At 70.2% G+C, this 55,646-nt stretch carries 55 protein-coding genes (2 of these 55 cut by a window edge); 30 read left to right on the top strand and 25 right to left on the bottom strand.

Translation table 11 applies throughout. From position 1 onward, the window contains the following. Both hrpA and RAC69_RS10785 read left to right on the top strand, forming a co-directional pair. Window positions 1-3,078, top strand: the 3' portion of a protein-coding gene (hrpA, locus tag RAC69_RS10780) for an ATP-dependent RNA helicase HrpA (RefSeq protein ID WP_375086805.1). The gene continues 858 nt to the left of window position 1, outside the view; only the last 3,078 of its 3,936 coding nucleotides appear in the window; the start codon falls outside the window, past its left edge; its stop codon occupies window positions 3,076-3,078. A gap of 59 nt (window positions 3,079-3,137) precedes the next feature. Then, entirely contained in the window at window positions 3,138-4,082 is a 945-nt protein-coding gene (locus RAC69_RS10785) for a zinc-binding alcohol dehydrogenase family protein (RefSeq protein WP_375086806.1), read from the top strand. Here RAC69_RS10785 and RAC69_RS10790 read toward each other — a convergent pair. The 8 genes from RAC69_RS10790 to RAC69_RS10825 form a co-directional block, all read right to left on the bottom strand. Continuing rightward, window positions 4,079-4,723, bottom strand: a complete 645-nt coding sequence (locus RAC69_RS10790) for an alkylhydroperoxidase domain protein (protein ID WP_375086807.1) — start codon at window positions 4,721-4,723, stop codon at window positions 4,079-4,081. The genes RAC69_RS10785 and RAC69_RS10790 overlap by 4 nt on opposite strands. Then, window positions 4,720-5,313, bottom strand: a complete 594-nt coding sequence (locus RAC69_RS10795; protein ID WP_375086808.1) for a CMD domain protein — start codon at window positions 5,311-5,313, stop codon at window positions 4,720-4,722. The genes RAC69_RS10790 and RAC69_RS10795 overlap by 4 nt, the downstream gene beginning before the upstream one ends. Continuing rightward, window positions 5,310-6,353, bottom strand: a complete 1,044-nt coding sequence (locus tag RAC69_RS10800) for a putative FMN-dependent luciferase-like monooxygenase (protein WP_375086809.1) — start codon at window positions 6,351-6,353, stop codon at window positions 5,310-5,312. The genes RAC69_RS10795 and RAC69_RS10800 overlap by 4 nt, the downstream gene beginning before the upstream one ends. After that, window positions 6,350-8,014: a dipeptide ABC transporter ATP-binding protein gene (locus tag RAC69_RS10805; RefSeq protein WP_375086810.1), complete on the bottom strand. Its 1,665-nt coding sequence runs from the start codon at window positions 8,012-8,014 to the stop codon at window positions 6,350-6,352. The genes RAC69_RS10800 and RAC69_RS10805 overlap by 4 nt, the downstream gene beginning before the upstream one ends. After that, complete coding sequence (locus RAC69_RS10810; protein WP_375086811.1) at window positions 8,011-8,901, bottom strand: ABC transporter permease; 891 nt, start codon at window positions 8,899-8,901, stop codon at window positions 8,011-8,013. Before RAC69_RS10810 ends, RAC69_RS10805 begins: the two co-directional genes overlap by 4 nt. Beyond that, the gene (locus tag RAC69_RS10815; protein WP_375086812.1) at window positions 8,898-9,845 is read right to left on the bottom strand and encodes an ABC transporter permease; all 948 of its coding nucleotides are present in this window, start codon (window positions 9,843-9,845) and stop codon (window positions 8,898-8,900) included. The genes RAC69_RS10810 and RAC69_RS10815 overlap by 4 nt, the downstream gene beginning before the upstream one ends. 10 nt (window positions 9,846-9,855) lie before the next feature. Next, window positions 9,856-11,490 carry a TIGR04028 family ABC transporter substrate-binding protein gene (locus RAC69_RS10820; RefSeq protein WP_375086813.1) on the bottom strand — a complete coding sequence of 545 codons (1,635 nt, stop codon included), beginning with the start codon at window positions 11,488-11,490 and terminating at the stop codon, window positions 9,856-9,858. A gap of 131 nt (window positions 11,491-11,621) precedes the next feature. Next, entirely contained in the window at window positions 11,622-13,034 is a 1,413-nt protein-coding gene (locus RAC69_RS10825; RefSeq protein WP_375086814.1) for an NtaA/DmoA family FMN-dependent monooxygenase, read from the bottom strand. Window positions 13,035-13,148: 114 nt separating this feature from the next. On the opposite strand from RAC69_RS10825, the gene RAC69_RS10830 reads away from it, so the two are divergent. From RAC69_RS10830 to RAC69_RS10845, 4 genes are read left to right on the top strand one after another with little or no spacing between them, the layout of a single operon-like run. Beyond that, a complete protein-coding gene (locus RAC69_RS10830; protein ID WP_375086815.1) occupies window positions 13,149-14,144 on the top strand; it encodes a Gfo/Idh/MocA family protein in 996 nt (331 codons plus the stop codon). Then, window positions 14,137-15,081 carry an NYN domain-containing protein gene (locus RAC69_RS10835; RefSeq protein ID WP_375086816.1) on the top strand — a complete coding sequence of 315 codons (945 nt, stop codon included), beginning with the start codon at window positions 14,137-14,139 and terminating at the stop codon, window positions 15,079-15,081. Before RAC69_RS10830 ends, RAC69_RS10835 begins: the two co-directional genes overlap by 8 nt. A gap of 39 nt (window positions 15,082-15,120) precedes the next feature. Continuing rightward, on the top strand, window positions 15,121-15,747 hold the full coding sequence (locus tag RAC69_RS10840) for a DUF4166 domain-containing protein (protein WP_375086817.1): 627 nt from the start codon (window positions 15,121-15,123) through the stop codon (window positions 15,745-15,747). Further along, the gene (locus tag RAC69_RS10845; RefSeq protein ID WP_375086818.1) at window positions 15,744-16,733 is read left to right on the top strand and encodes an epimerase; all 990 of its coding nucleotides are present in this window, start codon (window positions 15,744-15,746) and stop codon (window positions 16,731-16,733) included. The genes RAC69_RS10840 and RAC69_RS10845 overlap by 4 nt, the downstream gene beginning before the upstream one ends. On the opposite strand, the gene RAC69_RS10850 is transcribed toward RAC69_RS10845, so the two are convergent. The 3 genes from RAC69_RS10850 to RAC69_RS10860 are packed head-to-tail and all read right to left on the bottom strand — an operon-like array spanning window position 16,730 to window position 18,374. Next, window positions 16,730-17,128 carry a PLDc N-terminal domain-containing protein gene (locus RAC69_RS10850; protein WP_375086819.1) on the bottom strand — a complete coding sequence of 133 codons (399 nt, stop codon included), beginning with the start codon at window positions 17,126-17,128 and terminating at the stop codon, window positions 16,730-16,732. The two genes, RAC69_RS10845 and RAC69_RS10850, sit on opposite strands and share 4 nt — an antisense overlap. Before the next feature lie 38 nt (window positions 17,129-17,166). Beyond that, window positions 17,167-18,096 (bottom strand): aldo/keto reductase family oxidoreductase, encoded by a 930-nt coding sequence (locus RAC69_RS10855; RefSeq protein WP_375086820.1) that lies wholly within the window; start codon window positions 18,094-18,096, stop codon window positions 17,167-17,169. A gap of 53 nt (window positions 18,097-18,149) precedes the next feature. Beyond that, window positions 18,150-18,374 (bottom strand): helix-turn-helix domain-containing protein, encoded by a 225-nt coding sequence (locus RAC69_RS10860; protein ID WP_375086821.1) that lies wholly within the window; start codon window positions 18,372-18,374, stop codon window positions 18,150-18,152. 94 nt (window positions 18,375-18,468) lie between these two features. Between RAC69_RS10860 and RAC69_RS10865 the strand changes: the two genes are divergently transcribed. The 3 genes from RAC69_RS10865 to RAC69_RS10875 are packed head-to-tail and all read left to right on the top strand — an operon-like array spanning window position 18,469 to window position 19,943. Then, window positions 18,469-18,843, top strand: a complete 375-nt coding sequence (locus RAC69_RS10865) for a helix-turn-helix domain-containing protein (protein WP_341933850.1) — start codon at window positions 18,469-18,471, stop codon at window positions 18,841-18,843. A gap of 22 nt (window positions 18,844-18,865) precedes the next feature. Next, window positions 18,866-19,306, top strand: a complete 441-nt coding sequence (locus RAC69_RS10870; protein ID WP_375086822.1) for an ImmA/IrrE family metallo-endopeptidase — start codon at window positions 18,866-18,868, stop codon at window positions 19,304-19,306. 34 nt (window positions 19,307-19,340) lie between these two features. Next, window positions 19,341-19,943, top strand: coding sequence for a GNAT family N-acetyltransferase (locus RAC69_RS10875; RefSeq protein WP_375086823.1), 603 nt, complete (start codon window positions 19,341-19,343; stop codon window positions 19,941-19,943). Here RAC69_RS10875 and RAC69_RS10880 read toward each other — a convergent pair whose 3' ends face one another. After that, window positions 19,944-20,174 (bottom strand): hypothetical protein, encoded by a 231-nt coding sequence (locus RAC69_RS10880; RefSeq protein WP_341933847.1) that lies wholly within the window; start codon window positions 20,172-20,174, stop codon window positions 19,944-19,946. A 121-nt stretch (window positions 20,175-20,295) separates the two neighbouring features. Here RAC69_RS10880 and RAC69_RS10885 point away from each other — a divergent pair, with 121 nt between their 5' ends. Next, window positions 20,296-20,907 carry a flavodoxin family protein gene (locus RAC69_RS10885; RefSeq protein ID WP_375086824.1) on the top strand — a complete coding sequence of 204 codons (612 nt, stop codon included), beginning with the start codon at window positions 20,296-20,298 and terminating at the stop codon, window positions 20,905-20,907. Window positions 20,908-20,910: 3 nt separating this feature from the next. On the opposite strand, the gene RAC69_RS10890 is transcribed toward RAC69_RS10885, so the two are convergent. Further along, window positions 20,911-21,237: a hypothetical protein gene (locus RAC69_RS10890; protein WP_375086825.1), complete on the bottom strand. Its 327-nt coding sequence runs from the start codon at window positions 21,235-21,237 to the stop codon at window positions 20,911-20,913. Between the two features lie 204 nt (window positions 21,238-21,441). Between RAC69_RS10890 and RAC69_RS10895 the strand changes: the two genes are divergently transcribed. Both RAC69_RS10895 and pgi read left to right on the top strand, forming a co-directional pair. Further along, window positions 21,442-21,783, top strand: a complete 342-nt coding sequence (locus tag RAC69_RS10895; RefSeq protein ID WP_375086826.1) for an ATP-dependent DNA ligase — start codon at window positions 21,442-21,444, stop codon at window positions 21,781-21,783. A gap of 18 nt (window positions 21,784-21,801) precedes the next feature. Further along, window positions 21,802-23,481, top strand: a complete 1,680-nt coding sequence (gene pgi, locus RAC69_RS10900) for a glucose-6-phosphate isomerase (RefSeq protein ID WP_375086827.1) — start codon at window positions 21,802-21,804, stop codon at window positions 23,479-23,481. A gap of 14 nt (window positions 23,482-23,495) precedes the next feature. On the opposite strand, the gene RAC69_RS10905 is transcribed toward pgi, so the two are convergent. Further along, the gene (locus RAC69_RS10905) at window positions 23,496-23,870 is read right to left on the bottom strand and encodes a DUF3253 domain-containing protein (RefSeq protein ID WP_375086828.1); all 375 of its coding nucleotides are present in this window, start codon (window positions 23,868-23,870) and stop codon (window positions 23,496-23,498) included. Between the two features lie 55 nt (window positions 23,871-23,925). Here RAC69_RS10905 and RAC69_RS10910 point away from each other — a divergent pair, with 55 nt between their 5' ends. From RAC69_RS10910 to RAC69_RS10940, 7 genes are all read left to right on the top strand, one after another. Then, complete coding sequence (locus RAC69_RS10910) at window positions 23,926-25,173, top strand: NAD(P)/FAD-dependent oxidoreductase (RefSeq protein WP_375086829.1); 1,248 nt, start codon at window positions 23,926-23,928, stop codon at window positions 25,171-25,173. Window positions 25,174-25,286: 113 nt separating this feature from the next. Then, window positions 25,287-26,771 (top strand): APC family permease, encoded by a 1,485-nt coding sequence (locus tag RAC69_RS10915; RefSeq protein ID WP_375086830.1) that lies wholly within the window; start codon window positions 25,287-25,289, stop codon window positions 26,769-26,771. Between the two features lie 28 nt (window positions 26,772-26,799). Beyond that, a complete protein-coding gene (locus tag RAC69_RS10920) occupies window positions 26,800-27,570 on the top strand; it encodes a gamma-glutamyl-gamma-aminobutyrate hydrolase family protein (protein ID WP_375086831.1) in 771 nt (256 codons plus the stop codon). 78 nt (window positions 27,571-27,648) lie between these two features. After that, complete coding sequence (locus RAC69_RS10925) at window positions 27,649-28,413, top strand: glucose 1-dehydrogenase (RefSeq protein ID WP_341933838.1); 765 nt, start codon at window positions 27,649-27,651, stop codon at window positions 28,411-28,413. Next, window positions 28,398-29,783, top strand: coding sequence for a glutamine synthetase family protein (locus tag RAC69_RS10930; RefSeq protein WP_375086832.1), 1,386 nt, complete (start codon window positions 28,398-28,400; stop codon window positions 29,781-29,783). The genes RAC69_RS10925 and RAC69_RS10930 overlap by 16 nt, the downstream gene beginning before the upstream one ends. Window position 29,784: 1 nt before the next feature. Beyond that, window positions 29,785-31,227, top strand: a complete 1,443-nt coding sequence (locus RAC69_RS10935; protein WP_375086833.1) for an aldehyde dehydrogenase family protein — start codon at window positions 29,785-29,787, stop codon at window positions 31,225-31,227. A 14-nt stretch (window positions 31,228-31,241) separates the two neighbouring features. Then, window positions 31,242-31,964: a FadR/GntR family transcriptional regulator gene (locus RAC69_RS10940; RefSeq protein ID WP_375086834.1), complete on the top strand. Its 723-nt coding sequence runs from the start codon at window positions 31,242-31,244 to the stop codon at window positions 31,962-31,964. Window positions 31,965-32,006: 42 nt separating this feature from the next. On the opposite strand, the gene RAC69_RS10945 is transcribed toward RAC69_RS10940, so the two are convergent. Further along, a complete protein-coding gene (locus RAC69_RS10945; protein WP_375086835.1) occupies window positions 32,007-32,669 on the bottom strand; it encodes a helix-turn-helix domain-containing protein in 663 nt (220 codons plus the stop codon). A 140-nt stretch (window positions 32,670-32,809) separates the two neighbouring features. On the opposite strand from RAC69_RS10945, the gene RAC69_RS10950 reads away from it, so the two are divergent. Together RAC69_RS10950 and RAC69_RS10955 are read left to right on the top strand one after the other, a co-directional pair. Then, window positions 32,810-33,073 carry a DUF6458 family protein gene (locus tag RAC69_RS10950; protein WP_341933833.1) on the top strand — a complete coding sequence of 88 codons (264 nt, stop codon included), beginning with the start codon at window positions 32,810-32,812 and terminating at the stop codon, window positions 33,071-33,073. Window positions 33,074-33,078: 5 nt separating this feature from the next. Next, entirely contained in the window at window positions 33,079-34,245 is a 1,167-nt protein-coding gene (locus tag RAC69_RS10955; RefSeq protein ID WP_375086836.1) for a serine/threonine-protein kinase, read from the top strand. A 62-nt stretch (window positions 34,246-34,307) separates the two neighbouring features. Here RAC69_RS10955 and nrdF read toward each other — a convergent pair whose 3' ends face one another. From nrdF to nrdH, 4 genes are read right to left on the bottom strand one after another with little or no spacing between them, the layout of a single operon-like run. Next, complete coding sequence (gene nrdF, locus RAC69_RS10960) at window positions 34,308-35,288, bottom strand: class 1b ribonucleoside-diphosphate reductase subunit beta (protein WP_251587263.1); 981 nt, start codon at window positions 35,286-35,288, stop codon at window positions 34,308-34,310. A gap of 33 nt (window positions 35,289-35,321) precedes the next feature. Then, window positions 35,322-37,466, bottom strand: coding sequence for a class 1b ribonucleoside-diphosphate reductase subunit alpha (nrdE, locus tag RAC69_RS10965; protein ID WP_375086837.1), 2,145 nt, complete (start codon window positions 37,464-37,466; stop codon window positions 35,322-35,324). Next, window positions 37,463-37,924 (bottom strand): class Ib ribonucleoside-diphosphate reductase assembly flavoprotein NrdI, encoded by a 462-nt coding sequence (gene nrdI, locus RAC69_RS10970; protein WP_251587260.1) that lies wholly within the window; start codon window positions 37,922-37,924, stop codon window positions 37,463-37,465. The genes nrdE and nrdI overlap by 4 nt, the downstream gene beginning before the upstream one ends. Before the next feature lie 6 nt (window positions 37,925-37,930). Next, on the bottom strand, window positions 37,931-38,164 hold the full coding sequence (gene nrdH, locus RAC69_RS10975; protein ID WP_067118559.1) for a glutaredoxin-like protein NrdH: 234 nt from the start codon (window positions 38,162-38,164) through the stop codon (window positions 37,931-37,933). A gap of 390 nt (window positions 38,165-38,554) precedes the next feature. Between nrdH and RAC69_RS10980 the strand changes: the two genes are divergently transcribed. From RAC69_RS10980 to RAC69_RS11005, 6 genes are all read left to right on the top strand, one after another. Next, window positions 38,555-39,763: an MFS transporter gene (locus RAC69_RS10980; RefSeq protein ID WP_375086838.1), complete on the top strand. Its 1,209-nt coding sequence runs from the start codon at window positions 38,555-38,557 to the stop codon at window positions 39,761-39,763. Then, window positions 39,760-40,689, top strand: a complete 930-nt coding sequence (locus RAC69_RS10985) for a sugar kinase (RefSeq protein WP_375086839.1) — start codon at window positions 39,760-39,762, stop codon at window positions 40,687-40,689. Before RAC69_RS10980 ends, RAC69_RS10985 begins: the two co-directional genes overlap by 4 nt. A gap of 56 nt (window positions 40,690-40,745) precedes the next feature. Further along, entirely contained in the window at window positions 40,746-41,504 is a 759-nt protein-coding gene (locus RAC69_RS10990) for an alpha/beta fold hydrolase (RefSeq protein ID WP_375086840.1), read from the top strand. Beyond that, window positions 41,501-42,661, top strand: a complete 1,161-nt coding sequence (locus RAC69_RS10995) for an acyl-CoA dehydrogenase family protein (RefSeq protein ID WP_375086841.1) — start codon at window positions 41,501-41,503, stop codon at window positions 42,659-42,661. The genes RAC69_RS10990 and RAC69_RS10995 overlap by 4 nt, the downstream gene beginning before the upstream one ends. A gap of 86 nt (window positions 42,662-42,747) precedes the next feature. Then, window positions 42,748-43,215, top strand: a complete 468-nt coding sequence (locus tag RAC69_RS11000; RefSeq protein WP_096713803.1) for an Lrp/AsnC family transcriptional regulator — start codon at window positions 42,748-42,750, stop codon at window positions 43,213-43,215. Beyond that, window positions 43,212-44,606 carry an aspartate aminotransferase family protein gene (locus tag RAC69_RS11005; RefSeq protein ID WP_375086842.1) on the top strand — a complete coding sequence of 465 codons (1,395 nt, stop codon included), beginning with the start codon at window positions 43,212-43,214 and terminating at the stop codon, window positions 44,604-44,606. The genes RAC69_RS11000 and RAC69_RS11005 overlap by 4 nt, the downstream gene beginning before the upstream one ends. 10 nt (window positions 44,607-44,616) lie before the next feature. On the opposite strand, the gene RAC69_RS11010 is transcribed toward RAC69_RS11005, so the two are convergent. Beyond that, window positions 44,617-46,089, bottom strand: coding sequence for a PucR family transcriptional regulator ligand-binding domain-containing protein (locus RAC69_RS11010; RefSeq protein ID WP_375086843.1), 1,473 nt, complete (start codon window positions 46,087-46,089; stop codon window positions 44,617-44,619). 165 nt (window positions 46,090-46,254) lie between these two features. Here RAC69_RS11010 and RAC69_RS11015 point away from each other — a divergent pair, with 165 nt between their 5' ends. Both RAC69_RS11015 and RAC69_RS11020 read left to right on the top strand, forming a co-directional pair. Beyond that, a complete protein-coding gene (locus RAC69_RS11015) occupies window positions 46,255-47,739 on the top strand; it encodes a CoA-acylating methylmalonate-semialdehyde dehydrogenase (RefSeq protein ID WP_375086844.1) in 1,485 nt (494 codons plus the stop codon). Window positions 47,740-47,760: 21 nt separating this feature from the next. After that, a complete protein-coding gene (locus tag RAC69_RS11020; protein WP_375086845.1) occupies window positions 47,761-49,149 on the top strand; it encodes an aspartate aminotransferase family protein in 1,389 nt (462 codons plus the stop codon). Here the strand turns inward: RAC69_RS11020 and RAC69_RS11025 are convergent. The 5 genes from RAC69_RS11025 to RAC69_RS11045 are packed head-to-tail and all read right to left on the bottom strand — an operon-like array spanning window position 49,146 to window position 54,173. Further along, on the bottom strand, window positions 49,146-49,874 hold the full coding sequence (locus RAC69_RS11025) for an FCD domain-containing protein (protein ID WP_341933822.1): 729 nt from the start codon (window positions 49,872-49,874) through the stop codon (window positions 49,146-49,148). The two genes, RAC69_RS11020 and RAC69_RS11025, sit on opposite strands and share 4 nt — an antisense overlap. Window positions 49,875-49,907: 33 nt before the next feature. After that, window positions 49,908-50,687: a 3-oxoacyl-ACP reductase gene (locus RAC69_RS11030; protein ID WP_341933821.1), complete on the bottom strand. Its 780-nt coding sequence runs from the start codon at window positions 50,685-50,687 to the stop codon at window positions 49,908-49,910. Between the two features lie 42 nt (window positions 50,688-50,729). Continuing rightward, window positions 50,730-52,088 carry an aldehyde dehydrogenase family protein gene (locus tag RAC69_RS11035; protein ID WP_341933820.1) on the bottom strand — a complete coding sequence of 453 codons (1,359 nt, stop codon included), beginning with the start codon at window positions 52,086-52,088 and terminating at the stop codon, window positions 50,730-50,732. Further along, window positions 52,085-52,837 carry a gamma-glutamyl-gamma-aminobutyrate hydrolase family protein gene (locus tag RAC69_RS11040; protein ID WP_341933819.1) on the bottom strand — a complete coding sequence of 251 codons (753 nt, stop codon included), beginning with the start codon at window positions 52,835-52,837 and terminating at the stop codon, window positions 52,085-52,087. Before RAC69_RS11040 ends, RAC69_RS11035 begins: the two co-directional genes overlap by 4 nt. Continuing rightward, on the bottom strand, window positions 52,818-54,173 hold the full coding sequence (locus tag RAC69_RS11045; RefSeq protein ID WP_341933818.1) for a glutamine synthetase family protein: 1,356 nt from the start codon (window positions 54,171-54,173) through the stop codon (window positions 52,818-52,820). Before RAC69_RS11045 ends, RAC69_RS11040 begins: the two co-directional genes overlap by 20 nt. 158 nt (window positions 54,174-54,331) lie before the next feature. Here RAC69_RS11045 and RAC69_RS11050 point away from each other — a divergent pair, with 158 nt between their 5' ends. After that, window positions 54,332-55,646 carry the 5' portion of an amino acid permease gene (locus RAC69_RS11050; protein WP_375086846.1) on the top strand. Its footprint extends 233 nt past the window's final position, so only the first 1,315 of its 1,548 coding nucleotides appear in the window; the start codon lies at window positions 54,332-54,334; its stop codon lies beyond the right edge, outside the window.

A 55,646-nucleotide genomic window follows, 5' to 3' on the forward strand; every position in this document is an offset into this window, starting at 1 on the left:
CGTGTGGCCGGGGTCAGGCGACGCGTCGTGCTCGCGACCAACGTCGCGGAGACGAGCCTCACGGTCCCCGGCATCCGTTACGTCATCGACACCGGCACCGCGCGCATCTCCCGCTACAGCGCCCGGTCGAAGGTGCAGCGCCTCCCCATCGAGGCCATCTCGCAGGCCTCGGCCAACCAGCGCTCCGGACGAGCGGGCCGCACGAGCGACGGCATCGCCATCCGCCTCTACAGCGAGGAGGACTTCGCGCGCCGGCCCGAGTTCACGGAACCCGAGATCCTGCGCACCTCGCTCGCCTCGGTCATCCTCCAGATGCTGTCGCTCGGCTTCGGCGACATCACCGCCTTCCCGTTCCTCACTCCCCCGGACTCCCGCGGCGTCAAGGCGGCGTTCGACCTCCTCACCGAGCTCGGCGCCGTCGACATCGCACGAGACGAGCCGCGGCTCACCCGCATCGGACGCGACATCGCCCGCATCCCGATCGACCCGCGTTTCGCCCGCATGCTCATCGAGGCGGGGCGCGCGGCATCCGGTTCCTCGGATGCGGTGGTCCGCGACGTCCTCGCGATCGTCGCCGGCATGTCGATCCAGGACGTCAGGGAGCGCCCATCGCAGGATGCCCCGCAGAGCGTGCGCGACGAGGCCGACCGCATGCACGCCCGGTTCGCCGACCCGACGAGCGACTTCCTCTCGACCCTCAACCTGTGGAACCACCTGCGCGAGCAGCAGCGCGAGCTCGGATCGAGCGCCTTCCGACGTCTCTGCCGCGCCGAGCACCTGAACTACGTCCGTGTGCGGGAATGGTTCGACGTGCACCGACAGCTCCGCACCCTCGTCCGCACGAAGGAGTCCCAGCCCGGCACCGGCGACCCGGACGCGATCCACCGGGCCCTCCTCGCGGGCCTGCTGTCGCAGATCGGCATCCTCGACGAGCGCAGCACCGGAGGACGCGGACAGAGCAAGACCCCGCCGAAGGACGCCAGGCGCCGTCAGGCGGAGTACCGGGGCGCCCGCGGCATCCGTTTCTCGATCTTCCCGGGCTCGGCGCTGCGCAAGAAGAGCCCGCAGGCCGTGATGGCCGCCGAGATCGTCGAGACGTCGCGCACCTACGCGCGCACGGTCGCCGCGATCGACCCCGCCTGGGCCGAGGCCCTCGCGGGTGATCTCGCGAAACGGCAGGTCACCGAGCCGCACTGGTCGAAGGATGCCGGAGCGGCCGTCGCGTACGAGAAGGTCACGCTGTTCGGCGTCGAGATCATCCCGAGGCGCCGCGTGCAGTTCGCCCGCATCGACCGCGCCGGGTCGCGCGAGCTGTTCCTGCGGCACGCTCTCGTCGAGGGCGAGTGGGACCCCGGCCGGATCGACAAGCGCGTCAGCGCGTTCTGGCGCAGCAACGCCGAGCTGCGCAAACGCCTCGAGAAGCTGGAGGAGCGCGAACGCCGACGCGACATCCTCGCGGGCGACGAGGCCGTCTTCCGGTTCTACGACGAACGCATCCCGGCCGACGTGTTCGACGTCCGATCGTTCGAGAAGTGGTGGCGCGAGGCACTGACCTCCACCCCGAAGCTCCTCGTGATGCGCGAGGCCGACCTCGTCGACGACGACAGCCGGGCTGACCGCAGCGAGTTCCCGACGCGATGGACCCAGGGCGATCAGATGCTCGGTCTCGCCTACCGGTTCGAGCCGGGAGCGGCGGACGACGGCGTGAGCGTCGTGATCCCGCTGCCGCTGCTGGCGCAGATCGAGGATCGGGGCTTCGACTGGCAGGTGCCCGGGCTGCGCGCCGAGCTCGTCACCGGACTCCTGCGTGCGCTGCCGAAAGCGATCCGTCGCCACGTCGTCCCCGCCGCCGACTGGGCGGAGAAGTTCGGTGCCGAGCTCGCAGGCGAGGGGCCGGAGTCGCACGCCGGGCTCCCCCCGCGCGGACTCAAGGAGGCGCTGGCGAGGCTCATCCAGCCGCTCGCCAATCAGCTGGTGTCCGCCGCGGACTTCGAAGACAAGAGGGTGCCCGCGCACCTGCGGATGAACTTCCGCGCGGTCGACGAGCGCGGACGGGTCGTGGGATCCGACCGCGACCTGCGCGTGCTGCAGCAGGCGCTGTCCGACCGCGCTCGCAGCAGCGTCGCCCGATCGATCGCCGCGCCGCCCCGTCGGCCCGGCCCGGGGTCGGGCCCGCAGCCCGCGGCCGCTCCCGCCTCGATCGAGCAGGACGGTCTCACCGCCTGGTCGTTCGGCGACCTCCCCGAGGTGCTCGACACGCGCGTGGCCGGAGGGGTCGTGCGCGGCTACCCGGCCATCGTCGACCGCGGCAAGTCCGTCGCGGTGCGCGTCGAGGCGACCGCCGACGCCGCGACCGCCGCGACCAGGGCCGGAGTGCGGCGACTCGTCCTGCTCGGCGTCCCCTCCCCCAGTTCGTACGTGCAGGAGCACCTGACCAGCGCCGAGAAGCTCGCTCTCGCCGCGTCGCCCTACCCCTCCGCGGCCGCGCTCATCGAGGACTGCCGCGCCGCCGTCGTGCAGCGACTCGTCGATGCAGCCACCGGCGCCGCGCACGGCGTCATCCGCACCGAGGCGGAGTTCACGCGTGTGCGCGACCTCGTGTCGGCAGCGCTCGTCGACGAGCTCTTCGCGTGCGTATCGCTCGTCTCGCGCATCCTCGCGAAGGCGCGGGAGGTCGAACGCGGCATCAAGTCGCAGAACTCGCTCGCGCTGCTCGGCCCGCTGAACGACATCCGCACCCAGCTCTCCGGGCTTCTGCACCCCGGGTTCGTGTCGGCCACGGGCGTCGACCGCCTCGCGCACTACCCCCGCTATCTCGACGGCATGCTCGACCGCCTGAAGACGCTCGGCAGCGAACCGGGCAAGGACCGCACGCGCATGAGCGAGTACGAGCGGATGGCGAAGGCGTTCGAGGATGCCGGCGGCACCATCCCTCCCGCACCGGACGCGCCGGCCGCGCTCGTCGAGACGCGCTGGCTGCTCGAGGAGTACCGCGTCAGCGTGTTCGCGCAGCGCCTCGGCACGGCCCAGCCCGTCTCGCCCCAGCGCATCATGAAGGCCCTCGCCGCCGGTCGTTGAGCGGGCGGGGCGAGACGAAACGCGGGGCGGGGCGACCGCATCCGCGTTAGCCTGGCTCCATGGCTCGCGCGATCGTCTACACAGAGTTCGGTTCCCCTGACGTCCTGCATGAGATCGAGGTCCCCGACCCGCTCCCCCTCGCGGGAGAGGTGGTCGTGCGCATCGAGGCGGCGGGTGTGAATCCCATCGACGCCAAGCTGCGCAACGCGAAGCGGCCGTCGCCCCCGATCGTCGAGCCCCGCACGGTGGGCTTCGACGGCGCCGGCGTGGTCGAGAGCATCGGCGACGGCGTGCAGGGTCTCGTCGTGGGCGACCGCGTCGCCATCCGCGACACCAGGGGAACGTACTCCAGCCTCCTCGCCGTCCCCGCGGAGCATCTCGCACTCCTGCCCGACGGAGTCACCGCGGCGGAGGGCGCCGGCATCGGCATCCCCGCCGGCACGGCGTATCAGGCGCTCCGCTCGCTCGGCGTCTCCGACGGCGACGTGCTGCTCGTGCACGGCGGGTCCGGGTCGGTCGGCCAGGCGGTCGTGCAGTTCGCGGTCGCGTGGGGAGCGACGGTGGTCGCGACAGCCAGCCCCGCGCGTCACGACCTGCTACGCGAGCTCGGAGCGACGCCGGTCGCGTACGGCGACGGGCTGCTCGACCGCGTCCGCGAGGCCGCACCGCAGGGCGTCACGGTCGCCCTCGACTGCGCCGGCACCGACGAAGCGATCCAGACCTCTCTCGATCTGGTCTCCGACCGTGACCGCATCGCGACGATCGTCCGCGGTCCCGACGCCGCGGACTTCGGCATTCGCGCCTTCTCGGGCGGCGCACCGGAACCGCTCACCGAACAGGAACTGGCGTGGCGTGCCGAAGCCCTCGAGGCCACGATCGCCCTGCTGGACACCGGCGACTTCACGATCGAGATCGACCGCGAACTGCCGCTCGCCGAGGCGGCACAGGCCCACGAGCTCGTGGAGTCCGGTGCCGCATCCGGCAAGATCGTCCTGATCCCCTAGGGGTGGGAGGGCCCGGCGTCTGTCGGCGCGACGGCCCGCCCGATCGACAGCATGAGCCGGTTGGCCCAGTTGAAGAACGCCGCGCCGTGGATCACGTCGGCGATCTCGAGGTCGTCGAGACCCTCCGCCCGCAGTCGGGCGATCTCGTCGTCGCCGAACGCCGTCGGAGTGTCGGTGAGGGTGACGGATGCCGCGACGACGGCGTTCCACCGGGATCCGAGGTCGGCGCCCACACCCTCGTCCAGGAGCCGGTCCACGTCGTCCGGCCGGCGGCCGTGGTGGGCGGCGAATCGGGAATGCACCGAGGCGCAGAACACGCAGCCGTTGCGGCGGGACGCCGCGGTCGCCGCGAGTTCGCGCTCGGCGCGGGGAAGGCCCTCACGGGTGTTGTAGAAGATGTCCTTGTCGACGAGGGTTCGCGCCCTGAGCACCTCCGGGTCGCGGACGAGCAGCCGGAAGTAGTCGCTCTGGGCGCGACTCGCGTCGACGAGGCCGTCGTAGTGCCGGTCGGTGAGCTCCTCTTCGGGCAGCGGAGGCAGATGCGGCGTCCAGCCGACCTCGGCGCGGGTGAAGGAGTCGGGATGCGGCGCGGGATCGTGCAGCACGGCGACCGCGGTCTCGGGTGTCGTGGAGGAGGTCATGCGGCCGCCCCCGCCCTGGACAGGGCGCGCAGGCCGGTCACGACCCGCTGCTGGAAGGCGAGGAACGAGACCAGCTGCGAGAGGGTGACGACTCCGTCGGCCGTCCATCCCGCATCGAGCAGTCTCTGGATGTCGTCGCCCGAGGCCTCCCGCGGTCGCAGCACGAGCAGGTGGGTGTGCGCGAGAGCCGCGGCGAGACGCTCCCCCAGCACCTCGACGACCGCTGCGGACGGCGTGTACCGGTCGCCGTCGGTGTTCTCGCTCTGCAGGCCCGCCTCGGCGTACGACCCGAAGGGACCGCCCGTCGCCGCCGATGCGGCCTCGGCGAGCACGACCGGCGCCCGGTCCGGGTCGATGGCCAGCGCCCGGTCGGCGTAGAAGGTGCCCGTGGGGTCGGTGTCGCCCGCCAGTCGCGTCGCGAAAGCGGCGACGAGTTCGCGCTCGGCCTGCGAGGCGTGCTCGACGGAGACCGGCGCGAACAGCGCGTCGAAGCTCGCCTGCAACTGCTCCTTCGTGACGGGACGACGTCGTCGCAGCTCATCGAGCGCGGGCGTCACCCCCACGATCCGATCGACGATGTCGTGCGTCATGCATTCTCCCTGAGTGTGTCGGTGAAGGTGTCGGTTGGTGCGGGATGGAGGGCGTAGCCGAGCGCCGGCGCGACCTCCTGCGCGAACAGTTCGATCGAGCGGAGGACGTGCGGGTGCGGGGCGTCGACGGAGTGCACCTGGAACGCGATCTCGGTCGCCCGAGACAGCGTGGCATCGGCCGCGAGGGATTCGGCCACCTCCTCCGGGGTCCCGAGGTGCGTGTCGAGCGCCGCGATCAGGTCGTCGAGGTCGTCGCCCTGGATCGTCTGCCCCTGGCGACGGAATCCCTCTGCGGCGCGGCGCAGACCGACCTCGGCGAATCGCAGGGCGTCGGCGCGGTCGTCGGCGACGAAGACGGTGCGCGAGGCGGTGATCCGCGGGGCGGCGCCCGACGGCAGCGCGTCGAGGTAGGCGTCGATGATGGGGTCCTGCAGCGCCGCGAGCGGCGCGTGCGGAGCGTCGGTCGACCTCGGCTGAGTGCGCGACAGCAGCAGGCCGTGGCCGTGGATGCCGGCCCTGCGGCCGCCGGCGGCCGAGAAGGTCGCCTGCCAGATCCGGTCGCGCAGGTCTCCCGCATCCGGGTACAGCGTGTTGTCCGCGCCGATGTCGCGCCCGGAGAGTGCGTCGAGCAGCACGCCCAGCTTGCGATCGTAGGTCTGGGCCTTGTCGCGCACGTCCTCCCCGAAGGGGACGAACGACGACGGGGTGCCCCCGCTGCCGAGCCCGAGGTCGAGGCGTCCGTCGGCGAGCAGGTCGGCGACCACCGCATCCTCGGCGACGCGCACCGGGTCTTCGAGCGGCAGCGTGATCACCCCGGTGCCGAGGCGGATGCGGGTCGTGCGCGCCGCGAGATGCGCGAGGAACACGAGCGGCGACGGCAGCCCGCCCTCGGCCGCGCGGAAGTGATGCTGCGCGACCCAGGCTCGACCGATGCCGTGCAGCTCAGCGTGCCGGATCTGCTCTGCGGCGAGCGCGAACCGCTCCCCCGGCGCGGCGTCGTCGAGCAGCCGGGTGAAGAAGGCGAGGGTGGGGGCCGTCATGCGGGCTGCTCCGTTCGTCCTGGCACTGCGGCGAGCAGTTCCCTGGTGTAGTCGTGCTGCGGGTCGTGGAAGAGCTCCTCCGTCGGCCCCTCTTCGACGATGCGGCCGCGGCGCATGACCGAGACCGTGTGGCTGATGCGCCGCACCACGGCGAGGTCGTGCGAGATGAAGAGGTAGGTGAGACCGAGCTCGGCCTGCAACGAGGTGAGCAGTTCGAGGATGCGGGCCTGCACCGTGACGTCGAGCGCTGACACGGCTTCGTCGAGCACCACGATGTCGGGATCGATCGCGAGGGCACGCGCTATCGCCACGCGCTGCCGTTGCCCTCCGGAGAGCTCGCGCGGGGTTCGGCGCGCCACGTCGCTCGGCAGAGACACCCGGTCGATGAGGGCGAGTGCGCGATCGCGACGCTCTCCCCGCGACCCCACACGGAAGTTCTGCAAGGGCTCGGCGACGATGTCGACGATCTGCTGTCGGGGATCCAGCGACGCGAACGGGTTCTGGTAGACGAGCTGGATGCGGCGTCGGAGCGCGCGCAGGCGGGAGCCCGAGAGCCCCGTGACGTCGTCGCCGTCGATATCGACCGTCCCGGCATCCGGCTGGTGGAACCGCGTGATGAGGCGGGCGGTCGTCGTCTTCCCCGAGCCGGACTCGCCGACGAGGGCATGGGTCGTGCCGCGGCGGACGCGGAAGGAGACGTCGTCGACGGCGCGGAACCGCTCCCGTCCAGCGACGCGGAACTCCTTCACGAGCCCGGAGGCGGTGATGGCGAACGGGTTCTCGGCGGCGACCGCGGCGGCGTCACGGAGGAAGGGCGGCGCGTCGGGGCGCCGGAATCCGGTCGCGAATGCCGGGGCGTCGGCCAGCAGCTGCCTCGTGTATCCGTCGGTCGGCGCGGCGAGGACCTTCTCGCTGACTCCCTGTTCGACGACGCGACCGTCCTTGAGCACCACCAGGCGCTGCGCGCGGTCTGCCGCCACACCCAGATCGTGCGTGACGAGCAGGATGCTGGTGCCCTCCTCCCGACGCAGTTCGTCGAGCAGGTCGAGCACCCGGCGCTGCACCGTGGCGTCGAGGGCACTGGTCGGCTCGTCGGCGATGAGCAGCCTCGGGCGCAGTGCGATCGCCGTGGCGATGAGCACGCGCTGCCGCATGCCGCCCGACAGCTCATGCGGGTACTGCCGCGCCCGCAGGTCGGGATCGTCGATGCCGACCCGGTCGAGCAGTTCGATCACGCGGGCTCTTCGCTGACGGGCGTCGCGGTGCCCGTGCAGCTTCAGCACCTCGGCGACCTGGGCGCCGATGGGGCGCACCGGATCGAGTGAGGTCACCGGGTCCTGCGGCACGAGTCCGATCTCGGGACCGCGGATGCCGCGCAGCGCGCGATCCGTCCATCCGGAGATGTCGAGGTCGCCCAGGCGCACGGTGCCGGTCTCGACGCGTCCGCCGGCGGGCAGCAGTCCGAGCAGGGCGTGCGCGGTCGTGGACTTGCCCGACCCCGATTCGCCGACGAGGGCGAGCGTCTCCCCCTCCGCGATCTCGAAGGAGACGCCGTGCACGACCTCGCGCCGACCGGCGCGGGTCTCGTACGAGACGTGGAGGTCGTCGACGGCGAGGACGGGCGCCCCGGGGGCTGCGGGAGACGAGCATGCCGCGGTCATGCCCTGTTCCTTCCGATGCGGTGCGAGATGCGGTTGGCGCTGAGCACCACCGCGACGACGACGAGACCGGGCAGCGCCGTCAGCCACCACGCCGTGCCGATGTAGTTGCGCCCCTCGGCGATGAGCAGCCCCCACTCCGGCGTGGGCGGCGGGGCGCCGTAGCCGAGGAACCCGAGTGTCGAGATCGCGAGGATCGCGGTTCCGAACTGCAGAGCGGCCAGCGCCACGATCGGCGTGAGCGAGTTCGGGAGCACGTGGCGACGCAGCACCGTGAAGAACGTGCCGCCGCTGCCGTAGGCCGCCTCGACGTATTCGGAGCGCCGCACCCTGGCCACCTCCGCGCGCATGAGCCTCGCGAACGCGGCGACGCTGCCGAGACCGACCGCGATCGCGGCGTTCACGGTGCCGAATCCGAGCAGGATGATGACCGACAGCGACAGCAGGAGGCCGGGGATCGCGAGCAGCACGTCGACGACCCTCATGAGGATGTCGTCGACGACTCCGCCCACGGCGCCGGCGATCGCGCCGAGGAGCGTGCCGAGCGCGAGGCCGACGGTGACGGCGATGAGCGCCCCGGACAGTGAATGGACCGCGCCGTGCACGACCCGGCCGAACAGGTCGCGGCCGAGCGTGTCGGTGCCGAACCAGTGGGCGCCGCTCGGCGGCAGCAGCTTGTCCGCGGGGGTGCCGGTGAGCGGATCCCCCGGGGCGAACACGCCTGGTATGACGGCCCAGAGCACGGCCAGCGCCACGACGGCGACCGCGAGGAACAGTCCCCACGGCAGGCGGCGGATGCTCCTCCGGCGGGGTGCGGCGGCTGCGGGGGGCTGCGGCGGTTCCGGCGCTGTCTCGACGTCGGAGGCCGCGGCGATGGCGGTGACGGTCATGCGGAGGCTCCTGCCTTCGAGAGGGCGCGCTGCCGAGGGTCGATGACCGGGGTGACGAGATCGACCGCGAAGCTGATGAGCACGAAGCCGAGAGCCGACAGCAGCACCACCCCCTGCAGCACCGGGATGTCCTGGTTCGAGACCGCCTGCTCGGTGAGCCGGCCGATACCGGTGCGGCCGAACACGGTCTCGGTCACGACCGCACCGCCCACGAGCTCGCCGAACAGCACGCCGGCGATCGTCAGTGTGGGGAGCGCGGCGTTGCGAGCCACCGAACGGGTCAGCACCCAGGACGGCGGGGCGCCCTTGGCGCGGACGACCGTGATGAAGGGCTGCGCCTGCACCTGGTCGATCGCCCGCACGAGCACCTGCGCGAGGGGCGCCGAGATGGGCACGGCGAGCGTGAGCACCGGCAGGACCAGTCCGCTGACGGGGTCGGCGCCGACGATCGGTACCCAGCCGAGGCCGAATGAGAACACCTGGATGAGCAGGATGCCGAGCCAGAAGACCGGCACGGCCACGAACAGCCCGGGGACCTGCCGCAGGCCGGTGCGCAGCCAGCCGAACGGCGCGAGCGACGACAGCCAGGCGACGAGCACCGCGATCACGAGGGCCACCACGAGTCCGAGCGCGGCCAGCAGCAGTGTCGAGGGGATCGCGTCGGCGAGCATCGTGAGCACCGGGGTGCCGAACTGCGTCGAGAATCCGAAGTCCCCCGCGAGGAATCCGAGCCCGGCGTGCAGGTACTGCTCCCACCACGGAAGGTCGGCGCCGTAGGTCGCGCGGATGCTGTCGAGCTGATCGGGTGAGAGCCCCAGGCTCGGATCCGAGAACTTGATGAGGATGGCGTCGCCCGGCAGCAGCTGCAGCAGGAAGAAGGTGGCCGTGAAGGCCGCGATCAGCACGATCGCGGCCTGCCCGGCTCGTCGGAGGACGAAGGTCATCTCGTTCCGATCAGTGCTCGGCGAGCCAGACGCCCGAGAAGGTGGGGCGTCCGACCGACTCGAAATCGACGCCGTGCACGTAGGTGGCCGCGCCGTAGACCTGCGGCTCCTCGAACAGCGGGATGACGTACGCCTGCTCGGCGATGTAGTCCTGCACGGCCTGCGACGCGGCGACGCGCTTCTCGGCATCCGGCTCGGAGGCGACCGTCTGCAGCAGCGCGTCGAGCTCGCTGTCGTTCGAGATGAGGGCGTCGCGGTTCTTCGTGAAGTACTGGCTCTTGATCACGTCGAGGTCGGCGCGTCCGACCATCGAGTGGTAGAACCCCGTCTTGAGCGGGTCGCGGGTGTCGGCGGCGTACGACCCGGCGTCCGCGGGCTTGACGGTCAGCTCGACGCCGACCTTCTCGAGCTGCTGCGCGACGAGCTCGAGCGTCTGCTTCGACAGCGGCTGCGGTCCGGCCTCGTACACCGTGATCGCCAGGCGCTGCCCGTCCTTCTCGCGGATCCCGTCGGAGCCGGGCTCCCACCCTGCCTCGTCGAGCAGCTTCTCGGCCTTGTCCGGGTCGTACTCGTAGTGCGCGGACTCGTCCTTGTACCCGAGGGCCTGCGACGACAGCACAGAGGTCGCGACCGGGTAGTTCTCGGTGAACAGGGTGTCGACGACCTCCTGCGCGTCGACCGCCGCCACGAGAGCCTGGCGCACCTGCAGATCGGCGAGCAGCGGATTCTGCGGGCGCAGCGAGATCGAGTTGTTCACACCGCGGGTCTGCGGCGCGTAGAGCGTGAAGTCGGCGCTCTCGACGCGGTCCTCGTCGAACGCCTGCACGTAGCGGACGTAATCGGCCTGTCCGGCGAGCAGCGACCCGATGCGCACCGAGTCCTCGGGGGTCACGATGAGGTGCACGGCGTCGACGTACGGGCGTCCCTGGTTCTCGGCGCTCTCGGGGGCCCAGGCGTAGTCCTCGCGCGCCTCGAGGGTCAGCTCGGTGCCGAGCTTCTCATCGGTGATCGTGAAGGGGCCGGCACCGATGATCTCCTCGGCGTTGCCCGCCCCGAAGTCCTCGATCGTGCCGTCGAGAGTCGCGGGCGACAGCAGCCCCGAGTTGATGGTCGACGTCGCCTGCAGGAAGCCCGGCGACGGCGCGGTGAAGCGGAACGTCACGGTCCGGTCGTCGACGACCTCGCTGGAGGCGTAGTTGTTGATGGCTTCGGACACGGTGAGCCCGCGGTCCGCGTCGCCGAGTCCGTAGGTGTCGAAGTTCTTCGCCACGGCGGCCGCATCCAGCGGGGTGCCGTCGGAGAACGTCACGTCGGGGCGGAGCGTGAAGGTGTACTCCGTCGCGTCGTCGTTCACGGTCCACTCGGATGCGATCCACGGCTCGATCTCGAGCGTCTCCGGGTTCTGCCAGGTGAGGCGCGCGGTGATGTTGTTGACGAGGCCGCCGTTGGGGTAGAAGCCGGCCTGCGGCGGATACAGGTTGGTGTACGTCTGGTGCTCGAGGTAGGTGAGCGTGCCTCCGGTGACGGGATCCCCCGTCTCGGAGGTCGCGCCGCTCGGCGCGGGCGACGAGGCGCACGCGGCGAGCCCTGCGGCGAGGACGAGCGGGAGCGCGACGGCGGCGATCCGGGTGAGACGGCGGTTCATGGGTGTCCTCCAGGAGGGATGCTGTGGTTTCGGGTGGGTGCGAGGTCGTTCGGGTGGGTGCGAGGTGTGGATCACGCTAGGGACTGCGGCGCCGGCGGGGCGACACGGATGTCACGGGCCGACGCGACCTGTCACGGAGCGTCATGTCTCGTCACGGGGCGCAATCCGGTGAGACGGTCGCGCAGCGTCGACGTCTCGACGCCGTCGCCGCGTCCGAGCAGTCCACGGCGGCGCAGCTCGGGGGCTGCCAGGCGCGTGAACGCCTGGAACTGCGCGGGTTGGAACGCCGAGAGCACGTTGAACCCGTCTGCGGCACCCGCGTCGCGCCAGGCCTCGAAGTGATCGGCGATCGTCGACGCGTCGCCGACCACGAAGGCCGCCGGCACGGCATGCGCTGCCACGAGATGACGCCAGCGGAGGATGCCGTCGCCGGCGCCGCCCGATCGACCGCCGACTCTCAGACCGGCGATCCGCGCGACCCGTTCGATCAGCGCATCCCCCGCCGCTCCGAGTCGGTGCGCCTCGTCGGCGCTCACCGCGCTGTCGAACGCCGCAGCCCGCAGCGGGTCGTCGGCGTCGACGCCGAGAGCGTCGGCGAGGGCGTCGACCGAGCGGTTCGCGGGGAAGGCCGTGCGCCCGGCGTGGGCGTCGTCGGCGAGGGGCACGAGAGCCAGCAGCCGCTCGACGATGCGGTGCGCGTCGGCATCCGTGTCCGCGACGACGGGGAGCACGGGTGCGATGACCTTCAGAGTCTCCGGCTCGCGGCCGCACCGCTCGGCGATCTCGCGGAGCGCGTGACGGGTGGCGACCGCATCGTCCCGCTGCGGAGCGGCGATCAGCGCGAGGTCGGCCTCGGTCGCGGCGAGCGCGCGCGACCGAGGGGAGGTCCCGGCGTGCACGATCGGGATGCGCCCCTGCGGCGGCCTGGCGACGTTCAGCGGTCCGGTCACCCGTACCTGCCGGCCGTCCAGATCGGTCGCGCGCAGCCCGTCGGGGTCGATGAGGACGCCGCGCTCGGCATCCGCGATCCAGGCGTCTTCGCTCCACGAGTCCCAGAGTCCGCGCAGCGCGGCGACGAACTCCTCCGCGCGGTCGTAGCGGGACTCGTTGTCGGCGTGCGCGTCGCGACCGTGGTTGCCCGCGGCTCGGGGCTCCGCCCCGGTGACGAGGTTGATGCCCGCTCGCCCGCCGGTGAGCACGTCGAGCGACGCGAGCGAGCGCGCGGTCGCGTACGGATCCGCGTACGTGGTGTTCACGGTCGCGATGAGGCCGATGCGCGAGGTGACGCCGGCCAGGAAGAGCACCGCGCTGACCGGGTCGATGCGCGCGAGCAGATAGGGGTCGCGGAACTCGAGGTCGGGCCCGGTGGCGAGCCAGTCGCCGAAGAAGAGGTAGTCGAGACCCGCGTCCTCGCCCTCCCGTGCGACGAGTCGCAGGATCTCGGCGTCCGTCTGCGGGGTCCGGTGGGCTCCGGGATAACGCCAGCCGGAGGGGTACGCGCCGAGCGTGCGCACCATGGCGCCGACGATGAGGGGTTCGGTCATGCCCCGAAAGTAGGAGCGCGCCGCGCGCGCGGCCAAGGAGGAGGAAGCGCGACGACACGGGGCGCAACACGACGACACATCTCCGCGCGCGTCCCCACCCTCTACGCTGAGAACATGACTGGACTTCGTTGGGGAATCCTCGCGACCGGCGGCATCGCCTCCGCCTTCGCATCCGACCTGCGCACCGCCGGACTCGATCTCGTCGCCGTGGGCTCTCGTTCGCAGGAATCGGCGGATGCGTTCGCCTCCCGCTTCGACATCGCGCACGCGCACCCGTCGTACGAGGCCCTCGTCGCCGATCCCGACGTCGACATCGTCTACGTCTCGACGCCGCACCCGATGCATCACGAGAACGCGAAGCTCGCGCTCGAGGCGGGCAAGCACGTGCTCGTCGAGAAGGCGTTCACGCTCAACCGGCAGGAGGCCGAGGACCTGCAGCGTCTCGCGGCCGAGCGCGGGCTGCTCGTCATGGAGGCCATGTGGACCCGCTACCTGCCGCACATGGTGCGCATCCGCGAGATCATCGAGGCCGGCACGCTGGGCGAGATCCGCGCCGTCACCGCCGACCACACCCAGAAGCTCCCGACCGATCCCGCGCACCGTCTGAACGCGCTCGAGCTCGGCGGCGGCGCCCTGCTCGACCTGGGCATCTACCCGATCTCGTTCATCTGGGACGTGCTGGGCGCACCGACGACCGTCACCGCCGTCGGCCGCCTCGTCGAGACCGGCGCCGACGCCGAGGTCGCCACGATCATGACCCACGAGGGCGGCGCGATCTCGACGAGCCTGTCGTCGTCGCGTGCCGCGGGGCCGAACACGGCGAGCATCGTCGGCACCGACGCACGGATCGACATCGACGAGGTCTGGTACACCCCCACCACGTTCCGTGTGATCCTGCCCGACGGCACCGTGGCCGAGGAATACGCCTCCGACGTCGCAGGTCGCGGCATGGAGTACCAGGCCATGGCAGCCGAGCGCCTCGTGCGTGACGGCATCATCGAGGGCGATATCCTGCCCATCGCGGAGAGCGTCGCGATCATGGGCACGCTCGACGAGATCCGCGCGCAGATCGGGGTGCGCTACCCGAGGGAAGGGGCGACCAATGGCTGAGGCCACCGACGCCCGCGTGGCGGTCTACCTGGACTTCGACAACATCGTCATCTCCTGGTACGACCGCGTGCACGGGCGCAATGCGTACGGCAAGGACCGTCAGCGCATCGCGGAGAACCCCGACGATCCAGACGTCGCCGAGCGCCTCGCGCGCGCGATGATCGAGGTCGGCGCGATCATCGACTACGCCGCGTCGTTCGGAACCCTCGTGCTGACCCGCGCCTACGCCGACTGGTCGTCGCCGGTCAACGCCGAGTACCGCTCGCAGCTCGTCGCGCGCGCGGTCGACCTCGTGCAGCTGTTTCCCGCGGCCGCGTACGCGAAGAACGGCGCCGACATCCGGCTGGCCGTGGATGCCGTGGAGGACATGTTCCGCCTCCCCGACCTCACCCACGTCGTGATCGTCGCGGGCGACAGCGACTACGTGCCGCTCGCGCAGCGGTGCAAGCGGCTGGGTCGCTACGTGATCGGCGTGGGAGTGGCCGGGTCGACGGCCAAGTCGCTCGCCGCCGCGTGCGACGAGTTCGAAGCCTACGACTCGCTGCCGGGCGTCGTCCGCCCGTCGAAGGCCCCCACCGTGCCCGAGCTGCCGGAGACGGTCTCGGAGCCGACCGTCGAGCCGGCGGCCAAGACGAAATCGCGGCAGCCGGCGAAGGCCGCGAAGCAGAAGGCGGCCGCAGCCCCGGCCAAGGTCGACGAGAAGGACGAGGCGACGGAGCTGCTGCAGCGCGCCCTGCGCCTCGGCCACGACAAGGCGGACGCCGACGAGTGGCTGCACAGCTCCGCCGTGAAGACGCATATGCGTCGCATGGACCCGTCGTTCAGCGAGAAGGCGCTCGGCTACCGCTCCTTCTCCGACTTCCTGAAGTCGCGCGGCGACATCGCCGAACTGGAGGAGACGGGCCACGAGCGGCTCGTGCGTCTGCGCGAGCCGTGAGCGTCGACCACCCTCCCGCTGCCTCGCTAGGCTGAGGGCGTGACCGCGCAGGACGCCTCGACCTCTCCGTACGAACGGGCTCTGGGCGCCCGGATCTCCGAGCTCCACCCGAAGACCGCCTGGTACTTCCGCACGATTCCGCCCGGGCACGTGGGCGTCGGGACCGGGGTGTTCACGACCGCCGGGTCGCGGTACCGGTGGCTGCGGCCGATGTTCCGGATCGCCGAAGCCCTCGGTGTCGCCTTCGCGGGCTGGGAACGCGACGTGCCGTTCCGCATCGAGAACCGCACCGTCGACGGCCGCGCCCTCGCGATCCGGTGGTTCGAACTGCCCGGTCGCGCCTGGGTCATGCCGGATGCCGTGGAGCTGACCGCCGGCGGCGTCCTCCGCAACGAGATCGGTCCGCACCGCACGGTCGTGACCACCTTCGACATCGACGTGCGCGACGAGGCCGTCGTGCTGACGATCCGACGTGTCGGGCTGCGCCTCGGTCCCCTGCGCTTCTCCGTCCCGGGGTTCCTCAGCCCGCGCATCGGACTCGTGGAGCGCTGGGACGAGGAGCGCGAGCGCCACCATGTCTCGATGACCATCGACGCCCCGGTGCTGGGGCGCGTGTACGAGTACATCGGCTTCTTCGAGTACGCGATCGAGAGCGAGACCCCGTGACGTCACCCGCCCCCTCCGCCACCGGCCGTGTCGTGATCGGCGGCTCCACCGGATTCATGGGTCGCCACCTCGTGTCGCGCTTCCAGGCGGCGGGCCGCGAGGTCGTGACCGTCTCACGATCGGGGGCGGACCTCCGGTGGGACGATCAGCACGGGATCGATGCCGCCGTCGACGGTGCGACCCTGGTCATCGGCCTCGCCGGCAAGAGCGTGAACTGCCGGTACACCCCCGAGAACCGCGCGGCGATCTTCCGCTCGCGGCTCGACACCACGGCCGCCCTGTCGGGGGCGATCGCCCGGGCGGCCGAGCCCCCTGCGCTGTGGGTGAACTCGTCGACCGCCACGATCTACCGGCACGCGGAGGACCGCCCGATGACGGAGTCCACGGGTGAGATCGGCTCCGGCTTCTCGGTCGAGGTGGCGAAGGCCTGGGAGCGGGCGCTGTTCGCGGAGGAGCTGCCGGGCACGCGACGCGTCGCCCTGCGCAGCGCGATCGTGCTCGGGCACGGCGGGGTGCTCGGTCCGCTGAAGAACCTCGCCCGCCTCGGCATGGGCGGCGCCCAGTGGGACGGACGGTGGCCGATCGGTCGCGCCCGACGCGCGGCCGGCACGGGGCACGAGTTCGGAGCGCGTCGCGGACGCCAGCGCTTCAGCTGGGTGCACGTGGACGACGTCGCCCGCATCATCGACTTCCTCGAGCAGACCCCGTCGCTCGACGGCCCGGTCAACGCCGCCGCCCCGAACCCTGTCGACAACACGACGTTCATGGCGACCGTCCGCCGGGTGCTGGGCGTGCCGTTCGGCCCGCCCATGCCGCGCTGGATGCTGGAGCTCGGCGCGATCGGCATCCGCACCGAGACGGAGCTCATCCTCAAGAGCAGGTGGGTGGTGCCCGAGAAGCTCGAGGCGGCGGGTTTCGCGTTCTCGTACCCGACCCTGGAACCGGCGATCAGGGAGTCGTTCGACGCCCCGGCAGGCCGCGCCTAGCCCGCAGCGGTCTCCGACCCCGATGCGTTCTCGCCGCTGTCGCGACGATGCTTCTCGATCTCGGCACGCAGCCGCCACTCCTCGATCTCGCGGTCGAGATCGGCGATCTGCTCCTCGGTGGACCGGGTGTCGACGGGGACAGCCGGCATCGGGTCGGCCCGCCGGGGCGCGGACGGCGTCGCGGCCGCCCGCATGCGCGGGATGCGCAGCCCCGCCTCCGAGTACTCACGACCGATCGCGAACCACAGCAGACTGCCGATGAGGGGCAGCAGGATCACGATGATGATCCACGCCATCTTCGGCAGGAACCGCACCTGCGAGTCCTCGCGCCGGATGATGTCGACCAGCGCACCGACCATCAGGGCGATGACGAGGAGCGAGAACAGGAACGGCATGTGTTCAGGGTAGACGACCGGGGCGCGCCGCGCGCGGGCTAGGGCAGCACGTGCCCCGCGGCACGGAACAGCTCGTACCATTCGGCTCGCGTGAGCGCGACGTCGGCGCCGGCCGCGGCATCCCGCACGCGCTGCGGCGTCGTGGTGCCGAGCACCACCTGCATCTTGGCCGGGTGCCGGGTGATCCAGGCCGTCGCGATCGCGATGGGCTCGACACCGTACGCCGCCGCGAGGCGGTCGATCACGGCGTTGAGCTCGGCGTACTCGGGATCGCCCAGGAAGACCCCGGTAAAGAACCCGCCCTGGAACGGCGACCAGGCCTGGATCGTGATGCCGTTGATCCGGCAGTACTCGACGATGCCGCCGCCGTCGCGGACGACGCTCTGCTCCTCCCCCGCCATGTTCGCGGCGACGGGCTGGGCGATGATCGGCGCGTGCGTGATCGACAGCTGCAGCTGGTTCGCGACCAGCGGCTGCGAGACCGCGGTGCGCAGCAGGTCGATCTGCCGCGGGGTGTGGTTCGAGACGCCGAAGGCGCGCACCTTGCCCGACGACTCGAGCTCGTCGAAAGCCCTGGCGACCTCGTCGGGCTCGACGAGGGCATCGGGGCGGTGCAGCAGCAGCACATCGATGCGGTCGGTGCCCAGAGCAGCGAGCGATCCGTCCACCTGCTGCACGATGTGCTCGTACGAGAAGTCGAACATGCCCTGCTTCGGCACGATGCCGCACTTCGTCTGCAGCACGATCTCGTCGCGCTCCGACGGACTCAAACCGAGGGCCGAGGCGAAGCGCTCCTCGCAGAAGTGCATGCTCCCGCCGTAGATGTCGGCGTGGTCGAAGAAGTCGATGCCCGAGCCGCGCGCGGCGTCGTACAGCTCCCGGATCTGCGCGTCGCTCTTGTCGTTGATGCGCATCATCCCGGCGACGACGGCGGGGGCGGTGGACTGTCCGAGGGGTACGGTCTTCATGCGTCAACGCTAGCGCGGCGGGGCGCGCCGCGCACGGGCGCGCAGTCGACCGGTCAGTCGGCGGGCGCAGACGGCGTGAGACGCGCGGGCGAGACGTCGAGGGCGTCGGCGACCGCCGCGAGCTCGGCGACGGTGAGGTCGCGCCGGCCCGCCAGCGACGCCGCGACCACCCGCTCATCAAGCCCCGCGCGGTCCGCGAGCCAGACCGCGTCACGCCCCCTTCTCCCCAGCTCCGAGAGGACGGCGGATGCCACCAGACGTCGAACTTCTGTCGTCACCCGTCGACAGTACCGCCGCATATGGGGCGTCCACAACGCTCGACGCACCGATATGACGGCATCCTGGCGTCAGGCCGGTGCTATCGTGACTCGCGTGAAGACACCGGCCGAGTCGTTCAATGCCGCCGTCGGGCGCCAGCTCCGCGCCGAGATCGCGGCCGCGGGAAGCAGCATCGCCGCGATGGCGCGGGAGATCGGGTTCGCGCGCAGCGCGCTCGACAACTACGTCACGGGCAAGCGCGCCATCCCCGTCCCCGTCGTGTACGCGGTCGGCGCGGCGCTCGGAGTCGCACCCCACGTCATCCTGTCCCGCGCAGAGGAACGGCTCGGCGCGGAGGGCGACCGTCATGCTCCCGTGATCCCGTTCCCCTCGCGCCCCGATGTCCCCGGCCGCCGGCAGAATGACGCAGAGGTCGCATTCGACTCGCCCCTCCCCCACGACGCCGACACCGACGACCTGTACGACTGACCCCCACGACGAGAGGAGCCCCGTGGACCAGCTCCTGCGACTCGTCGAGACTCACGGCCTGCGCGTCATCGAGCACCCTGGGCGCTCCTGTGGCGGGTACGATCCGCGTTCGGCCACCATCCGGATCGCCCCGGGCATGAGCGCGCGCACGACGCGCAGCGTCATCGCTCACGAGCTCGGCCACGCCGTCCTCGGTCACGAGTACACGCCGGATCCCACCGAGCGCGACCGGCAGGAACGGAGCGCCGACGAATGGGCGGCGCGCCTGCTCATCACCCCGACCGCCTACGCCGAGGCCGAAGCCGCCCGCGACGGGCACGCCGCGAGCATCGCGTTCGACCTCGGAGTCACCGTCGACCTCGTTCTCGCGTATCGCCGCCTGCTCCGCCGGGTCGGCGACGTCACCTACGTCGAACCGCGCCTCGGGCGCGGGCAGTGGACGCATCGCGCCGTCTCCGCGTGACGGAGGGACCCCTCGTCGCTGATTGAATGGCGGTATGACGTTCACCACCTCACCCGCACCCGTCACGCTCATCGGCCGCCTCGTCGAGCTGCGTCCGCTCGAGCGATCGCACCACGACGGGCTCCTCGACGCGCTGACCGAAGGCGACCTCTGGAAGCGCGCGTGGTACACGTCCATCCCCTCCCCCGAGGGCCTCTCGGCCGAGATCGACCGCCGTCTCGGTCTGCTCGAGACCGGCGAGATGATCCCGTTCACCGCGTTCGACGCCGCGGGCAGGACACTCGGACTCACGTCCTTCTACGACATCGTCGCCGACGTGCCGCGACTGCACATCGGGTACACGTGGAACCGGCCGTCCGCCCACGGCACGGGCACGAACGCCGAATCCAAGCTGCTCCTGCTCCGCCACGCCTTCGAGGACCTGGGGGTGTTCCGCGTCGGCCTCACCACGCAGTGGGTGAACTTCCAGTCCCGCGCGGCGATCGAGCGCCTCGGCGCGAAGCAGGACGGCGTGATGCGCGCGATGAGCCGCTACCGCAACGGGGCGCTGCGCGACAGCGTCGAGTACTCGATCATCGATCCGGAGTGGCCGGCCGTGCGGGCGAACCTGGAGGCGAGACTCGCCGCCAGGGTCTGATCACTCGGTCGCGTTGCCCGACCAGTTGTCGTCGCGACGCGTGGCGGATCCCCGCTGACGCATCACGAACGCGAGCGACAGGCAGATGATGAGGATGCCGGCTGCGAAGACGACCCCCTGGAACTCCGGGAGCACCTGCGCGAGGCCCAGGAGCCAGATCCCTCCGAGGAAGAGGACCAGGAAGAAGATGAAGCTGAGGATCACGGGGTCTCCTGTCGTTGCGGCCGTCATCCAGGATACCGTCGCGCGCGCACTCCGCCCGCCGCATCCCGATCGACACCGTTCCTAGCGCACGTCCGGAGGCTTCGGAACCCCCTTGGCCGAGCACCGGGCGAGTGGTTTCGTGCAGGCCATGAGCACACACACCACGGCCATCGCCATCTCCTGCACGCTGAAGCCGTCGCCGTCGGAGTCGAGCTCCGACCTGCTCGCGTCGCAGATCCTCGCGGCCCTCTCCGAGCACGGCGTCGACGGGCAGCTCGTCCGAGCCGTCGACCACACCCTCAGCCCGGGCGTCGAGGCCGACATGGGCGGCGACGACGAATGGCCCGAGCTCCGCCGCAAGGTGCTCGACGCCGACATCCTCGTCTTCGTGACGCCGACGTGGATGGGTCAGCACTCGAGCGTCGCGCAACGGGTGCTCGAGCGCCTCGACGCCGAGCTCAGCGAGACGGATGACGAGGGCCGGCCGATCCTGTTCGACAAGGTCGCGATCGCGGGCATCGTCGGCAACGAGGACGGCGCACACCACATCGCCGCCATCCTGTTCCAGGGCCTCAACGACGTCGGCTACACGATCGCCGCGCAGGGGTCTGTGTACTGGAACGGCGAAGCCATGCAGGGCGTGGATTACAAGGACCTGTCCGAGACCCCGGAGGAGGTCGCGTCGGCCACGGCGACCGCGGCCCGCAACGCCGCACACCTGGCGTCGGCGCTGAAGGAGCAGGGCTTCCCGGCCGAATAGGCGTCAGGCGGGGGTGGCCTCCGTGGCCTCGATGCGGCCCCAGTCATCGATCACGAGCTCGCCCGAGGCGTTGAGCGCGTGCATGACCTCTTCGACACGGCGCTTCTCGATGTGCTGCGGCTCGGAGGCCGTGAAGAGGAACTGCAGCGGGATTGCGGGATGGATCCACACCGTCACCCGCCCGGGGTCTCCGCCCTCGGCCGGGCGCCACGTCATCATGAAGCTCTCCTGCCGCCGCAGCTTCGTCCCGACGATGACCTTCAGGACCGCGAGCGTCTCATCGTCGATGCGGATCGGCTCGGAGGTGCCGTCATATCGCAGTCTTCCCATGAGTGAACCGTACCCCGGTGGGGCACCGTCCGCGTACTCCCGTGTCAGGGAGCACAGCGGAACCTCACGGCCCCGTGGCGGCGCGAGCGACCCGCATGGCGTGCGTCTGCCATGATCCTCCCCCGGGGAGCCCCTGTACACCCCCTCTGCGGCGGCACGGCGTCGTGCGAGCGTGGACGGTCCGACATCGAGGAGGCAGCACCGATGGGACGATTCACGTACGACGGCGGACCGAGGGTGGAGATCGAGGATCGTGCGCTCACGCACCTGCAGCTCGTGATGACGGCGAAGCTGCGGCGCGGTGAGTCGTTCCCGTTCAGCTGGCGCGAGGACGCGAGCGTCGGCGGCGGACGCACCACGGTCTGGGTGCATCCGGCGAGCTCACTCGTGTTCAAGTTCTTCGGGAGCCGCGCCCCCGAGCTCAACAAGCACTGGATGCGGGACCTCGCCGTGACGGCGGCGCAGCCTGCCGGCCTGTACCTCACCCCCGAGCCCCTGCGCGGCGATCCGACCTGGGGGAACGAGGAGAACCCGTTGCTCGTCTGACCGCAGTAGCGTTGAGCCATGAGCGCTCCCGTCGATCCGACAGTCACGTCCGCCTGGTCCGAGCTCCGCGCGCTGCGCGAGTCCTTCTCGCCCGATCTCCGCGGCTGGTTCGCGGAGGATCCGGCCCGCGCAGATCGATTCTCCTTCCCGCTCGCGGACCTGCACGTCGACCTGTCGAAGAACCTCATCACCGACGACGTGCTGGCGGCTCTGCTGCGGCTCGCCGAGGAGACCGGCGTCGCCGACCGGTACGCTGCGATGCTCTCCGGGGCGCACCTCAACACGTCTGAGGATCGCGCCGTGCTGCACACCGCGCTCCGGCGTCCCTCCGGAGCCGAGCCGGCGCTGATCGTCGACGGGCAGGACGTCGACGCCGATGTCCAGTCGGTCCTGGAGGCGCTTTCCGCGTTCGCCACGCGCGTGCGCGCGGGCGAGTGGCTCGGCGTCACGGGGAAGAGGGTCACCCACGTCGTCAACATCGGCATCGGCGGGTCGGATCTCGGCCCGGTCATGGTCTACGAGGCCCTGAAGCCCTACGCCGACGCCGGCATCGAGGCGCGGTTCGTCTCGAACATCGACCCGACGGACCTGGCGCAGAAGACCGCCGACCTCGACCCGGAGACGACGCTGTTCATCGTGGCGTCGAAGACGTTCACGACGCTCGAGACACTCACGAACGCACGCCTGGCGCGCCAGTGGCTGTGGAGCGGGCTCGCGGCATCCGGCGCCATCGCCGATTCCGATGACGCGCGCACCGACGCCGTGGCGCACCACTTCGTGGCCGTGTCGACGGCGCTCGACAAGGTCGCCGACTTCGGTATCGACCCGGTCAACGCCTTCGGCTTCTGGGACTGGGTGGGCGGCCGCTACTCGGTCGACTCCGCGATCGGCCTCTCCCTCGCCGTCGTACTGGGCCCCGACGTGTTCCGCGACCTGCTGGCCGGTTTCCACTCCGTCGACGAGCACGTGCGCACCACCCCGCTCGAGCGCAACGTGCCGGTGCTGATGGGCCTGCTCAACGTCTGGTACAACAACTTCCATGGGGCGCAGTCGCACGCGGTGCTCCCCTACGCGCAGCAGCTGAACCGGTTCCCCGCGTACCTGCAGCAGCTCACGATGGAATCCAACGGCAAGTCCGTGCGCTGGGACGGCTCCTCCGTCACCACCGACACCGGCGAGGTGTTCTGGGGCGAGCCGGGCACGAACGGGCAGCACGCGTTCTACCAGCTCATCCACCAGGGCACCCGGCTCATCCCCGCCGACTTCATCGCGTTCGTGAACCCCGCGTATCCGCTGAGCGACGGTGCACAGGACGTGCACGAGCTGTTCCTCGCGAACTTCCTCGCCCAGACCAAGGCCCTCGCGTTCGGCAAGACGGCCGCCGAGGTCGAAGCCGAGGGCACGACGGGCGCGCTCGTCTCGGCGCGGACCTTCGCGGGCAACCGCCCCACGACGTCGATCTTCGCGCCGGCGCTCACGCCGCAGGTGCTGGGGCAGCTCATCGCGCTGTACGAGCACATCACTTTCACGCAGGGCACGATCTGGGGCATCAACTCCTTCGACCAGTGGGGCGTCGAGCTCGGCAAGCAGCTGGCGATGCAGATCGCCCCCGCCATCGGCGGAGACGAGGATGCCGTGGCCGCACAGGACCCGTCGACGAAGGCGCTCCTGCAGTACTACCGCACGCACCGGAGCTGAAGACCGCAGCGCCGTCAGGGGTGCCGTCGCACGAGGAACGGCCCCCGGACGGTCGCCGCGTCGACGACGCGCCCGTTCTGGACGACGTGGACGAGCCCGGCGGCGGCGAGTCGGCGGGCGGCGCGGCGCGCGGGCTCTCGCAGTGCGCGACCCGCGTCTCCGCCGACCGCGCGCCCAGCATCCGACGGGTCGACCGCCGCCTTCGGAGCGCTCTGTGCGAGCAGGTCGAGGATCGCCCCCTCGAGTGCGCGGTCCTGCGGCGTGACCTTCCGCGACCGGCACGCGGCAGAGCAGTACCTGACCTCGTTCCAGACGTCGGCCCACGCCGCACGCCACCGCATCTCGCGACCGCAGGACGCGCAGATCTTCGTCTGATCCTGTTCGCGCACCCTGCTCAGCGTACGCGCGCGGTCGGACGCCGGCATCCCGTCGTACGCTGGTGCCATGCATGACGTGGTCGTGATCGGGGCGGGACTCGCGGGACTGCGCTGCGCGGGGCTGCTCGCAGAACGAGGGCTCGACGTGGTCGTGATCGAGGCGGGCGACACCGTCGGCGGACGGCAGCGCACCGACCTCGTCGACGGCTTCCGACTGGATCGCGGATTCCAGGTGCTCAACCCGGCATACCCGGCGCTTCGACGAAGCATCGACCTGGACGCACTGGCGATGGGCAGCTTCCCCGTCGGCGTGCGCGTGCGCACCGACGACGGGGTCGCCGAGCTGCGGCATCCGGTGCGGCATCCGCTCTCGATCCCGGCCACGCTGCGCAGCGGCCTGGTGAGCGGGTCGGATGCTGTCGCGCTGGCGCGCTGGGCGGCACCCGCGCTCGTGCTCCCTCTCTCGCGCCTCGCGGACGGCGACGTCTCCCTCAGCGACGGCTGGGATGCCGCGGGACTGCGTGGCCCTCTGCGCACCGCCGTGCTCGAATCGTTCCTCGCTGGCGTGCTGGCGGAGGATCGCGGTGCGACGTCGAACGCGTTCGCCCAGCTGCTCGTGCGGTACTTCGCTCTCGGCCGACCCGGACTCCCCGCGCAGGGCATCGCCGCGGTGCCCGCCCAGCTCGCCGCACGAGCGGGATCCGCCGGCGCCGAGATCCGCCTCCTCTCCCGCGCGGAGCGGATCTCGACGTCCGACGAGGGTGTCGAGGTCGGCGTCGCGGGCCACGACGCCGTGCGCGCAGCCCGCATCGTCATCGCTGTCGGGGCGGATGCCCTGACCGACCTCACCGATCTGCGCCGCCCGGCGACGAACGGCCTGCAGACGTGGTGGTTCGCGGTGGACGAGCCGCCGACCCGCTCCGCGCTGCTCACGGTCGACGGTCGTCGGCGAGGTCCCGTCGTGAACACCGTCGTGATGTCGCACACGGTGCCGTCGTACGCACCGGTCGGGCAGCACCTCGTCGCAGCCACGTGCCTGCTGCCCCGCGACGGCGACGCCCCGGTCGAGGGCGAGGTGCGCCGTCACCTCGGAGAGATCTGGGGGGCCGACGTGAGCGACTGGGCCCTGCTGCGGCGCGACGACATCGCCGACGCCCTCCCTGCCCAGCCCGCGCCGTTGCGCCCTGCTCGCGCGCCGCGGCACGCGGAGCGGGTCTACCTCGCCGGCGACCACCGCGACACGGCCTCGATCCAGGGCGCCCTCGCCTCTGGCGAGCGCGTTGCAGGCGCCGTCCTCGCTGACACGGCGTCGTAGAGCTCCCCCAGCCAGCCCGGCACTCTCGCCTCGGATTCCGAACAGGGGTTGCTTCCTGCGCTCGAAAGGACTAAAACATAGACCATTAGCCCATTGCTCAGAGGATGATACGCATGGATGCTTCGACAACGACGTCGCACGGCTCAGCGCAGACACCGGATCGCACCCTTCGAGGAAACCTCGGAGCGGTCTCCGTCACGTTCATGGTGATCGCGGCCGCCGCGCCGCTCACGGTGGTCGGCGGCCTGGTCCCCATCGGCTACCTGGTCGGGAACGGGATCGGATTCCCGGTGATGTTCCTCGTGGCCACGGTCATCCTGCTGCTCTTCTCCGTCGGCCTCACCGCGATGAGCCGGTACCTCCCCCGCGCAGGATCCTTCTTCGTCTTCACCACTCACGGACTCGGGCGCACCCCGGGGCTCGCCACCGCCTATCTGGCCCTCGTCTGCTACACGACAGTGCAGATCGCGGTGTTCTCCTACCTCGGCGCCACGATCAGCTCGAGCGTCGTCCTCCTCGGCGGGCCGGAGATCCCCTGGTGGCTGCTCACACTGATCACCGTGGCGATCGTGGGCGCCCTCGGCTACCGCCGGATCGAACTGAGCTCACGCGTGCTCGTCGTCGTCCTGATCGCCGAGATCGGCATCGTCGTCCTGCTGGGGATCGTCATCCTGGTCACCGGCGGTGCGGACGGCGTGACCTACGGATCCTTCCTGCTCGAGAACGTGCTCTCGGGAGCCCCGGCCCTCGGTCTCATGTTCGCGATCGCGAGCTTCATCGGCTTCGAATCCACCGTCGTCTACCGCGACGAGGTGCGGATGCCGGAGCGCACCATCCCGCGGGCGACCTACGCCTCGGCGATCGTCATCGGGGTGTTCTACGCCTTCGCCGCCTGGGCGGTCGTCGTCGGCGTCGGCGAGGGAGCCATCATCGACGAGGCAGCCGCCGACCCGACGACCCTGATCGCGAGGGTCACCGAGCAGTACCTCGGCCCGGTCGGCGCCATCGCCGTCGCCGTCCTGTTCCTCGGGAGCATGTTCGCCGCCGTGCTGTCGCTGCACAACGTGCTGACCCGATATCACCATGCGATGGCCAACGCCAGGGCGCTGCCCCACGCCGTCGGTGCCGTCCACGCCCGCCACGGATCACCGCACGTGGCCTCGATCGTGCAGGTGTCGACGACCGGGATCGCGGTCGCCGTGCTCGCCCTCCTCGGGTTCGCACCCGAGAACATCTTCGCCTGGTTCGCCGGTATCGGAACTCTCGCGATCGTCATCCTCATGGCCGTCACCTGCCTCGCCGTCATCGTGTACTTCGCCAGGACCCGCCGACTGCGCAGCCCCTGGCACACCGTGATCGCTCCCGCGCTGGGCCTGATCGGGCTCACGGTCTCGGCCGCACTCATCGCGATGAACTTCCCCCTGCTGGTGAGCGACGTCGACGCCGAGGGCAACCCCGCGTGGGGCCCCGTCAGCATCACGCTGGTCGCCGTCGTCGTGCTCGCCCCGGTCATCGGGCTCGTGCAGGCCACGGTCATGCGCGCGACGAGACCAGACGCCTACGCCCGGATCATGCAGCGCTTCGATGAGAACGCCTGATCTCCACTCCCCCCTCCGCGCACGAAGGATGGACACCATCAGCACACCCGCCCCACCCCGTCCCCTCATCGGCGTCTCCGGCCGCCGCCTCCGGGGCGCCGCGATCGGCGCCCCGTTCGGATTCGCCGATGCGCCGCTGGAGGCTTATCTCAGCGAGTACGCGACCTCGGTCATCCGTGCCGGGGGTCTGCCCGTGCACCTTCCGATGGATGCCGCCCCCACCGAGCTCGTCGAGCGATTGGACGGGCTCGTGATCGTCGGAGGCGACGACGTCGACCCCCGTCGCTACGGCCGCACCCCGGGTCCGTTCACCGTGGCCGTCGACCCTCAGCGCGATGACTTCGAGGCCGCGCTGATCGAGGCGGCGATCGACGGCGCGGTCCCCCTCCTCGGGGTCTGCCGAGGCGCCCAGCTCCTCAACGTCGTGTGCGGCGGCACGCTCCACCCACACCTGGCCCCCGGCGAGGGCGAGTCCCACGGGTCGTACGCGTACCCCCGCGCCCACCGTGTGCACGACGTCCGCACCGCGCCCGACAGCATCGTGCGGACGGTCTACGGCGAGACCACACGGGTCAACTCTTTCCATCACCAGGCGGTCGATGCGCCGGGGCGCGGAGTGGTCGAGACGGGGTGGGCCCCCGACGGGATCGTCGAGGCCATCGAGCTCGAGGGACTGCCCATCGTCGGCGTGCAATGGCACCCCGAGGTCTTCCACACCGATCCCCTCTTCCGCTGGGTGGTCGATCAGGCCGCCGCCCGCGCGTCGCTCCCGACGCCCGCAACCCGGATCGTCGCCTAGACACCGCCGGACGACACCACCTCACGACGACACCACGTCACGACATCACCTCGCGACATCACTCACAGGGAGAAGTAGATGCGACACGCAGACAAGAACGCGTTCATCACCGGAGCAGGATCCGGCATCGGACGGGAGACGGCCCTCCGCCTCGCGAGCGAGGGCGCACGCGTCCTCGTCACCGACGTCTCCGCCGAAGGAGCGGCCGAGACGGTGCGGCTGATCGAAGCGACCGGCGGCACCGCCGTCGCGGCATCCGTCGACGTGCGATCGCGCGACCAGATCCGCGCGGCGGTCGACCTGGCACGCGAGCAGTGGGGCGCCCTCCACCTCTTGATCAACAACGCAGGGGTGGTGACGGAGCACTCGTTCGCGACCCTCACCGAAGACGCGTGGGACTTCGTCTTCGACATCAACCTCAAGGGCCAGTTCCTCGTCGCGCAGGAGGTCGCGCCGCTCATCGCCGACTCCGGCGGCGGGGCGATCGTCAACCTCTCGACGGTCGAGGCGCTCGTCGTCGTCACGAGCACGGGTACCGCACAACCCCACTACAACGCGAGCAAGGCCGGAGTGCCGATGCTCACCAAAGCCCTCGCCGTCGAGCTCGCCGCGAAGAACATCCGCGTCAACTGCGTCGCCCCCGGTCCCATCGCCACCGACTTCTTCGACTACGAGGCCGTCACCAGCGAGGAGGGCCTCGAATTCATGAAGCAGCGGCTGCTCGTCCCCCGCGTCGGACTCCCGTCCGACATCGCATCAGCCGTATCGTGGCTGCTCAGCGACGAGGCGTCATGGATCGACGGCATCCATCTGCCCGTAGACGGAGGGTGGCTGACACGATGATCGATGATGTGCGCCTGGCGCCGGACGAGCTGGAGGCCGCCGGCATCCGCACGGTGATCGTCGCGACCCCCGACCTGCAGGGCAGGCTCGTCGGACGCCGCATTCCGATCGAGGGCTTCGACCGCGTCGTCGAGAACGGTGTCGACATCTGCACGTGCGCATGGTCGTGGGACATCGAGCAGGGACTCGAGCTCATCGACGCCAACCGGTTCGCCCTATGCGGGATGCACAACGGCGTGCCAGACGTCACCCTGATCCCCGACCTCGACACGCTCCGTCCCGCCGCATGGCTGGAAGGCGTGGCCATCTGCCTCGCCGACCCGGTCGACGTGCGTTCGCACGAGCCGCAGGCGATCTCACCCCGCGTGCTCCTGAAGCAGGAGCTGACGCGTCTCCGCGGGAGAGGACTCACCCCGCTCGCGGGCACCGAGCTCGAGTTCTACCTGTTCCGCAACGATCCGAGGGAGCTCCGCCGTTCCGGGTTCCGCGACCTCGACCCGACGACGCTCACCCCGTCGGACTTCATGATCCACGAGGGCAACCTCTACGAGCCGTTCTTCCAGAAGCTGCGCGCCGACCTCCGCGCGAGCGGCATCCTCGTCGAGACGGCGCAGAGCGAATGGGGTCTCGGTCAGTGGGAGATGACGTTCGAATACGGCGACCCGCTCGAGATGGCGGACCGGCACGCGCTCTACAAGCTGGCCGTCCGCGACACCGCGGCGCGTGCGGGCATGTCGGCCACGTTCATGGCCCGGCCGCTCAACGACCAGCCGGGATCGTCGTGTCACGTGCACCTCTCGTTCGTCGACGCCCAGGGTACGGCCGTGTTCTGGGACGAGGCCGCGCCCGACCACCTGAGCCCGCGGATGCGATCCGCCATCGCGGGCGCGCTGGAGCACGCCCCTGCACTGATGGCCTGGTACGCGCCGACCGTCAACGCCTATCGGCGCAGCAACTCCTCCGACGTGGCAGGCAGCGGGCGCACGTGGGGCTTCGACAACCGCACGACGACCGTCCGGGTCGTCGGGCACTCCCCCCGTGCACTCCGGTTCGAGTTCCGGCTGCCCGGCGCCGATACCAACCCGTACCTCACCCTGACCGGGCTGCTGGCGTCGGCGCGCGACGGCATGGATCAGGATGCCGTCCTCGCGGCCCCCGTGACCGGCAGCGCCTACGACCTGCCCGGCGACGGCGCCATGCCGGGCGATCCGCACCAGGCGAGCCGCCTGTTCGGCGAGAGCGCGCTCGTGCGGGAGCTGCTCGACCCATCGATCATCGCTCACCAGCAGATCCTGCTCGAACACGAGTGGGCGACCTTCATGTCGCGGGTCACCGACTGGGACCTGCAGCGCTACTTCGATCGGATCTGAGATGACATACCCCGCTCTGCGGACCTGGATCGGCGGCGTCGCCGAGGAGAGCTCCGAGACCGACGGCGCCTGGCTGCACGACCCGAACACGGGAGAAGCGCTCGCCGCCTCCGCGTCGAGCTCCCTCGACCAGGTGGACCGCGCCGTGGCCGCCGCGCACGGCGCGCATGACGACGGACGCTGGCGGGGCCTCGCACCCGAGCGGCGAGCGGACAGACTGATCGCGCTCGCCGACTGGCTCGACGGACGCGCGGAGGAGGTCGCACGCCTCGACGCCCTCAACAGCGGGGTGCCGATCTCGGTCACACGGTTGTTCGGCGGCGCGAACGGCGCAACGCTGAGGGATGCTGCGCGTCGGGCTGTCGCGATCGGCGACGTGTACGACCTCCCGTCGGATCAGGGCGGGGTGCGCCTGCATCGCGTGCCATGGGGTCCGACCGCGCTCATCCTGCCGTGGAACGCGCCGTCGGCGATGGCCGTCAAGAAGACGGCGTTCGCGCTCGCGGCAGGGGCGACCGTGGTGCTCAAGCCGTCGTCGTTCTCCCCCTGGAGCGCTCAGTTGCTGCTGGAGGGCGCGCGTGCCGTCGGCATCCCCCAGGGGGTGGTGGGTCTGGTCCAGGGCGGCGGGGCAGTGGGCCGCGCCCTCGTGGCGGACGAGCGCATCGCAGCCATCTCGATGACCGGATCCACGCCGACCGGGCGCGCGATCGCCGCGACCGCCGCCCCGCGCTTCGCTCGCCTGCAACTGGAGCTGGGCTCGAACAACCCGGCGGTCGTTCGCGCCGATGCCGACCTCGCGAAGACCGCGACGGCGCTCGCCGACGGCGTACTGAAGCTCTCAGGCCAGTGGTGCGAGGCACCCCGTCGCGTGCTCGTCGACCGTGCGCGGCGGGAGGAGCTCGCACGTCTGCTGATCGCCGAGTTCAGCCGCCGGACGATCGGATCCAGCCTCGACGACGCGACCGATGTGGGCCCTGTCGCGTTCGCCGCCCGTCGAGACGAGCTCGTCGCCCAGCGGGATCTCCTCGCGCAGCAGGGGGCCGAGGTGCTCCACGTCGACCGTGTCCCCGACGAGGGGTGGTTCTTCGAGCCGACGGTCGCCGTGCTCGACGGCCCGGGTCTCGCCGAGGAGGTCTTCGGACCCATGATCCTCGTCGGCGGGTACTCCGACGAGGAGGAGGCGGTGGCGCTCGCCAACACCGGACAGGTCGGCCTCGCCGGGTACGTGTTCAGCGCGGATCGCGAGGCGGCGGAGGCCCTCGGCAGCCGACTCGTCGCCGGCGAGGTGAAGATCAACGGCACGAGCGTGCTCGACATGTCGCCGGACTCCGCGCAGAGCTTCTTCGGCGCGAGCGGCCTCGGCGGTCACGGCGACGACGATGTGTTTGACTTCTTCGTGGGGAAGCGGATCGTGGGCAGCGACCGCCCCGGCCTTCCCCTCTGACCGGAGGACGACGGATGAGTGAGCGTGACGACGCGCCGCACGACTTCTCGCGTGTCGTGCTCCAGCCCGTCTCCGGCTATCAGGCCGTCGCAGGCTTCCTCCGGCGCGAGATGGCGCTCGGTCGCATCCGCCCAGGAGATCGGCTGCCGCCCGAGCGCCGCCTCGCGGAACAGCTCGGCGTCTCCCGCGAGACGCTGCGTCAGGCCCTGCGGATTCTGGAGGGCAGCGGCCAGATCGTGATCTCGCGCGGCGCGTCCGGCGGGGCGTTCGTGCAGGATGCCGCCCTCGACCCCCGTCTCATCCGCGAGGAGGTGCGAACGCGCTCGGGCGAGATCGGAGAGCTCACCGAGTTCCGCGCGATCGTCGAATCCGGCGGAGCGGCGCTCGCCGCCGCCCGCCGCAGCGAGGCCGATCTCGAGGCGATGGAGCAGGCGCAGCGCGACCTCGCGGCCGCCGACACCAAAGCGGGCTCGCGGATCGCGGACACCGACTTCCATATCGCCCTCGCCGAGGCCTCAGGCAACTCCTTCGTGAGGGACGCCGTCGAGGAGGCGCGCGTGCGGATGTTCGAGCCCGTCGACCTCATGAGCTTCGACTTCGTGAAGGAGTCGAGCTGGCACGCGCACCAGCGGATCCTTGATGCCGTGCGGCGGGGTGATTCCGCGGCGGCGGACGCCGCCATGCGCGCGCACCTGCATACCACGCAGGAGGAGTTCACGCGCGTCGTCGAGAACTGAGCGGCGCCGAGAACTGAGCGGTGCCGAGCGCCACGCGTACTGTCAGGCGGCGATCAACCGGGGAGCCACCCGGGACACGCGGTCGCGCAGATCCTCGACGGCCCGGTCGAAGGCCGCCTCGGTCCCGGTGAGCGCGGGGTCCGGGATCGACCAGTGGGCGTCGTCGCGGCCGGAGAGCTTCTCGTGGGCGCGATCGCACACGCTGATGAGGTAGTCATCGCTCTGGACGACCTCGTCCAGCGTCTTCGGCCGGGCATCACGGACGAGGTCGAAGCCGTGCCGGCGAGCAGCAGCCAGTGCGCCGGGATTCACCGCGGAGCCCGGATCCGTGCCCGCGGACAGCACGGGGATGTCGCTCACCGTCGACCACAGTGCTTCGGCCAACTGCGAGCGTGCGGAGTTCGCCGTGCAGACGAAGATGACTTTGCCGCGCACATGCACGGGAGCCGGCTCCATCGACTGGAACACCTCGGGAAGGAATTTCAGGTAGCTCCGCCGTCGATCACCCTCGGACCTGGTGCGACGCACGATCCCCTGGTCCTCCAGAACTCCCAGGTGGAAGGCGACGAGGTTGGACGCCATCCCCAGCTGAGCGGAGATCTCGCTCGGGGACAGGTCGCCGACGGTCAGGAGGTCGACGACGCGCAGCCGGTTGGGATCGGCGAGGGCGGCGAAAGCATCCGATCGCCGTTGCAGATCGGTCATTATGCACCACCCCGGGGAGCGGGCGCCAGCCCATGCTGGGATGCCCGATTACTCAATACAGTTTGAGCGAACGTCGCACCCGCGACAGCTCACTGTTAGGTCAACCTAACACAGAGCCATGACTCTCAAGGAGGATCAGCATGGGCATCGGAAGCGGAATCGCTCTGTTCGTGATCGGCGCCATCCTGGCGTTCGCAGTGAATGTGGACCTGGGCGGAGTCGTCAACCTCGACCTCATCGGCTACATCCTGATGGCGGCCGGTGTCGTGGTGTTCCTCATCAGTCTCGTGCTGGTGATGCGCCGTCGTTCGACCGTCTCGACGGCTCGCACCGCTGTCGACCCGGCCACGGGCGAGCGCGTGACCACCCGTCGCACGAGCGACAACGGCGACCCGATCGTCTGACGGGCATGACCGACCTCCTGCGAGCAGCTCTCCCTGAGACGGGTGGGCTGCTCGCGGGACGGTACCGCCTGATCCGACGCATCGGATCGGGCGGAATGGCGAGGGTCTATCGCGCTCGCGACGAGATCCTCGGCCGAGACGTGGCCGTGAAGCTCTTCTCGATCGACCCGACCGACCACGTCGCCTCGCAGCGGCGAAGCGCCGAAGCACTGGCGCTCGCCGCGCTCGACCACCCGTCGCTGGTGACCCTCTACGACGCGCACATCGGTGCCACCGACCATGCATTCCTCGTGATGGAACTCGTGGCAGGGCCGACCCTCCGCGAACGGATGGACCAGGGCCCCCTCGACGGCCCGGAGATGGCGGGATGGCTGAGCCAGATCGCAGCCGGGCTCGCCGCGGTCCACGCCGCGGGGATAGTCCACCGAGACATCAAACCGGCCAACGTCCTGCTGAGACCGACCGGAGACGCGGGGGCGCCCTTCGAAGCGGTACTGGCGGACTTCGGCATCGCGCACCTCGTCGACGCGGCACGACTCACGGCGCCCGGCGCGATCATGGGCACCGCCGCCTACCTGGCACCGGAACAGGTCCGCGGAGAGACGACCGGGCCGGCCTCCGACGTGTACTCGCTCGGGCTCGTCGTCCTCGAAGCGCTCACGCAGAGACACCCGTTCGACACCGACTCCCTGCAGAACACCATTGTCGGGCGGCTCTCGTCGCCCCCGGCCATTCCCGGCGCGCTCGGCTACGGGTGGAAGTCGTTGATCAGCGCGATGACCACGATCGATCCTTCCGAGAGACTGTCCGCGTCTGAGGTCGCCGACCGGGCATCCGACCTCGGAACAGCGACGACGCGACCGGGGCCCCTGCGCCGCGACCGGCGACCACGCCTTCCCGCGTCTCATCTTGCGGCGACGACCGCGCCCGACCTCGCGCGGCTTCTGCGCTCCGCGGAGATACCAGACGAACCGGTCGTGGCACCCGATGCCGAGAGGGCGAACCGCCTCCATCGCGCGATCGTCGTCGCGCTCGCCCTGGCGGCCGCGATCATGTTCGGCAGCATACTGCTCATCACCGCGCTGAGCTCCGCCGCGGGCGCCGAGCACACGGGAGACGGCTCTCCCGCGACCGTGACGTGGACAAGCCCCCGCCTGCATCCTCTCGGCTGAGGAGCGGGCGAGGGCTTGAGCGCTCTGCCGGCGATGCCCCCGCTACCGGGGGCGGTCGTGGGTCAGAAGTCCCAGTCCTCGTCTTCCGTGGCCTCGGCCTTGCCGATCACGTACGACGAGCCCGACCCCGAGAAGAAGTCGTGGTTCTCGTCGGCGTTCGGCGAGAGCGCCGACAGGATCGCCGGGTTCACGTTCGTCACCGTCGAGGGGAACATGGCCTCGTAGCCGAGGTTCATGAGCGCCTTGTTGGCGTTGTAGTGCAGGAACTTCTTGACGTCCTCGGTCAGGCCGACTCCGTCGTAGAGGTCCTGCGTGTACTGCACCTCGTTGTCGTACAGCTCGTAGAGCAGCGAGAACGTGTAGTCCTTGAGCTCGTCACGACGCTGCTGCGTGGCCGTCTCCAGGCCCCGCTGGAACTTGTAGCCGATGTAGTAGCCGTGCACCGCCTCGTCACGGATGATGAGGCGGATCAGGTCGGCCGTGTTCGTGAGCTTCGCCTTCGACGACCAGTAGATCGGCAGGTAGAAGCCCGAGTAGAACAGGAACGACTCGAGCAGGGTCGAGGCCACCTTGCGCTTGAGCGGGTCGTCGCCCTGGTAGTAGTCCATGATGATCTGAGCCTTCTTCTGAAGGTTCGGGTTCTCGGTGGACCACCGGAACGCTTCATCGATCTCCTTGGTCGACGCGAGCGTCGAGAAGATCGAGGAGTAGCTCTTCGCGTGCACCGACTCCATGAACGCGATGTTCGTGTAGACGGCCTCCTCGTGCGGTGTGATCGCATCGGGGATGAGCGACACAGCGCCGACGGTGCCCTGGATCGTGTCGAGCAGGGTCAGACCGGTGAAGACGCGCATGGTGAGCAGCTGCTCGTCAGGGGTGAGCGTGTTCCACGACTGGACGTCGTTCGACAGCGGCACCTTCTCGGGCAGCCAGAAGTTGTTCACCAGACGGTTCCAGACCTCGAGGTCCTTGTCGTCCTGGATCCGGTTCCAGTTGATCGCCTGCACGCTGTCGACGAGCTTGAGCGGGGGGTGGGGGGTCATGTTCGTTCCTTGTTCCTGGTCGCTGTCGACGGGTCAGAGCATGCAGGAGACGCACTCGGTCATGTCGGTGCCCTCGAGCGCCAGCTGACGGAGACGGATGTAGTAGATCGTCTTGATGCCCTTGCGCCATGCGTAGATCTGCGCCTTGTTGATGTCGCGCGTGGTGGCGGTGTCCTTGAAGAACAGCGTCAGCGACAGGCCCTGGTCGACGTGCTGCGTGGCCGCGGCGTACGTGTCGATGACCTTCTCGTAGCCGATCTCGTATGCGTCCTGGTAGTACTCCAGGTTGTCGTTCGTCATGAACGCAGCCGGGTAGTACACACGACCGAGCTTGCCTTCCTTGCGGATCTCGATCTTCGACGCGATCGGGTGGATCGACGACGTCGAGTTGTTGATGTACGAGATCGAGCCGGTCGGCGGCACGGCCTGCAGGTTCTGGTTGTAGATGCCGTGCTTCTGGATGCTCTCCTTCAGCTCGACCCAGTCCTGCTGCGTCGGGATGTGCTTGCCCGCGAAGAGCTCCTTGACCTTGTCGGTCGCCGGCACCCACGCCCGGTCGATGTACTTGTCGAAGAACTCGCCCGACGCGTACGTCGAGTCCTCGAACCCGTCGAACGTCTGCTTGCGCTCGATCGCGAGGTTGTTCGAGGCGCGCAGCGCGTGGAACAGCACGGTGTAGAAGTAGATGTTCGTGAAATCGACACCCTCCTCCGAACCGTAGTAGACGTGCTCGCGGGCGAGGTAGCCGTGCAGGTTCATCTGGCCGAGACCGATCGCGTGCGAGCGGTCGTTGCCGTCTTCGATCGAGCGCACCGAGCCGATGTGGCTCTGGTCGCTCACCGCGGTGAGCGCGCGGATCGCCGTCTCGACCGTCTGGCCGAGGTCGTCGGCATCCATCGACAGCGCGATGTTCATCGAGCCGAGGTTGCAGGAGATGTCCTTGCCGATCTGGTCGTACGACAGGTCGTCGTTGTACGTCGTCGGCGTGTTCACCTGCAGGATCTCGCTGCAGAGGTTCGACATGTTGATGCGACCCTTGATCGGGTTCGCCTTGTTCACCGTGTCCTCGAACATGACGTACGGGTAGCCGGACTCGAACTGGATCTCGGCGACGGTCTGGAAGAACTCGCGCGCGTTGATCTTCGTCTTCTTGATGCGCGGGTCGTCGACCATCTCGCGGTACTTCTCGGTGACCGAGATGTCGCCGAACGGGACGCCGTAGACCTTCTCGACGTCGTACGGCGAGAAGAGGTACATGTCCTCGCCGTTCTTCGCGAGCTCGAACGTGATGTCGGGAACCACGACGCCGAGCGACAGCGTCTTGATGCGGATCTTCTCGTCGGCGTTCTCGCGCTTGGTGTCGAGGAAGCGCATGATGTCGGGGTGGTGGGCGTTGAGGTACACCGCACCGGCGCCCTGACGCGCCCCGAGCTGGTTGGCGTAGCTGAAGCTGTCTTCGAGGAGCTTCATCACGGGGATGATGCCGGAGGACTGGTTCTCGATCTGCTTGATCGGGGCGCCCGACTCGCGGATGTTCGAGAGCAGGAGCGCCACGCCGCCGCCGCGCTTCGACAGCTGCAGGGCGGAGTTGATGCCGCGGGCGATCGACTCCATGTTGTCTTCGATGCGCAGCAGGAAGCAGCTGACCAGCTCACCGCGCTGCGCCTTGCCCGCGTTGAGGAAGGTGGGGGTGGCCGGCTGGAAGCGACCGGAGATGATCTCCTCGACGAGGTTCACGGCGAGCTTCTCGTCGCCGTCGGCCAGGCCGAGGGCCGTCATCACGACCCGGTCCTCGAACCGCTCGAGGTAGCGCTTGCCGTCGAACGTCTTGAGCGTGTAGCTGGTGTAGTACTTGAACGCCCCGAGGAACGTCTCGAAGCGGAACTTCTTCGAGTAGGCGAGGTCGTTGAGCTTCTGGACGAAGTCGAACGAGTACTTGTCGATGACGGAGCCCTCGTAGTACTCCTTCTCGACGAGGTAGTCGAGCCGCTCCTTGAGGGAGTGGAAGAACACCGTGTTCTGGTTGACGTGCTGGAGGAAGTACTCCCGCGCCGCCCGCTTGTCGGCGTCGAACTGGATCTTCCCGTTCGCGTCGTAGAGATTCAGCATCGCGTTGAGGGCGTGGTAGTCCAGCCCCTCGTACGCGGGGTTCACCTTGAACGCCGCGGTCTCCGTCACTGCGCCGTGTCCTGCATGCTCTTCCACTGCGATACCCACCGTCGTTCCAATCCGTCGCTCACGCGATCAACGTCGTCCTGTGTGCCGAAGATCTCTAGCCGGTACAAGTGAGGCACGTGGCACTTGCGGCTGATGATGTCGCCGGCGAGGCAGAAGGCGTCGCCGAAGTTGGTGTTTCCTGCGGAGATGACTCCGCGGATGTGACGTCGGTTGCGTTCGTCGTTGAGGAACCGGATCACCTGCTTGGGAACGGCTCCCCGCTCGACTCCCCTCCCCTCACCCCCGCCGTAGGTGGGGGTGACCAGCACGAAGGGCTCGTCGATGACGAGGCCCTCCTCCTGCCGGTGGAGAGGGATGCGCCGGGCGGGGAGACCCAGCTTCTCGATGAAGCGTGCGGTGTTGCCCGACACGCTGGAGAAGTAGACCAGGAGCGGCGCAGCGGTCGCGACGGCGCTCATGGTGCGTCAGGCCAGGCGCGAGGCGAGCTCGTCGATCTTGTCGGGACGGAAGCCCGACCAGTGGTCCTCGTCGGTGACGACGACGGGAGCCTGCATGTAGCCGAGCGACTTGACCTGCTCGAGGGCTGCCGGGTCTTCCGACAGGTCGTGGATCTCGTACTCGATACCCTTCGCATCGAGCGCGCGGTAAGTCGCGTTGCACTGGACGCAGGACGGCTTGGTGTAGACCGTGATCGACATCTTTCTCGGCTTCCCCTCAAATCTCTGGCCTGTGGTGATCAGGCGTTTGTCCGGTAGACCCTCACCGGGAACTCAATACTACATATAGGGACGGACATTCAGAGCGACCACAAGGGGTAGTAGTTACATCCGTGTAGTTTTCCACCGCTCTCCACTGATACAACACAGGTTCTCCACCGTTTCTTCCACAGGCGGAGGGCCGTCGGCGGAGATCGCGAACCGCGGGAAATCGCGGCTGGGAGGACCCTGGGAGTCATCCATCCACAGGGGGCACGATACGACCGACCACCGACATCCGATTTTCTGTGGAAAGTGCTGTTCGGCGTGTCGCGGCGTGTCGCCGAACGGCGGACCTCACGAGGGTCGCCCCGGTGCCGGTAGCGTTGTCGGGTGGCGGGATATCAGGACCTTCTTCGCGCGCCCGGAGTGGCGCGCATGATCGCGGCGCAGCTGACCGCGCGCTTCCCCAGCGGCATGACCTCCCTGGCGATCCTCCTGCACGTCGAGCAGCAGACCGGTTCGTACGGATCCGCGGGCCTCGTGCTCGCCGCGACGAGCGTCGGGCAGGCCGTCGCCGGACCCATCACGAGCCGATGGATGGGCGTCTGGGGCATGCGCCGCGTGCTCACCCTCACGAGCGCCGTGTGCGTGCTGGCCGTGCTCGCACTCGCGCTGCTGCCGCTCAACGTCCCCGGCTACATGGCGTTCGGCATGGTGGCCGGCCTCGCGACCCCGCCCATCCAGGCCGCCGTCCGCACGATCTACCCCAAGCTCGTGAACTCGTCGCAGCTCACGCCGCTGTTCTCCCTCGACGCCTCGCTGCAGGAGATCATCTGGATCCTGGCGCCCGTCGTCATCACGCTGGTCTCGACCCAGGTGGGCACCATGGAGGGACTGCTGCTCGTCGCCGTCATCCTCATCGGCGGCGCGGCGTGGTTCATCCTCTCCCCCGAGGTCGGCCGGGTGCGCATCCCCCGCAGCCGCAACGCCCTCGGCAAGGTCGTGCTCAAGCCCCCCGTGCTCCTCGCCACGGTCGTCGGCTTCCTCCTCATCGGGGCCTGCGCCGCCGTCGAGGTCGGGGTCGTCGCCACGTTCGAGCACGGGAGCCTCGCGGCCGGACTCGTCCTTGCGGTGTTCTCGGTCGGCAGCCTCGCCGGAGGACTCGCGTTCGGGCACATCCCGATCGGCCCCTGGGCCATGGCCCGTCGGCTGCTGATCGTCACCGTCGGCCTCGCCCTGACGATGATCTCGCTCAACGTCTTCTGGCTGGGCGGCACCCTCATCGTCGCGGGAATCGGGATCGCCCCCGCACTCGCCGTGCTCTTCGCGATCACGTCGGCGAGCGTCAAGTTCAGCGAGACAGCGGAGGCGTTCGGCTGGACAGGCACCGGCCAGCTGATCGGGGCCGCCGCCGGATCCGCCGTGGCCGGCTTCCTCGTCGACGCGACCGACCCTCGCGGCGCCTACCTCGCCGCGACGATCTTCGCCGCAGTCGGCCTCATCGTCGCCGTCGTCTTCGTCCGCTCCTTCCCCGACCTGCGTCACCGCGACGCGAGCCCCCATCCCGACACCGAACCCCTGGCGGTCACACCCTCATGAGCACAGCAATCCCCTCCTCGCACCCGAACGATGCGGAGACCCCCGTCGAGGTCGTCTGCGTGGGCGAGTCCATGGGGCTCGTCACCGCCATCGGCGCTCCCCTCGTCGCGACCGAGACCGCGGCGTTCGGCATCGCCGGCGCCGAGGGCAACGTCGCCGTGGGCCTGGTCGCGGCCGGCCACCGGGCCGCCTGGGCGTCTCGTCTCGGCGCGGACCCGTTCGGCGAGCGCATCGCCGCCGAGCTCTCCGGCCGGGGCGTCGACCTGTGGGTGACGACCGACGAGACCACCCCGACCGGCGTGATGTTCAAGGACCCCGGCGTCGAATCGTCGTCGGTCTACTACTACCGCCGCGGGTCAGCAGCCTCTCTCATGGGCCGGGGCTTCCTCGACGCCGACGCCCTCGCCGGGGTGCGCATCGTGCACACGACGGGCATCACGCCCGCGCTCTCCGCCACGTGCCGCGACATGGTCGACCAGCTGTACGTCGACGCCCGCGCGGCCGGAGCCGTGGTCTCGTTCGACGTCAACGACCGCCGCGCCCTGTGGAGCAAGGAGGACGCAGCGCAGACGCTCGCCCGTCTCGCCGATGCCGCGGACATCGCGTTCGTCGGCCGCGACGAGGCGGAGCGCATCTGGGGCACCGCGACGGCATCCGACATCCGCGCCTACCTCCCGCAGTGCGGACTGCTCGTCGTGAAGGACGGCGACGTGGGCGCCACCGCGTTCTCCGGCGACGACGAGCCGGTGTTCGTGCGCGCTCCGCGCGTCGAGGTCGTCGAGCCCGTCGGAGCGGGCGACGCGTTCGCCTCGGGGTTACTGGCGGCGACGCTCGAGGGCGCCGACCTGGCGGAGCGCCTGTCGGCGGGGCACGCGGCAGCGGCCCGCGTGCTCACGACGCACGGAGACCTGCCACCCCTCGACTGAGCGCCCGGCGCAGGCGCACCGGACCGGCTGTCGGACGGCGGTCGTAGGCTGAGAACATGGCCTCGCCGCTCACCCTCCCCCGCCTCTGCTGGGGCGATCCGTCGTCCGCCCGCCGCGCCCTGCTCGTGCACGGCCTCGGCTCATCGGGAGCGCTGATGTGGCGTCTCGGCGACGCCCTGGCCGCAGCCGGATGGCACGCGACCGCGATCGACCTGCGCGGCCACGGCGACGCTCCCCGCGCCCTCGACTACTCGGTGCAGGCGTACGGCGCCGATCTCGTCTCGACCCTGCCCACGGGCGGCGGGCGATGGGATGCCGTGGTCGGCCACTCGCTCGGCGGAGCCGCGAGCACGGTCGCCGCGGCATCCTCTCCCGAGTGGACCGCGCGACTCGTGCTGCTCGACCCGGCCATCCTCGTCGACGGCCGCGACGCGGCGATCGTGCGGAAGAGCCAGGAACGGGCGTTCGCCGACAACCGGATCGAGCTCGTCCGCCAGGAGCACCCGCACTGGCATCCGCAGGACTGGGAGCTCAAGGTCGACGCCGTGCGACGCACGAGCGCCTGGGCCGTCGAGCAGACCAGCGTGCAGAACACACCGTGGGACGTCACGGCCGACGCCGCGCGGCTGACCGTGCCGACGCACGTGATCGGCTCCGACCCCGACGTCTACAGCATCTTCACCGGTGAGGTCGCGCGGTCGGTGCTCGCTGCGAACCCCCTCATCACGATGTCCGTCGTCGAAGGCGCAGGCCACTCGCTCCACCGCGACAGGCCGGAGGACTCGATCCGTCAGCTGAAGGAGGCCCTCGCATGAGCGCATTCGACCCGTCGATCCATCTGCCTGACGACCTGCTCGACCGCATCCGCGAACGAGCGCCGCTGCACGACCGCGACAACACCTTCCCCCGGCAGGACCTCGACGAACTCCGCGACGCCGGATACCTCTCGATCCTCGTGCCCGCGGAGCGGGGCGGCGCCGGCCTCGGGCTGGCCGAGGCCGCCGTCCTGCAGCAGCGCCTGGCCACGGCGGCACCGGCGACCGCTCTCGCGATCAACATGCACCTCGTCTGGACCGGCGTCGCGAAGGTCTTCAGCGATCGAGGCGTCCCCGGCCTGGAGTTCGTGCAGGATGGTGCTGTCGCCGGCGAGGTCTTCGCCTTCGGCATCAGCGAGGGCGGCAACGACCTCGTGCTCTTCGGGAGCGACACGGATGCCGTGCCCACCGGCGACGGCGGGTACGCGTTCACCGGCACCAAGATCTTCACCTCGCTCGCCCCGGTGTGGACGCGGCTGGGCCTGCACGGCCTCGACACCACGAGCGAGGACGCACCGAAGCTCGTCTTCGCGTTCGTCGAGCGCAGCGACGCGGTCGTCACGAGCGACGACTGGGACACCCTGGGCATGCGCGGCACGCAGAGCAGGACGACGCGCCTGGTCGGAGCGATCGCGGATGCCGCGCACGTGGTGCGCCGCATCGACGCGGGACCGAACCCGGACCCCATCATGTTCGGCATCTTCTCGGTGTTCGAGATCCTCCTCGCCTCCGTCTACACGGGTATCGCCCGCCGCGCGCTGGACCTCGCGGTGCAGACCGCGCGCACGCGACGGTCGAAGCGCACCGGCACCTCGTACAGTCAGGATCCCGACATCCGCTGGCGCGTCGCCGACATGGGGCTCGCCTACGACGCTCTGCCCCCGCAGATCGCCGCACTCGCCCGGGACGTCGACGAACGGGCCGACCACGGTGCCCGCTGGTTCACCCTCCTGTCCGGTCTCAAGCACCGCGCCGTCACGACCGCGAAGCACGTCGTCGACCAGGCGATGCTCGTGGCAGGCGGCGGCTCGTACTTCTCCGCCAACGAGCTCTCGCGCCTGTACCGCGACGTGCTCGCCGGCGCCTTCCACCCCTCAGACCCCGAATCCGCGCACTCGACCGCAGCGACGGCCTGGCTCGGCCCCGTGGAGTCCTGACCTCCGACGGAGCGAATTCGCACTCCCTGCGACACGGATCTGCGGAATCGGTTGCCGAGAGCCGATCTCAGTGCGAGGATCGCATCATGCCGTCCTCGAAGAAGCATCCCACCCTCGACGATGTCTCCAAGACGATCATCGAACTGCTGCAGGAGGACGGACGCCGTTCCTACTCCGACATCGGCCGCGCCGTCGGACTCAGCGAGGCCGCCGTACGCCAGCGCGTGCAGCGCCTCACCGAGGCCGGCGTCATGCAGATCGTCGCCGTGACCGACCCGATGCAGCTCGGCTTCCGCCGCCAGGCGATGATCGGCATCCGCGTCTCCGGCGACACCCGCGTCGTCGCCGAGGAGATCGCGGCGATCCAGGCCATCGACTACGTCGTGATCACGGTCGGCGCCTTCGACATCCTCGCCGAGGTCGTCTGCGAGGACGACGAAGACCTGCTCGCCCTGATCAACGACAGCATCCGCCCGATCGACGGCGTCCTGTCGACCGAGACCTTCATCTACGCCAAGCTGCAGAAGCAGCTCTACAACTGGGGGACCAGATGAGCACGCACCGCACCACCCCGTCCGAGCCCGAGCTCCAGGCGATGGCCAAGGACCACCTCTGGATGCACTTCACCCGGCAGTCCACGATGGAGAAGTCGGGGGTGCCGATCATCGTCAAGGGCGAGGGGCACCGCATCTGGGACGCGAAGGGCAAGGAGTACATCGACGGCCTCGCCGGGCTGTTCGTCGTGAACGCCGGCCACGGTCGGCGCCGTCTCGCCGAGGCCGCGGCGGCCCAGGCGTCCGAGCTCTCGTTCTTCCCGCTGTGGTCGTACGCGCACCCGGCCGCGATCGAGCTCGCCGACCGGCTCGCCGACGAGGCGCCAGGCGACCTCAACCGCGTGTTCTTCTCGACCGGCGGCGGCGAGGCCGTCGAGACGGCCTTCAAGCTCGCCAAGCACTACTGGAAGCTGCAGGGCAAGCCCGCCAAGCACAAGGTCATCTCGCGCGCCGTCGCCTACCACGGCACCCCGCAGGGCGCCCTCGCGATCACCGGCATCCCCGCCATGAAAGCCATGTTCGAACCCGTGACCCCCGGTGGCTTCCGCGTCCCGAACACGAACTTCTACCGCGCGGAGGAGATGGGCGGCCCCGGGGACGACCTCGAGGCGTTCGGCCTGTGGGCCGCGAACCGCATCGAGGAGATGATCCTGTTCGAGGGTCCGGAGACCGTCGCGGCCGTCTTCCTCGAACCGGTGCAGAACTCCGGGGGCTGCTTCCCACCGCCTCCCGGATACTTCGCCTGCGTGCGCGAGATCTGCGACAAGTACGACGTGCTGCTCGTGTCGGACGAGGTCATCTGCGCGTTCGGCCGCCTCGGGCACACGTTCGCCTGCACCGGTCTCGGATACGTGCCAGACATGATCACCTGCGCGAAGGGCATGACCAGCGGCTACTCCCCGATCGGCGCGACGATCATCAGCGACCGGATCTACGAGCCCTTCTCGCACGGCGACCTCTCGTTCCCGCACGGCTACACGTTCGGCGGACACCCCGTGTCGGCCGCCGTCGCGCTCGAGAACCTCGCCATCTTCGACGAGGAGGGTCTGAACGCGCACGTGCGGGAGAACTCGCCCCTGTTCCGCGCCGAGCTCGAGACGCTGCTCGATCTGCCGCTCGTCGGCGACGTGCGCGGCGACGGATACTTCTTCGGCATCGAGCTGGTGAAGGACAAGGCGACCAAGGAGACGTTCGACGACGACGAGTCCGAGCGGCTGCTGCGCGGGTTCCTGTCGTCGGCGCTCTTCGACGCCGGCCTGTACTGCCGTGCCGACGACCGCGGCGACCCCGTCATCCAGCTCGCTCCGCCGCTCACGATCGGACCGGCGGAGTTCCGCGAGATCGGACAGATCCTGCGCGGTGTGCTGACGGAGGCCCAGGGCGTGCTCTAGCGCACCCGGATCAGCCCCGCGGCGCGGTGCGCCGCCGGGCGAGCAGCGCGAGGTGCAGGGCGGCCAGGGTCTCCCCGTCGTCGAGGTCGGCGTTCAGCAGATCGCCGATGAGCGTGAGCCGTTGATAGAACACCGACCGGGACAGGTGGCTCGCCGCAGCCGCGGCCGAACGATTTCCCGGGTGGGCGAGCAGCGCTGCGAGCACGTCGAGCAGGTCGCCGCGCCGCTCCTCGTCGTAGCGGATCAGCGGCGACAGCATCCGCTCGCTGTGCTCGTGCAGGCGTCGATCGTCCCGCAGCGTCGCCACGAGCCGTTCGAGCGGTCGGTCGCCCACCCGCCGCACACGAGCGCCGCCGCCCGACCCCTCGCTGTCGGCGAGGTCGCGGGCCGCGCGGAGGGACGAGAGCAGGCCGGGCACGTCCTCGGCGACCGGCCCCGCGAACACCGGACGGCCGGGACCGGCGATGCGCAGCAGGGTCGCGTCGTCGAGCTCTGCGGATGCCGGCGCTGACAGCAGCGCGACGTCGTGGTCGCCGGCGCGGGCCGCGACGACCGCGAGCCCCGCCTGCCTGGCGCGGTAGGCGAGCCCCGCGATCGAGTCGGATCCCCCGACGACGATGCCGTGGCACCGCCGCCCCCGCAGCTCGAATCCCCCGGCCCCGAGCCGTGCGGCGATGTCATCGGCATCCGCGAACCGGGCGCCGAGCAGATCGTCGATCACGCTGCGCTGAGCGAGCAGCGACCACTCGACATCGCCCCCGTCGGCGAGGCAGCCGAACGCGAGCGCCGTCGCCCCCTGCTCGAGCACCGTGAGCCGACCGGCAGCCGGCTCCGGGCCCGGGAGCGCGAGCAGCGTGCCCCACCGGGTGCCCCGCGCCTGCACCGGCACGCGGTCCGCCCGCTCCCGTCCGTCCAGCGCCTCGGCCACCCCTCGCCCGAGGTACTCGCCCGCGATCAGCTCGCCAGCACGGTTCTCGAGCATCACCGGGGCGCCGATCGCCCGCGCGGTCTCGGCGACGACGACGTCGGCCGGTGCGCCCTGCAGGCTCAGCCCCGTGAAGAGCTCGTGCAGGTGCCGTCGCTCCTCCAGCGCGGCCGTCTGCGCGGCGATGAGCGCGTGGTGCACGGCCTCGGTGACCGTGACGAACTTCACCTCGCGGGTGAGGGCGACGAGTGCGAGGCCCTCCCTCGCGCACACCTCGGCCACGGCCGCGGGGACCTCGGGGTGCCGGTCGCCCAGTTCGAGGACGATCCCGGCGAGGCCGACCTCGTGCAGGCGCACGGCGAACTCGCGCAGCATCCGGTCCTCGTCCGGCCACGCAGCCCCCGTCGTGAGCAGGAGCTCCCCTCCGTCGAGGAGGCGCGCGACGCCCGTGCTGTCGGAGACGTGCACCCAGCGCACCACGGCCTCGAGGGCCGCGCCGCCGACGATGACCTCCGGCGCACCGCGCTGCAGCGCGGCACTGGTCAAGACGTCGGTCACCGTGAGGAAACCAGATGCGGCCGGACGCTCTGTCCGATTCTCGGAGAAGTCATGACGATCTGACACCGGTATCACCCGCCGATTTCTGTGAGCATGGACGAGAACCAGAGTAGCGGGAGTCGGTCAGAGTGTCCGAGACACCGCGCACGAGCATCGAGGAGCAGCGTGGACATCGTCCGTCACGTCATCAACGGAGCACAGACCGCGGAAGCGGCACGAACGGGCGAGGTCTTCGACCCCGCCACGGGGCAGGTGACCAAGCACGTCGCCTTCGCCTCGACCGCCGAGGTCGAGCAGGCGATCGCCGCGGCGGCCGCCGCGCTCCCCGCCTGGCGCGAGACGAGCCTCATCAAGCGCGCCGACGTGTTCTTCCGCCTGCGTCAGCTTCTCAAGGAGCGCACCCCCGAGCTCGCCGCGATCGTCACGTCCGAGCACGGCAAGGTGCTCTCGGATGCCGCGGGCGAGGTGTCGCGCGGAATCGAGAACGTCGAGTTCGCGGCCGGACTCGTGCACCTGCTCAAGGGCGAGCGCAGCGAGCAGGTCGCTCGGGGCGTCGACGTGCACTCGGTGAAGCAGCCGGTGGGCGTCGTCGCCGCCATCACCCCCTTCAACTTCCCCGTGATGGTTCCGCTGTGGATGGTCGCCTCGGCCATCGCGTGCGGCAACACCGTCGTGCTCAAGCCGAGCGAGAAGGACCCCTCGGCAGCCGTGTGGCTGGCCGAGCTCTTCCAGGAGGCAGGCCTTCCCGACGGCGTGCTCAACGTCGTGCACGGCGACAAGGAGGCCGTCGACGCCCTGCTCGATTCGCCGCGCGTGAACGCCGTCAGCTTCGTCGGCTCCACCCCCATCGCCCGCTCGATCTACCAGCGCGCCTCGGCGAACGGCAAGCGGGTGCAGGCCCTCGGCGGTGCGAAGAACCACATGGTCGTGATGCCGGATGCCGACATCGACGCCGCGGCCGACGCCGCGATCTCCGCCGCGTACGGCTCCGCCGGCGAGCGCTGCATGGCCGTGTCGGCGCTCGTCGCCGTCGGAGACGTGGCCGACGACCTCGTCGCGGCGATCGCCTCGCGCATCGAGGGCCTCAGGATCGGCGCAGGAACCGACGAGGCGAGCGAGATGGGTCCGCTCATCACCCGCGAGCACCGCGACCGCGTCGCCTCGTACGTGACCGGGGCCGCCGCCGAGGGCGCCACCGTCGTCGTCGACGGCACCGAGAAGGAGTTCGACTCCGACGGCTTCTTCATCGGCGTGAGCCTGCTCGACCACGTGGCCCCCGGCATGAAGGCGTACGACGACGAGATCTTCGGCCCGGTTCTCGGGGTGGTCCGCGTCGAGAGCTACGCCGAGGCGGTCGAGCTCGTCAACGCGAACGCCTACGGCAACGGCACGGCGATCTTCACGCGCGACGGCGGCACGGCCCGCCAGTACGAGTTCGACATCGAGGTCGGCATGGTCGGAGTGAACGTGCCGATCCCCGTGCCGATCGGCGCCTACTCGTTCGGCGGCTGGAAGGACTCGCTGTTCGGGGACTCGCACATCTACGGACCCGAGTCGGTGCACTTCTACACGCGGTCGAAGGTCGTCACGACCCGCTGGCCCGACCACACCCCCTCGCAGATCGACCTCGGCTTCCCGAGCAACCACTGACCGGCGCACGGAGAGAAGACCATGACTGCTTTCACCGACCGCCACGGCGCCTCGCACGAGCTGCCCGCCCCCGACGCCGAAGCGCAGGTGCGTGCCGACGATCGCGGGCACGTGTTCCACTCCTGGAGCGCCCAGGGTCTCATCGACCCGCTCCCCGTCGCCGCCGGCGAGGGGTCGACGTTCTGGGACTACGCCGGAAACGCCTACCTCGACTTCTCCAGCCAGCTGGTGAACCTGAACCTCGGGCACCAGCACCCGGACCTCGTCGCGGCGATCCAGCAGCAGGCGGGTCGTCTCGCGACGATCCAGCCCGCCGTGGCCAACGACGTGCGGGGCGAGCTCGCGCGCCTCATCGTCGAGGTCTCCCCCGAGGGCTTCCAGAAGGTGTTCTTCACCAACGGCGGCGCCGAGGCGAACGAGTACGCGGTGCGGATGGCGCGGCAGACGACCGGACGCCGCAAGGTCCTGTCGATGTACCGCAGCTATCACGGCTCCACCTCGACCGCGATCTCGCTCACGGGCGACCCGCGGCGATGGGCGAACGACACGGTCGACTCGGGTTCCGTCCGGTTCTTCGGTCCGTACCTCTACCGCTCGCCGTTCCACGCCGAGAACGCCGAGCAGGAATCGGAGCGCGCACTCGCGCACCTCGAGCAGACGATCCAGCTGGAGGGCCCGCACACGATCGCGGCGATCATCATCGAGACCGTCGTCGGCACGAACGGCGTGCTCGTACCGCCGCCCGGCTACCTGCAGGGCGTCCGCGAGCTGTGCGACCGCTACGGCATCGTGTACATCGCCGACGAGGTGATGGTGGGGTTCGGCCGCCTCGGCGAGTGGTTCGGCATCGACGCGTTCGACGCGCAGCCCGACCTCATCACGTTCGCGAAGGGAGTCAACTCCGGATACGTACCGCTCGGCGGCGTCGTGATCTCCGAGCGCATCGCGAAGGCCTTCGAGACGACGCCGTTCGCCGGAGGACTCACCTACTCGGGGCACCCGCTGGCCTGCGCCGCCGGAGTCGCGACGTTCGAGGTGTTCCGTCGCGACGGCATCCTGGAACGAGTGCGCGACCTCGGCGAACGCATCGTCGAGCCGACGCTGCGCTCGTGGGTCGACACCCACCCGAGCGTGGGCGAGGTCAGGGGTCGCGGTCTGTTCTGGGCCGTCGAGCTCGTGCGCGACAAGGAGACGCGAGAGCCGCTCGTGCCCTTCAACGCCTCGGGGGCGGATGCCGCGCCCATGACCGCCTTCGCGGCGGCGGCGAAGAAGGCGGGGGTCTGGCCGTTCACGCACTTCAACCGCATGCACGTCGCGCCGCCGCTCGTCATCACCGAGGAGGAGCTGGTCCGCGGCCTCGCCGTGCTCGATGACGCGCTCTCGGTCGCCGACGAGCACGCCGCGGGCTAGACGAGGAATCCGCGCAGCAGAGCCTCGGAGCCGGCGAGGTGGTCGTTCATGGCCGCCTCGGCGGCATCCGGCCTGCCCGCGAGGATCGACGAGACGATGCGCTCGTGCTGCTCGCCCGAGTGCTGGATGTTGCGCGGCAGCAGCGGGAACGTGTCGAGCCACACGTTGACCGACGCCCGGTTCTCGGCAACGAGCGCCACGAGCGACGGGATGCCCGCGGCCTCGGCGATCGCGAGGTGCAGCAGCGTGTCGAGACGGCGGTACTCCTCTGGCCCCGCGGGCAGCGCGGCCTCGTGCCTCGCCCAGAGGTCGGCACGGACGCCGGCGTCGAGCGAGCGCCCGGCCGCGGCCCGGGCGGCGCCGGTCTCGAGCACTCGCCGGAGGCCCAGGACGTCGTCGATCTCGGCGGGCGTCACGGCGCCGGCATCCGAGGGATGCGGCAGCGGGTCTGCGACGAAGGTGCCGCCGTACCGGCCGCGCTTGGGCAGGAGGTACCCGGTGTCGGCGAGCTCCCTGATCGCGTCGCGCACGGTGTCGCGGCTGACGCCGAAGGATGCCGCGAGCTCGCGCTCCGGGGGCAGGGACTCCCCCGGGGCGACCACGCCGAGCCGGATGGTCTGCACGAGCCGCGACACCGCGTCCTCGAGGGCGTTGCCCCGCCGCAGCGGGCGGTACACCGCTCGCCTGACCTCGACGAGGTCGCCGTCGGGGACGCGGTCGCTCATGGTCTCACCCTGTCACAGCGCGATGGGCCGGGCTCACAGCGGGGTGACGTAGGCGTTGGTGATGCCGCCGTCGACCACGAACGCGCTGGCCGTGATGAACGAGGAGTCGTCGGAGGCGAGGAACGCCACGGCGGCCGCGAGCTCCTCCGGCTCGGCGAAGCGCCCCATCGGCACGTGCACGAGACGACGCTGCGCACGCTCGGGGTCCTTCGCGAAGAGCTCCTGCAGCAGCGGCGTGTTCACCGGGCCGGGGCAGAGGGCGTTCACCCGCACACCCTGCCTGGCGAACTGCACGCCCAGCTCGCGCGACATCGCGAGCACGCCGCCCTTCGAGGCCGTGTAGCTGATCTGCGAGGTCGCCGACCCGAGCAGCGCCACGAACGAGGCGGTGTTGATGATGGATCCGCGTCCGGCCGGCACCATGTGGCGCAGGGCGGCGCGGCTGCACAGGTACACGCTCTTGAGGTTCACGTCCTGCACCCGGTCCCAGGCCGGCAGCTCGGTGGTCTCGATCGAGTCGTCGTCGGCGGGTGAGATGCCCGCGTTGTTGAAGGCGATGTCGATGCGGCCGAACTCTTCGGCGACGCCGTCGAACAGGGCGTTCACCTTCGCCTCGTCGGCGACGTCGACGGGGCGGAAGGCTCCGCCCACCTCGGCGGCGGCCTTCTCTCCGGTGGCGGGGTCGACGTCGGCGATGACGACGAACGCGCCTTCTGCGGCGAAGCGGCGTGCGGTGGCGAAGCCGATGCCGCTCGCGCCTCCGGTGATGATCGCGACGCGGTCCTTGAGACGCTGGGTCAGGTCGATGGTCATTGCTCTCTCCGTTGCTGGATGGATCGGGGGCGGATGCCGTGGTCAGTCGTCGGTCGCGAAGAACACGTTCTTCGTCTCGGTGAAGTGCTCGGCCGCGTCCGGGCCGAGTTCGCGGCCGAGACCCGAGGCCTTCATGCCGCCGAACGGGGTGGCGTAGCGCACGGACGAGTGGGAGTTCACCGACAGCACTCCGCTCTGCACGCCGCGCGAGACGCGAACGGCCCGCCCGAGGTTCTGCGTCCACAGCGAGCCGGCGAGCCCGTAGATCGTGTCGTTCGCGAGGCGGATGGCGTCCGCTTCGTCGTCGAACGGCAGCACGGCGACGACCGGCCCGAAGACCTCCTGCTGGGCGATCCGGTCACCGGGGTCGGCGAGCACGACGGCCGGCGCGAACCAGAAGCCGTCCCCCTGCGGGGCGCTGCCGCGGAACGCGATGTCGGCTCCGTCGAGGAACGACGCCACGGTGTCGCGGTGGCCGGCGGAGATGAGCGGGCCCATGTCGGTCTCGGCGCTCGACGGGTCGCCCACCCGCCAGGCGGCGACGGCCGGTTCGAGCAGTTCCAGGAAGCGGTCGTACACCGAGCGCTGCACGAGCAGCCGGCTGCGCGCGCAGCAGTCCTGCCCGGCGTTGTCGAACACGGATCCGGGCACGGCGGCGGCGGCCTTCTCGAGGTCGGCGTCGTCGAACACGATGTTCGCGCTCTTGCCGCCGAGCTCCAGGGTGACCGGCTTGAGCGCCCGCGCGCATCCGGCCGCGACCTCGATGCCCACCTCGGTCGACCCGGTGAAGACGACCTTGCGCACGTCGGGGTGCTCGACGAGCCGCTGTCCGACGACCGAGCCCGAACCCGTCACGACCTCGAAGAGTCCCTCGGGCAGGCCGGACTCGAGCGCGAGCTGCCCGAGGCGGATCGCGGTCAGCGGGGTCAGCTCGGCGGGCTTCAGCACGACGGCGTTGCCGGCGGCGAGCGCGGGCGCGAACGCCCAGGCGGCGATCGTCATGGGGAAGTTCCACGGGACGATGACGCCCACCACGCCGTATGGGTCGTGGAAGGTGACGTCGAGGCCCCCGGCCACCGGGATCTGTCGTCCGGACAGCCGCTCGGGGTCGGCGGAGTAGTAGTTGAGCACCTGCGCGACGTGGGCGGCCTCCCAGCGAGCAGACCCGATGGGGTGGCCGGAGTTGCGCACCTCGAGTTGAGCGAGTTCCTCGACAGCGCCCTCGACGGCCCGCGCGAAGGAGCGCAGTGCGTCAGCCCGGGCGACCGGGGCGAGCGCGGCCCAGCGGCGCTGCGCGGCGACGGCGCGCGCGATCGCCGCATCCGTCTCCCCCACGTCGGCGCGCGGCACCTCGCGGATGGCGGAGCCGGTCGAGGGGTCGATCACGGTGAAGGCGCTCATCGCGCACTCTCCTTCCTGCGCGCGGCGAACGCGCGCGCCTGCGAGACGAGGTCGGCGAAGAGGCGCCGGTCCTCGGCGTTCTCCTCTGGGTGCCATTGCACGCCGACGACGTGGCCGCCGTCGGTGTCGACGAAGGCCTGCACCAGGCCGTCGTCGGAGTGGGCGGCCGCGACGAGCCCGTCGCCGAGCCTGTCGATGCCCTGATGGTGGTAGCTGTGCACCCGCACGTCGCTCTCGCGGATGATGTCGGCGAACGCCGTGTCCTCCGCGACCTCGACGTCGTTCTCGGCGAACACGCCCCCGCCGATGCGGTACTTCTCGGTGCCCAGCGATTCGGGCAGGTGCTGCTGCAGGGTGCCGCCGCGGGCGACGTTCACGAGCTGCAGCCCGCGGCAGATCGCGAGCACGGGGATGCGGCGGCGCTCCGCCGCCCGGAACAGGGCCAGCTCCCAGGCGTCGCGGTCGACCCGGGCCGGGTCGGTGAGCGGATGCCGTTCCTCGCCGTACAGTTCGGGCGCCACGTCCGCCCCGCCGGAGAGGACGAGGCCGTCCATCCCGGCGATCGCCGCGTCCGCGGCATCCGGGTCCTGCGGAGGGAGGAGCAGCGCGATGCCGCCGGAGTCGGTCACCCCGGTGAGGTACTGCTCGGGCAGGAACGCGGCCCTCACGTCCCACACGCCCTGCTGCGCACGCTCGAGGTAGGTCGTGACGCCGATCAGGGGTGCCGGGTCAGAGTCGTTCGAAACCACGGATGCGCTCCCAGTCGGTGACGGCGGCGTCGTAGGCCTCGAGCTCGATGCGCGCCTGGTTCAGGTAGTGCTCGACGACGTCGTCGCCGAACGCCTCGCGGGCGATGGTCGATTCGCGGAACAGTTGCGCGGCCTCACGGAGCGTGGTCGGCAGGTGATCCACGGCATCCTCGTAGGCGTTGCCGGTGAAGCGGTCGGGCAGGGGCAGCTCGTTCTCGATGCCGTACAGTCCGCCGGCGATGATCGCCGAGATGCCCAGATACGGGTTCACGTCGCCACCGGGGACGCGGTTCTCGACGCGCAACGCCGATCCCTGTCCGACGACGCGCAGCGCGCACGTGCGGTTGTCGATTCCCCAGGCCACCCCGGTCGGGGCGAAGCTGCCCTTCGCGAAGCGCTTGTACGAGTTGATGTTCGGCGCGTAGAGCAGGGTGAACTCGCGCAGTGTCGCGAGGATGCCGGCGATCCAGTGCTCCATCACCGGGCTGAAGCCGTGCTCGCCGTCGCCGGCCATGACCGGCGACCCCGACCGATCGCGCAGCGAGAGGTGGATGTGGCAGCTGTTGCCCTCGCGCTCGTTGAATTTCGCCATGAACGTGATCGCCTGGCCGTGGTTGCCCGCGATCTCCTTGGCGCCGTTCTTGTAGATCGCGTGCTGGTCGGCCGTCTCGCGCACCTCGGCGTAGCGGAACGCGATCTCCTGCTGCCCGAAGTTGCATTCACCCTTCACCCCCTCGCAGTACAGGCCGGCGCCGTCCATGCTGTTGCGGATGTCGCGCAGCAGCGGCTCCATGCGCGTCGAGGCGAGCAGGTTGTAGTCGACGTTGTAGTCCGTCGCGGGGGTCAGTCCCTCGTACTTACGCGCCCAGGCGTCGCGGTAGGTGTTCTCGAACACGATGAACTCGAGCTCGGTGCCGGAGTAGGCGGTCCAGCCGCGCTCGGCGAGCCGGTCGCGCTGCCGGTCGAGGATCGCGCGGGGCGAGGGCCCGACGGGCTCTCCGTTCTGCCAGACGAGGTCGGCCATGACGAGCGCGGTGCCCTCGAGCCAGGGGATGCGGCGCAGCGTCTCGGCATCCGGTCGCAGCACCATGTCGCCGTAGCCGCGGTCCCACCCCGACATCGCGTAGCCGTCGACCGTGTTCATGTCGACGTCGACCGAGAGGAGGTAGTCGCAGGCCTCGGCGCCGTGGTGCAGGATGTCCTCCTGGAACAGCCGCGCCGACACGCGCTTGCCGACGAGCCTGCCCTGCGCGTCCGCGAAGGCGACGATCACCGTGTCGATCTCACCGGCGGCGATGCCGGCGTCCAGCTGGTCGATGCTCAGATTGCCCGACATCCCACGCTCCGTTCTCCTGCGGTGAAGCGATCGGCCGATCGGCTTCGCCCTCAGAGTAGATGACCTCGTCGTTTAAAGGTAGACGAAACCACCATTGACTGTCACAATCATCCGCAAGGCGCACACCCGGTGCCTGCACGCGAGCGAGCGGAGAGCGGATGTCTGGTCAGAGCAGTGAGTCCCGCAAGGTCGCCGGGGCGACCTATACCCGGGCGGGGAGCGAGTACTTCGAGAAGCGGACCCTCAAGAGGTCGGCCGGCGTCTGGGGACTGTGGGGCCTCGCGGTCGCCGCGGTCATCTCGGGCGACTTCTCGGGCTGGAACTTCGGCATCGACTTCGCCGGCTTCGGCGGGATGCTGATCGCCTTCGTGATCCTCGTCGTCATGTACTACGGCATGATCTTCTCGATCGGCGAGATGGCCGCAGCGATGCCGCACACCGGCGGCGCCTACTCCTTCGCCCGGTCGGCGATGGGACCCTGGGGCGGCCTGGTCACCGGAGCGGCCGAGACCATCGAGTACGTCGCCACCACGGCGGTGATCGTCTACTTCTCGGCGTCGTACGCGAACGGCATCACGAGCGAGCTGCTCGGCCTCGTCCTGCCGGGGTGGGTCTGGTACCTCATCCTGTACGTGGTCTTCATCGCACTGAACTCCGCGGGCGCCGCGATCTCGTTCCGTTTCGCGATCGTCGTCTCGGTGATCTCGATCGGCATCATCCTCGTGTTCTCGGCGATGGCCCTGTTCTCGGGCGCCTTCAGCTGGGACGCGCTGTGGGACATCGCGCCCGACGAGGGTCAGTCGGCGTTCCTCCCGCACGGCGTGCTCCCGATCCTGTTCGCGCTGCCGTTCGCCATGTGGTTCTTCCTCGGGATCGAAGAGCTCCCGCTCGCCGCCGAGGAGTCGCACAACCCGACGCGCGACATCCCCAAAGCGGGCTTCTGGGCCCGCGGCACGCTCATCGTCACCGGACTGCTGGTGCTGTTCCTCAACACGGGCGTCATCGGCGCCGAGGCGACCGGCACGGCGGGCGAACCCCTGCTGGACGGGTTCCGCGCCATCGTCGGCGACCAGCTCGCCGCCGTGCTCGCCCTGTTCGCCCTGATCGGCCTGCTGGCCTCGCTCCAGGGCATCATGTTCGCCTACGGGCGCAACATGTACTCGCTCTCGCGTGCGGGCTACTACCCTCGGTTCCTCTCGCTCACCGGCACCCGGCAGACGCCGTGGGTCGCTCTCGTCGTCGGTGCGGCGATCGGGTTCGTCGCCCTCATCGTGCTCGACGTGCTGGCCGCGCTCGATGCGGAGGGTGCGGGAACCGTCGCCGGCGCGATCGTGCTGAACATCGCCGTGTGGGGCGCGGTGCTCGCCTATGCGCTGCAGCTGATCTCGTTCATGATCCTGCGCCGCAAGTACCCGAACGTCGACCGCCCGTACCGCAGCCCGTGGGGTGTGCCCGGCGCGGCGATCGCGCTGG

This window comes from Microbacterium sp. LS_15 (assembly GCF_041954735.1).
In the GTDB taxonomy this organism is placed as follows: Bacteria; Actinomycetota; Actinomycetes; order Actinomycetales; family Microbacteriaceae; genus Microbacterium.

Bases quoted from the DNA above. Each gene is read 5' to 3' on its own strand.
- RAC69_RS10785 (WP_375086806.1), top strand. From the start codon at position 3,138: ATGGCTCGCGCGATCGTCTACACAGAGTTCGGTTCCCCTGACGTCCTG.
- RAC69_RS10790 (WP_375086807.1), bottom strand. From the start codon at position 4,723: ATGACCTCCTCCACGACACCCGAGACCGCGGTCGCCGTGCTGCACGAT.
- RAC69_RS10795 (WP_375086808.1), bottom strand. From the start codon at position 5,313: ATGACGCACGACATCGTCGATCGGATCGTGGGGGTGACGCCCGCGCTC.
- RAC69_RS10800 (WP_375086809.1), bottom strand. From the start codon at position 6,353: ATGACGGCCCCCACCCTCGCCTTCTTCACCCGGCTGCTCGACGACGCC.
- RAC69_RS10805 (WP_375086810.1), bottom strand. From the start codon at position 8,014: ATGACCGCGGCATGCTCGTCTCCCGCAGCCCCCGGGGCGCCCGTCCTC.
- RAC69_RS10810 (WP_375086811.1), bottom strand. From the start codon at position 8,901: ATGACCGTCACCGCCATCGCCGCGGCCTCCGACGTCGAGACAGCGCCG.
- RAC69_RS10815 (WP_375086812.1), bottom strand. From the start codon at position 9,845: ATGACCTTCGTCCTCCGACGAGCCGGGCAGGCCGCGATCGTGCTGATC.
- RAC69_RS10820 (WP_375086813.1), bottom strand. From the start codon at position 11,490: ATGAACCGCCGTCTCACCCGGATCGCCGCCGTCGCGCTCCCGCTCGTC.
- RAC69_RS10825 (WP_375086814.1), bottom strand. From the start codon at position 13,034: ATGACCGAACCCCTCATCGTCGGCGCCATGGTGCGCACGCTCGGCGCG.
- RAC69_RS10830 (WP_375086815.1), top strand. From the start codon at position 13,149: ATGACTGGACTTCGTTGGGGAATCCTCGCGACCGGCGGCATCGCCTCC.
- RAC69_RS10835 (WP_375086816.1), top strand. From the start codon at position 14,137: ATGGCTGAGGCCACCGACGCCCGCGTGGCGGTCTACCTGGACTTCGAC.
- RAC69_RS10850 (WP_375086819.1), bottom strand. From the start codon at position 17,128: ATGCCGTTCCTGTTCTCGCTCCTCGTCATCGCCCTGATGGTCGGTGCG.
- RAC69_RS10855 (WP_375086820.1), bottom strand. From the start codon at position 18,096: ATGAAGACCGTACCCCTCGGACAGTCCACCGCCCCCGCCGTCGTCGCC.
- RAC69_RS10875 (WP_375086823.1), top strand. From the start codon at position 19,341: ATGACGTTCACCACCTCACCCGCACCCGTCACGCTCATCGGCCGCCTC.
- RAC69_RS10880 (WP_341933847.1), bottom strand. From the start codon at position 20,174: ATGACGGCCGCAACGACAGGAGACCCCGTGATCCTCAGCTTCATCTTC.
- RAC69_RS10885 (WP_375086824.1), top strand. From the start codon at position 20,296: ATGAGCACACACACCACGGCCATCGCCATCTCCTGCACGCTGAAGCCG.
- RAC69_RS10890 (WP_375086825.1), bottom strand. From the start codon at position 21,237: ATGGGAAGACTGCGATATGACGGCACCTCCGAGCCGATCCGCATCGAC.
- RAC69_RS10895 (WP_375086826.1), top strand. From the start codon at position 21,442: ATGGGACGATTCACGTACGACGGCGGACCGAGGGTGGAGATCGAGGAT.
- pgi (WP_375086827.1), top strand. From the start codon at position 21,802: ATGAGCGCTCCCGTCGATCCGACAGTCACGTCCGCCTGGTCCGAGCTC.
- RAC69_RS10910 (WP_375086829.1), top strand. From the start codon at position 23,926: ATGCATGACGTGGTCGTGATCGGGGCGGGACTCGCGGGACTGCGCTGC.
- RAC69_RS10915 (WP_375086830.1), top strand. From the start codon at position 25,287: ATGGATGCTTCGACAACGACGTCGCACGGCTCAGCGCAGACACCGGAT.
- RAC69_RS10920 (WP_375086831.1), top strand. From the start codon at position 26,800: ATGGACACCATCAGCACACCCGCCCCACCCCGTCCCCTCATCGGCGTC.
- RAC69_RS10925 (WP_341933838.1), top strand. From the start codon at position 27,649: ATGCGACACGCAGACAAGAACGCGTTCATCACCGGAGCAGGATCCGGC.
- RAC69_RS10935 (WP_375086833.1), top strand. From the start codon at position 29,785: ATGACATACCCCGCTCTGCGGACCTGGATCGGCGGCGTCGCCGAGGAG.
- RAC69_RS10940 (WP_375086834.1), top strand. From the start codon at position 31,242: ATGAGTGAGCGTGACGACGCGCCGCACGACTTCTCGCGTGTCGTGCTC.
- RAC69_RS10945 (WP_375086835.1), bottom strand. From the start codon at position 32,669: ATGACCGATCTGCAACGGCGATCGGATGCTTTCGCCGCCCTCGCCGAT.
- RAC69_RS10950 (WP_341933833.1), top strand. From the start codon at position 32,810: ATGGGCATCGGAAGCGGAATCGCTCTGTTCGTGATCGGCGCCATCCTG.
- RAC69_RS10955 (WP_375086836.1), top strand. From the start codon at position 33,079: ATGACCGACCTCCTGCGAGCAGCTCTCCCTGAGACGGGTGGGCTGCTC.
- nrdF (WP_251587263.1), bottom strand. From the start codon at position 35,288: ATGACCCCCCACCCCCCGCTCAAGCTCGTCGACAGCGTGCAGGCGATC.
- nrdI (WP_251587260.1), bottom strand. From the start codon at position 37,924: ATGAGCGCCGTCGCGACCGCTGCGCCGCTCCTGGTCTACTTCTCCAGC.
- nrdH (WP_067118559.1), bottom strand. From the start codon at position 38,164: ATGTCGATCACGGTCTACACCAAGCCGTCCTGCGTCCAGTGCAACGCG.
- RAC69_RS10985 (WP_375086839.1), top strand. From the start codon at position 39,760: ATGAGCACAGCAATCCCCTCCTCGCACCCGAACGATGCGGAGACCCCC.
- RAC69_RS10990 (WP_375086840.1), top strand. From the start codon at position 40,746: ATGGCCTCGCCGCTCACCCTCCCCCGCCTCTGCTGGGGCGATCCGTCG.
- RAC69_RS10995 (WP_375086841.1), top strand. From the start codon at position 41,501: ATGAGCGCATTCGACCCGTCGATCCATCTGCCTGACGACCTGCTCGAC.
- RAC69_RS11000 (WP_096713803.1), top strand. From the start codon at position 42,748: ATGCCGTCCTCGAAGAAGCATCCCACCCTCGACGATGTCTCCAAGACG.
- RAC69_RS11005 (WP_375086842.1), top strand. From the start codon at position 43,212: ATGAGCACGCACCGCACCACCCCGTCCGAGCCCGAGCTCCAGGCGATG.
- RAC69_RS11020 (WP_375086845.1), top strand. From the start codon at position 47,761: ATGACTGCTTTCACCGACCGCCACGGCGCCTCGCACGAGCTGCCCGCC.
- RAC69_RS11025 (WP_341933822.1), bottom strand. From the start codon at position 49,874: ATGAGCGACCGCGTCCCCGACGGCGACCTCGTCGAGGTCAGGCGAGCG.
- RAC69_RS11030 (WP_341933821.1), bottom strand. From the start codon at position 50,687: ATGACCATCGACCTGACCCAGCGTCTCAAGGACCGCGTCGCGATCATC.
- RAC69_RS11035 (WP_341933820.1), bottom strand. From the start codon at position 52,088: ATGAGCGCCTTCACCGTGATCGACCCCTCGACCGGCTCCGCCATCCGC.
- RAC69_RS11045 (WP_341933818.1), bottom strand. From the start codon at position 54,173: ATGTCGGGCAATCTGAGCATCGACCAGCTGGACGCCGGCATCGCCGCC.